General features: G+C 70.4%; 46 protein-coding genes and 1 pseudogene. 30 read left to right on the top strand and 17 right to left on the bottom strand.

Going from position 1 to position 52,128, the window contains the following annotated elements; genetic code table 11:
* Positions 1–91 precede the first annotated feature (91 nt).
* The 3 genes from ACIBQZ_RS41240 to ACIBQZ_RS41230 all read right to left on the bottom strand — a co-directional run bounded on the left by ACIBQZ_RS41240 (position 92) and on the right by ACIBQZ_RS41230 (position 5,018).
* Complete coding sequence (locus tag ACIBQZ_RS41240) at positions 92–1,189, bottom strand: MinD/ParA family protein (protein WP_396094405.1); 1,098 nt, start codon at positions 1,187–1,189, stop codon at positions 92–94.
* Between the two features lie 1,566 nt (positions 1,190–2,755).
* Positions 2,756–3,724, bottom strand: a complete 969-nt coding sequence (locus ACIBQZ_RS41235; RefSeq protein WP_396094404.1) for a hypothetical protein — start codon at positions 3,722–3,724, stop codon at positions 2,756–2,758.
* A gap of 1 nt (position 3,725) precedes the next feature.
* Positions 3,726–5,018, bottom strand: coding sequence for an adenylosuccinate synthase (locus ACIBQZ_RS41230; protein ID WP_396094403.1), 1,293 nt, complete (start codon positions 5,016–5,018; stop codon positions 3,726–3,728).
* Positions 5,019–5,204: 186 nt separating this feature from the next.
* On the opposite strand from ACIBQZ_RS41230, the gene purD reads away from it, so the two are divergent.
* The gene (gene purD, locus ACIBQZ_RS41225) at positions 5,205–6,446 is read left to right on the top strand and encodes a phosphoribosylamine--glycine ligase (protein ID WP_396094402.1); all 1,242 of its coding nucleotides are present in this window, start codon (positions 5,205–5,207) and stop codon (positions 6,444–6,446) included.
* Positions 6,447–6,575: 129 nt separating this feature from the next.
* On the opposite strand, the gene ACIBQZ_RS41220 is transcribed toward purD, so the two are convergent.
* Together ACIBQZ_RS41220 and ACIBQZ_RS41215 are read right to left on the bottom strand one after the other, a co-directional pair.
* Positions 6,576–6,983: a lysostaphin resistance A-like protein gene (locus ACIBQZ_RS41220; RefSeq protein WP_396094411.1), complete on the bottom strand. Its 408-nt coding sequence runs from the start codon at positions 6,981–6,983 to the stop codon at positions 6,576–6,578.
* Positions 6,984–7,677: 694 nt separating this feature from the next.
* A complete protein-coding gene (locus ACIBQZ_RS41215) occupies positions 7,678–8,130 on the bottom strand; it encodes an SCP2 sterol-binding domain-containing protein (RefSeq protein ID WP_396094401.1) in 453 nt (150 codons plus the stop codon).
* Between the two features lie 178 nt (positions 8,131–8,308).
* On the opposite strand from ACIBQZ_RS41215, the gene ACIBQZ_RS41210 reads away from it, so the two are divergent.
* The 3 genes from ACIBQZ_RS41210 to purB are packed head-to-tail and all read left to right on the top strand — an operon-like array spanning position 8,309 to position 10,721.
* Positions 8,309–8,809 (top strand): ArsR/SmtB family transcription factor, encoded by a 501-nt coding sequence (locus tag ACIBQZ_RS41210; protein WP_396094400.1) that lies wholly within the window; start codon positions 8,309–8,311, stop codon positions 8,807–8,809.
* Complete coding sequence (locus tag ACIBQZ_RS41205; protein WP_396094399.1) at positions 8,806–9,303, top strand: hypothetical protein; 498 nt, start codon at positions 8,806–8,808, stop codon at positions 9,301–9,303. Before ACIBQZ_RS41210 ends, ACIBQZ_RS41205 begins: the two co-directional genes overlap by 4 nt.
* Positions 9,300–10,721: an adenylosuccinate lyase gene (purB, locus tag ACIBQZ_RS41200; RefSeq protein ID WP_396094398.1), complete on the top strand. Its 1,422-nt coding sequence runs from the start codon at positions 9,300–9,302 to the stop codon at positions 10,719–10,721. The genes ACIBQZ_RS41205 and purB overlap by 4 nt, the downstream gene beginning before the upstream one ends.
* A gap of 57 nt (positions 10,722–10,778) precedes the next feature.
* Here the strand turns inward: purB and ACIBQZ_RS41195 are convergent, their stop codons facing one another.
* Positions 10,779–11,462 (bottom strand): S1 family peptidase, encoded by a 684-nt coding sequence (locus tag ACIBQZ_RS41195; protein ID WP_396094397.1) that lies wholly within the window; start codon positions 11,460–11,462, stop codon positions 10,779–10,781.
* 323 nt (positions 11,463–11,785) lie between these two features.
* On the opposite strand from ACIBQZ_RS41195, the gene purS reads away from it, so the two are divergent.
* The 5 genes from purS to ACIBQZ_RS41170 all read left to right on the top strand — a co-directional run bounded on the left by purS (position 11,786) and on the right by ACIBQZ_RS41170 (position 16,885).
* A complete protein-coding gene (gene purS, locus ACIBQZ_RS41190; protein WP_396094396.1) occupies positions 11,786–12,052 on the top strand; it encodes a phosphoribosylformylglycinamidine synthase subunit PurS in 267 nt (88 codons plus the stop codon).
* Positions 12,049–12,762 carry a phosphoribosylformylglycinamidine synthase subunit PurQ gene (gene purQ / locus ACIBQZ_RS41185; RefSeq protein WP_396094395.1) on the top strand — a complete coding sequence of 238 codons (714 nt, stop codon included), beginning with the start codon at positions 12,049–12,051 and terminating at the stop codon, positions 12,760–12,762. Before purS ends, purQ begins: the two co-directional genes overlap by 4 nt.
* On the top strand, positions 12,759–15,497 hold the full coding sequence (gene purL, locus ACIBQZ_RS41180) for a phosphoribosylformylglycinamidine synthase subunit PurL (RefSeq protein WP_396094394.1): 2,739 nt from the start codon (positions 12,759–12,761) through the stop codon (positions 15,495–15,497). Before purQ ends, purL begins: the two co-directional genes overlap by 4 nt.
* 70 nt (positions 15,498–15,567) lie before the next feature.
* Complete coding sequence (locus ACIBQZ_RS41175; RefSeq protein WP_396094393.1) at positions 15,568–16,158, top strand: HAD family hydrolase; 591 nt, start codon at positions 15,568–15,570, stop codon at positions 16,156–16,158.
* Positions 16,159–16,516: 358 nt separating this feature from the next.
* Positions 16,517–16,885, top strand: coding sequence for a peptidase inhibitor family I36 protein (locus ACIBQZ_RS41170; RefSeq protein WP_396094392.1), 369 nt, complete (start codon positions 16,517–16,519; stop codon positions 16,883–16,885).
* A gap of 237 nt (positions 16,886–17,122) precedes the next feature.
* Here the strand turns inward: ACIBQZ_RS41170 and ACIBQZ_RS41165 are convergent.
* From ACIBQZ_RS41165 to ACIBQZ_RS41155, 3 genes and pseudogenes are all read right to left on the bottom strand, one after another.
* A pseudogene (locus ACIBQZ_RS41165) lies at positions 17,123–18,218 on the bottom strand (IS630 family transposase).
* Positions 18,219–18,648: 430 nt separating this feature from the next.
* A complete protein-coding gene (locus tag ACIBQZ_RS41160) occupies positions 18,649–19,689 on the bottom strand; it encodes an IS630 family transposase (RefSeq protein ID WP_396094410.1) in 1,041 nt (346 codons plus the stop codon).
* 488 nt (positions 19,690–20,177) lie between these two features.
* On the bottom strand, positions 20,178–22,178 hold the full coding sequence (locus ACIBQZ_RS41155; RefSeq protein WP_396094391.1) for a carboxypeptidase regulatory-like domain-containing protein: 2,001 nt from the start codon (positions 22,176–22,178) through the stop codon (positions 20,178–20,180).
* 301 nt (positions 22,179–22,479) lie between these two features.
* Here ACIBQZ_RS41155 and ACIBQZ_RS41150 point away from each other — a divergent pair, with 301 nt between their 5' ends.
* The 5 genes from ACIBQZ_RS41150 to amcA all read left to right on the top strand — a co-directional run bounded on the left by ACIBQZ_RS41150 (position 22,480) and on the right by amcA (position 27,214).
* The gene (locus ACIBQZ_RS41150; RefSeq protein WP_396094409.1) at positions 22,480–22,812 is read left to right on the top strand and encodes a sterol carrier family protein; all 333 of its coding nucleotides are present in this window, start codon (positions 22,480–22,482) and stop codon (positions 22,810–22,812) included.
* A gap of 78 nt (positions 22,813–22,890) precedes the next feature.
* Positions 22,891–24,501: an amidophosphoribosyltransferase gene (purF, locus tag ACIBQZ_RS41145; RefSeq protein WP_396094390.1), complete on the top strand. Its 1,611-nt coding sequence runs from the start codon at positions 22,891–22,893 to the stop codon at positions 24,499–24,501.
* Between the two features lie 102 nt (positions 24,502–24,603).
* On the top strand, positions 24,604–25,752 hold the full coding sequence (gene purM / locus ACIBQZ_RS41140) for a phosphoribosylformylglycinamidine cyclo-ligase (RefSeq protein ID WP_396094389.1): 1,149 nt from the start codon (positions 24,604–24,606) through the stop codon (positions 25,750–25,752).
* 165 nt (positions 25,753–25,917) lie between these two features.
* The gene (gene amcB, locus ACIBQZ_RS41135) at positions 25,918–27,021 is read left to right on the top strand and encodes a cyclophane-forming radical SAM peptide maturase AmcB (RefSeq protein WP_396094408.1); all 1,104 of its coding nucleotides are present in this window, start codon (positions 25,918–25,920) and stop codon (positions 27,019–27,021) included.
* The gene (gene amcA, locus ACIBQZ_RS41130) at positions 26,990–27,214 is read left to right on the top strand and encodes a multiple cyclophane-containing RiPP AmcA (protein WP_396094388.1); all 225 of its coding nucleotides are present in this window, start codon (positions 26,990–26,992) and stop codon (positions 27,212–27,214) included. Before amcB ends, amcA begins: the two co-directional genes overlap by 32 nt.
* A 202-nt stretch (positions 27,215–27,416) precedes the next feature.
* Here amcA and ACIBQZ_RS41125 read toward each other — a convergent pair whose 3' ends face one another.
* Together ACIBQZ_RS41125 and ACIBQZ_RS41120 are read right to left on the bottom strand one after the other, a co-directional pair.
* Entirely contained in the window at positions 27,417–27,635 is a 219-nt protein-coding gene (locus ACIBQZ_RS41125) for a DUF3073 domain-containing protein (RefSeq protein ID WP_396094387.1), read from the bottom strand.
* Positions 27,636–27,850: 215 nt separating this feature from the next.
* Entirely contained in the window at positions 27,851–28,930 is a 1,080-nt protein-coding gene (locus ACIBQZ_RS41120; protein ID WP_396094386.1) for a Glu/Leu/Phe/Val dehydrogenase, read from the bottom strand.
* Between the two features lie 477 nt (positions 28,931–29,407).
* Between ACIBQZ_RS41120 and ACIBQZ_RS41115 the strand changes: the two genes are divergently transcribed.
* The 6 genes from ACIBQZ_RS41115 (at position 29,408) to ACIBQZ_RS41090 (ending at position 39,178) form a co-directional block, all read left to right on the top strand.
* Positions 29,408–31,924, top strand: coding sequence for an RICIN domain-containing protein (locus ACIBQZ_RS41115; RefSeq protein WP_396094385.1), 2,517 nt, complete (start codon positions 29,408–29,410; stop codon positions 31,922–31,924).
* A gap of 144 nt (positions 31,925–32,068) precedes the next feature.
* The gene (locus tag ACIBQZ_RS41110; RefSeq protein ID WP_396094384.1) at positions 32,069–33,076 is read left to right on the top strand and encodes a hypothetical protein; all 1,008 of its coding nucleotides are present in this window, start codon (positions 32,069–32,071) and stop codon (positions 33,074–33,076) included.
* The gene (locus tag ACIBQZ_RS41105) at positions 33,073–37,266 is read left to right on the top strand and encodes a hypothetical protein (RefSeq protein WP_396094383.1); all 4,194 of its coding nucleotides are present in this window, start codon (positions 33,073–33,075) and stop codon (positions 37,264–37,266) included. Before ACIBQZ_RS41110 ends, ACIBQZ_RS41105 begins: the two co-directional genes overlap by 4 nt.
* Positions 37,267–37,269: 3 nt before the next feature.
* Positions 37,270–37,767 carry a hypothetical protein gene (locus tag ACIBQZ_RS41100; RefSeq protein ID WP_396094382.1) on the top strand — a complete coding sequence of 166 codons (498 nt, stop codon included), beginning with the start codon at positions 37,270–37,272 and terminating at the stop codon, positions 37,765–37,767.
* A gap of 59 nt (positions 37,768–37,826) precedes the next feature.
* A complete protein-coding gene (locus tag ACIBQZ_RS41095) occupies positions 37,827–38,666 on the top strand; it encodes a hypothetical protein (RefSeq protein ID WP_396094381.1) in 840 nt (279 codons plus the stop codon).
* A 302-nt stretch (positions 38,667–38,968) separates the two neighbouring features.
* Positions 38,969–39,178: a BldC family transcriptional regulator gene (locus ACIBQZ_RS41090; protein ID WP_014687221.1), complete on the top strand. Its 210-nt coding sequence runs from the start codon at positions 38,969–38,971 to the stop codon at positions 39,176–39,178.
* 72 nt (positions 39,179–39,250) lie between these two features.
* Here ACIBQZ_RS41090 and ACIBQZ_RS41085 read toward each other — a convergent pair whose 3' ends face one another.
* Positions 39,251–39,622 (bottom strand): PPOX class F420-dependent oxidoreductase, encoded by a 372-nt coding sequence (locus tag ACIBQZ_RS41085; protein ID WP_396094380.1) that lies wholly within the window; start codon positions 39,620–39,622, stop codon positions 39,251–39,253.
* An 18-nt stretch (positions 39,623–39,640) separates the two neighbouring features.
* Between ACIBQZ_RS41085 and ACIBQZ_RS41080 the strand changes: the two genes are divergently transcribed.
* From ACIBQZ_RS41080 to ACIBQZ_RS41065, 4 genes are read left to right on the top strand one after another with little or no spacing between them, the layout of a single operon-like run.
* On the top strand, positions 39,641–40,417 hold the full coding sequence (locus tag ACIBQZ_RS41080; RefSeq protein WP_396094379.1) for a class I SAM-dependent methyltransferase: 777 nt from the start codon (positions 39,641–39,643) through the stop codon (positions 40,415–40,417).
* A 5-nt stretch (positions 40,418–40,422) separates the two neighbouring features.
* Positions 40,423–40,977, top strand: coding sequence for an RNA 2'-phosphotransferase (locus tag ACIBQZ_RS41075; RefSeq protein WP_396094407.1), 555 nt, complete (start codon positions 40,423–40,425; stop codon positions 40,975–40,977).
* A 56-nt stretch (positions 40,978–41,033) separates the two neighbouring features.
* A complete protein-coding gene (locus ACIBQZ_RS41070; protein WP_396094378.1) occupies positions 41,034–41,603 on the top strand; it encodes a hypothetical protein in 570 nt (189 codons plus the stop codon).
* A complete protein-coding gene (locus ACIBQZ_RS41065; RefSeq protein ID WP_396094377.1) occupies positions 41,600–42,895 on the top strand; it encodes a PrsW family glutamic-type intramembrane protease in 1,296 nt (431 codons plus the stop codon). The genes ACIBQZ_RS41070 and ACIBQZ_RS41065 overlap by 4 nt, the downstream gene beginning before the upstream one ends.
* Positions 42,896–42,913: 18 nt before the next feature.
* On the opposite strand, the gene ACIBQZ_RS41060 is transcribed toward ACIBQZ_RS41065, so the two are convergent.
* Positions 42,914–43,162: a hypothetical protein gene (locus ACIBQZ_RS41060; protein ID WP_396094376.1), complete on the bottom strand. Its 249-nt coding sequence runs from the start codon at positions 43,160–43,162 to the stop codon at positions 42,914–42,916.
* A gap of 178 nt (positions 43,163–43,340) precedes the next feature.
* On the opposite strand from ACIBQZ_RS41060, the gene ACIBQZ_RS41055 reads away from it, so the two are divergent.
* Together ACIBQZ_RS41055 and ACIBQZ_RS41050 are read left to right on the top strand one after the other, a co-directional pair.
* Positions 43,341–43,739, top strand: coding sequence for a PaaI family thioesterase (locus tag ACIBQZ_RS41055; protein WP_396094406.1), 399 nt, complete (start codon positions 43,341–43,343; stop codon positions 43,737–43,739).
* A gap of 37 nt (positions 43,740–43,776) precedes the next feature.
* Positions 43,777–44,169 (top strand): hypothetical protein, encoded by a 393-nt coding sequence (locus ACIBQZ_RS41050; protein WP_396094375.1) that lies wholly within the window; start codon positions 43,777–43,779, stop codon positions 44,167–44,169.
* Positions 44,170–44,198: 29 nt separating this feature from the next.
* On the opposite strand, the gene ACIBQZ_RS41045 is transcribed toward ACIBQZ_RS41050, so the two are convergent.
* The gene (locus tag ACIBQZ_RS41045; protein WP_396094374.1) at positions 44,199–44,516 is read right to left on the bottom strand and encodes a hypothetical protein; all 318 of its coding nucleotides are present in this window, start codon (positions 44,514–44,516) and stop codon (positions 44,199–44,201) included.
* A 165-nt stretch (positions 44,517–44,681) separates the two neighbouring features.
* On the opposite strand from ACIBQZ_RS41045, the gene ACIBQZ_RS41040 reads away from it, so the two are divergent.
* Together ACIBQZ_RS41040 and ACIBQZ_RS41035 are read left to right on the top strand one after the other, a co-directional pair.
* The gene (locus tag ACIBQZ_RS41040) at positions 44,682–45,110 is read left to right on the top strand and encodes an ATP-binding protein (protein WP_396094373.1); all 429 of its coding nucleotides are present in this window, start codon (positions 44,682–44,684) and stop codon (positions 45,108–45,110) included.
* A gap of 38 nt (positions 45,111–45,148) precedes the next feature.
* Positions 45,149–45,451: an STAS domain-containing protein gene (locus ACIBQZ_RS41035; RefSeq protein ID WP_396094372.1), complete on the top strand. Its 303-nt coding sequence runs from the start codon at positions 45,149–45,151 to the stop codon at positions 45,449–45,451.
* On the opposite strand, the gene ACIBQZ_RS41030 is transcribed toward ACIBQZ_RS41035, so the two are convergent.
* The 3 genes from ACIBQZ_RS41030 to ACIBQZ_RS41020 form a co-directional block, all read right to left on the bottom strand.
* Entirely contained in the window at positions 45,448–46,503 is a 1,056-nt protein-coding gene (locus tag ACIBQZ_RS41030; protein ID WP_396094371.1) for an SGNH/GDSL hydrolase family protein, read from the bottom strand. The genes ACIBQZ_RS41035 and ACIBQZ_RS41030 overlap by 4 nt on opposite strands.
* Positions 46,504–46,623: 120 nt before the next feature.
* The gene (locus ACIBQZ_RS41025; RefSeq protein ID WP_396094370.1) at positions 46,624–47,775 is read right to left on the bottom strand and encodes an RNA polymerase sigma factor; all 1,152 of its coding nucleotides are present in this window, start codon (positions 47,773–47,775) and stop codon (positions 46,624–46,626) included.
* Between the two features lie 62 nt (positions 47,776–47,837).
* Entirely contained in the window at positions 47,838–48,209 is a 372-nt protein-coding gene (locus ACIBQZ_RS41020) for a YciI family protein (protein WP_396094369.1), read from the bottom strand.
* Between the two features lie 221 nt (positions 48,210–48,430).
* On the opposite strand from ACIBQZ_RS41020, the gene ACIBQZ_RS41015 reads away from it, so the two are divergent.
* Positions 48,431–49,252, top strand: a complete 822-nt coding sequence (locus ACIBQZ_RS41015; RefSeq protein WP_396094368.1) for a class I SAM-dependent methyltransferase — start codon at positions 48,431–48,433, stop codon at positions 49,250–49,252.
* A gap of 111 nt (positions 49,253–49,363) precedes the next feature.
* Positions 49,364–51,181, top strand: a complete 1,818-nt coding sequence (locus ACIBQZ_RS41010) for a hypothetical protein (protein WP_396094367.1) — start codon at positions 49,364–49,366, stop codon at positions 51,179–51,181.
* Positions 51,182–52,128: the final 947 nt, after the last annotated feature.

Below are 52,128 nucleotides of genomic sequence, written 5' to 3'. Positions count from 1 at the left end.
GCCGCATAACCACCGCTTCAACCAAGACCCATCCCACGCCGCTGCGCGACGCGGGATGCTGCCGCGCGTCTGGTCACCGTCGATTTTCGAGTTAGAGGCCTTCGGCGACGGCGGCGGCGATTTTCAGCCAGGAGTCGCGGGTGCCGTTGGAGAGGTGGCCGTAGCGCAGTGGTTCGCCGGAGTCGATGAGCTTTTCGTAGGGTGCCAGCAGCACTGCGCGGGTGCGGGCGGCGAAGTGGCGTTGGATCGCCGGCAGGTCGATGTCCTTGCGGGTCGGTGGCATCGTCACCACGCTCACGGCCTGGCGGACCAGTCGCTGGCGGCCGCTCTGTTCCAGGTGGTCCAGCATGCGGGCGGCGGTCTCGGCCGAGTCGTTCCGGGCCGACATCGTGATCACCAGTTGGTCGGTGGCGTCCATGGCCGCCTGCCAGTTCTGGGCGCGCACGTTGTTGCCGGTGTCCACGAAGATCAGTTTGTAGAACCGGCTGACGATCTCGCGGATCTCGGCGAACGCGCTCGCGGTGAGCATCTCGCCCGCCGTCGCCGACTCGTCCGAGGCGAGCACGTCGAACATGCCCTCGCCCTGCGCCCGCACGTACTGGCTCAGATCGCCGACCCGGCCGTGCGAACCTCGGAACAGATGCAGATCCCGCATCATGTCGCGGACGGTACGAGCGTGGAAGTCCTGCTGCGCCCGCATCCCGAGGGTGCCCTGGGTCTCATTGTTGTCCCAGGCCAGCACGTAACCGCCGCGCTTCTGCCCGAACGTCATCGCCAGCAGCAGCACGGCCACGGTCTTGCCGGCGCCGCCCTTCGGGTTGACCACGGTGACCTGCCGCAGCCCGCCGAAGTTGCGCCGGACCATCTCGACGTCCTGCTTGTACTCCTGCTCCCGCTTGCCCGGCGCTAGCCGGACCAGGCCCATCGTGCCCTTCTGCAGCATGGCCCGCGCACCCATGGTCGCGGTCGGCTCGGCCGGCTTCGCCAGCCGGCGCCGCGCGAACTCCTCAGCGGTCGGCGTCCCGTCGGAAACCCACGGCAGCTGCTGGTACGGGTCGACAGGCGGCGGCTGCTGCTGGTTCGGCGCAGGCGGCTGGACACCCTGGAGCGGTGGCTGCGGCTGGGCTGCGCGGGGGTCGATGGTCGGCGGGAACGGCCCGGGGACCGGGGGCGGCTGGCCGTTGGTCATCCACGGCTGCTGCTCGACCGGCCACGGCGCGGGCTGGCCTTGGTGGGGCTGGCCTTGGTGGGGCTGGCCTTGGTGGGACGGGCCCTGGTGGGACGGGCCCTGGTGGGACGGGCCCTGGTGCGGCTGGCCTTGGTGCGGCTGGCCCTGATGAGGGATGGGCAGATGCGGCGGCGGACCGGCCTGGTTTGGAGCAGCCTGGTTCGGCCCGGGCGGCGCCTGCCTTGCCTGGATCGGCGCAGCCTGGTCGAGTCCGTCCCGGTTTGGTCCGGCCTGGCCAATTTCGGCCTGTTTGGGCGCGCCCGGGTTGGGTCTGGCCTGGTGGGGTCCGGCGTGGCTGGGCCCGCCCAGGGTCGGGCCGGGGGGCGTCGGGCCAGGAGGGCCGCCCTGCCGAAGTCCCGCTTGCAGCGGCCCCGGCTGGCTGGGAATCGCCTGGTGGGGCGGCACCGCAACGGAAGCCACACCGGTCTGACCAACGCCATCCTCCTGGACCCCGGCCTGCTGCGGCCCAGCGGTCTGCGGCCCGCCGGTCTGCGGCCCGCCGGTCTGCGGCCCAGCGGCGTGCGGCCCAGCGGTGTGCGGTCCGCCGGTCTGCGGCCCAGCGGCGTGCGGCCCAGCGGTGTGCGGTCCGCCGGTCTGCGGCCCAGCGGCGTGCGGCCCAGCGGCGTGCGGTCCGCCGATCTGCGGCCCAGCGGCGTGCGGCCCAGCGGCGTGCGGTCCGCCGATCTGCGGCCCGGCGGCGGCCTGTGGTCCGCCGGTCTGTGGTCCTGTGGTCTGCGGTCTGGGTGCCGGATGGGCGCCGCTCGCCCGCGGCCCAGCATCCTGCGACCCCACCCCCTGGCCGCCGCTCGGCCGCGGGGTGTTCGGGCCGACCGGTCCCGGCCGGTACACAGCCCCCGAGCCCTGTTCCTCCTCAGCCTCCTGCCGCGGACTCCCAGTCGGCACATGCGTGGGACCAGCGCTGGACACAGCCCCGGTCCGTGGCCCGAGCGGGTCGGTTGCGGGCCCCGGTGCCGGGCTTCCGTCCGGCTGTGTGGGTCGCTGCGGTGGCTGCGCCCACGGCGAGTCCGTCGCCGGCGCGGGGCCGTCGCTGGACGGCGCTTCAAAAGTGTCCGGAGTGGTCGGTGCCGGAGAAACGTGGGCAGATCCGGAGAAGTGCCCCGAATCCTGGGCGGTGCGGGGCGGGATGTTCGGCCAGGGCTGAGCCGCGTTGGGGTCCGTGCCCGGGCGGGGGATCTGTGGCTGGGGCTGCTGCTGGGGGAATCTCGGCGGAGCCGGCGGTGGCGTCACGATCCGGTCCAGTGGCCGGTAGACGCCGGAATCAGGCTGCTGCGGTGGAGTCACCGGCGGGAGCGGGAAGGCCTGCGGTGCGTCGCGTGGCACCGGCTTGCCGCCGTGCACCGGAGCGTTCAGTTCCTCCGGCGGCCAGAACGGTTCGACGTCCCGGTCGGGTTCCGTGCCGTTGGTGCCCGGGACGTAGACGCGGTCGGCGTTCTCGTCCTCCACGGATGCGACCTCCCCCGTTACAAAGATTCGTACCTGAGTGCTAGTTCAGACTCGCACAAAGGGTCATCCCGCGTACACCGCCCAGGCGCCGGGCTCGATCCACCAGGAGCGCTTGCGGGTCATCGTGCCGGCCACGCCGTCGTCGAGGAACTGCAGGTCACCGTCGCGGGGCAGGACCGAGACCGCGCGACCGCGGGCGCGGCGCACCTCCACCCGTACCCTCGGCTTCTGGAAGCGTTTCTTGATCACTACCGGGACCGCCACCGCGACCTCGATCCGGCCGTCGGCCGGGTCCGGGTCGGCGAGCAGCGGCAGGCCGTCGAACTCGGCGTAGGCGCCGGCGTTGCCGATCGCGCAGGCGATGATCCGGTCGGTGCCGTCGGAGAGCACCGCGTCGTCCACCTCGATGCGGCCGCGCCAGGGCACCGCCGCGCCGGCCTCGTCCGCGCCGCCGACCAGCGCGCCGTCCACGGTCACCGAGCCGCCGTCGTTGCGCAGCAGGTCGAGGCGGCGGATGGTGCCGCCGAGCACGGCCGCGGCGACGGCGGACGGCTCGCGGGGCAGGCCCAGCTGGGCGGCCAGATCGGTGCGGCTGGCCGGGTCCAGCGGCAGGATCGCCACCGGCGGCAGGTCGGGCACGGTGCGGTTGTCGGCCAGGTCGGCGGGGCGCTTGCTCGGTGGGGGCGCGTACCGCCGGACCAGCCGGCGCATCACCGCCCGCAGCTGGCCGTCGGTCGCTGTCGCGACGACCAGCCGGAGCTTGCTCTCCGGGTCGGGCCAGGACAGGCCGTCCGGCCGGGCCGGCGCGTCGAAGCGCGCGATGACCGCGTCGATCTCCGCGTCCGAGGCGGCGGTCACCGTTTCGACCCGCGCGCCGGCCTGGGTGAGCGCATCCGCGCACTTCAGCACCGGTACGCGCGGAGTGTCGCAAACCTCAGGCCCGGCGGACCCGCAGCCGCCGCAGGCCGAACCGCACGCGCCCGCGGCCGAGCCACCACCCTCGGCCAGGCTGAGCAGGATGACGTCGTACACGTCAGGCCTCGCTCAGCACCGAGTGCCGCTCGATGACTTCCTCGCGGCCCGGGCCGACGCCGACCACGGAGATCCGTGCGCCGATCCGCTGCTCGACGAACTCGACGAAGCGCTGGGCGTTCTCCGGCAGGTCGGCGAAGCTGCGGGCGCCGCTGATGTCCTTCTTCCAGCCCGGCAGCGTCTCGTAGATCGGCGTCGCATGGTGGAAGTCGCTCTGGCTGTACGGCATCTCGTCGTGCCGCACCCCGTTCACGTCGTACGCCACGCAGACCGGGATCTCGTCCAGTCCGTCGTAATTGTCCAGTTTGGTCAGGGCGAAGTCGGTGACACCGTTGATCCGCTGGGCGTAGCGGCCCATCACCAGGTCGAGCCAGCCGATCCGGCGGGGGCGGCCGGTCGTGGTGCCGTACTCGTGGCCGACCCTCCGCAGGTGGTCGCCCACCTCGTCGTGCAGCTCGGTGGGGAACGGGCCCTCGCCGACCCGGCTGGTGAACGCCTTGAGCACCGCGACCACCCGGTCGACCCGGGTCGGCGGGATGCCGGAGCCCGTGCAGGCCCCGCCGGCGGTCGCGTTCGAGCTGGTCACGAACGGGTACGTGCCGTGGTCGACGTCGAGCAGGGTGGCCTGGCCGGCCTCGCAGAGCACGACCTTGCCGGCGTCCAGCGCCTGGGACAGCTCCAGCGCGGTGTCGGCGACCATCGGGCGCAGCCGCTCGGTGTAGGAGAGCAGCTCGGCGATGACCTCGTCGGGCTTGATCGCGCTGCGGTTGTAGATCTTCGACAGCACCTGGTTCTTGAACGACAGGGCCGCCTCGACCTTCTGCCGCAGGATCGACTCGTCGAACAGGTCCTGGATGCGCACGCCGAGCCGGTTCATCTTGTCCGCGTACGTCGGGCCGATGCCGCGGCCGGTGGTGCCGATCCGCCGGGCGCCCAGGTAGCGCTCGCTGACCTTGTCGAGCGTGCGGTTGTACGACGCGATGACGTGGGCGTTCGAGCTGATCCGCAGGCGGGAGGTGTCGATGCCGCGGGCCTCGAGGCCGTCGATCTCCTCGAAGAGCACGGCCAGGTCGACCACGACGCCGTTGCCGATCACCGGGGTCACGCCCGCCGTGAGGATGCCGCTGGGCAGCAGGTGGAGGGCGTACTTCTCGCCCTTGATGACGACGGTGTGGCCGGCGTTGTTGCCGCCGTTGAACTTGACCACGTAGTCGATCCGGTCGCCCAGGAGGTCCGTGGCCTTGCCCTTGCCCTCGTCGCCCCACTGGGCGCCGACCAACACGATCACCGGCACTTGACTGACGCCTTCCGTTGAAACACGTCGTACACGGAGAGGCCCGGGTACTGCCGAAGTTTACGCGACCCCGCAGCTCGCCGCTCACCGGTTATCCACAGCGTTATCCACAGCGTGTCGCGGGTGCACTGTGGACCTGTGGACGACCGCGCACGAGATCAAACCCCGGCCCGTAGGATCTGCGGCGTGCGTGTACTTCTGATCGGATCCGGCGGCCGCGAGCACGCCCTTGCCGTCGGCCTCGCCGCGGACCCCTCGGTGGAGCAGCTGATCGCCGCCCCCGGCAACCCCGGCATCGCCGCGGTCGCCGAGCTGCGTGACGTCTCCGCCGCCGATCCGGCGGCCGTGGCCGCCCTGGCCGTGGAGACCGCCGCCGACCTGGTGGTGATCGGCCCGGAGGCGCCGCTGGTGGCGGGCGTCGCCGATGCCGTACGCGCCAAGGGCATCGCCTGCTTCGGCCCGAGCGGGGCGGCGGCGCAGCTCGAGGGCTCGAAGACGTTCGCCAAGGACGTGATGGCCGCCGCGGGTGTGCCCACCGGCCGCTCCTTCACCTGCACCACCGACACCGAGGTGGCGGCGGCGCTGGCGGAGTTCGGCCCGCCGTACGTGGTGAAGAACGACGGTCTCGCCGCGGGCAAGGGCGTCGTGGTGACGGATGACCGTGCCGCTGCCGAGGCACACGCCCGGGAGTGCGGCCGCGTTGTCATCGAGGAATACCTGGACGGCCCCGAGGTCTCCCTGTTCGTGGTGACCGACGGCACCGCGGCGGTGCCCCTGATGCCGGCGCAGGACTTCAAGCGCGCTCTCGACGACGACGAGGGGCCGAACACCGGCGGCATGGGTGCCTACGCGCCGCTGAGCTGGGCGCCGGCCGACCTGGTGCCGCGGGTGATGGCCGAGACGGTGCTGCCGACGCTGGAGGAGATGCGCTCGCGCGGCACGCCGTTCGCCGGGCTGCTCTATGTCGGCCTGGCCCTGACCAGCAAGGGTCCCAAGGTCATCGAGTTCAACGCGCGCTTCGGCGACCCGGAGACGCAGGTGGTGCTGGCGCTGCTGGCGACACCGCTGGGCGAGCTGCTGCACGCGGCGGCGACGAGCACCCTGGCCGACTTCCCGCCGCTGCGCTGGCACGAGGGCGCGGCGGTGACCGTGGTCGTGGCCAGCCACAACTACCCGGGCACGCCCCGCACCGGCGACGTGATCACCGGCGGCGAGCAGCCGGGCGTGATCCACGCGGGCACGGCCCGGCGCGCCGACGGCGCCCTGGTCTCGGCGGGCGGGCGCGTGCTGAGCGCGACGGCCACCGGCGCGGACCTGGCGGCGGCGCGGGCGGCGGCATATGCGCTGGTGGAGGGCATCTCGCTGGAGGGGTCACACCACCGGACGGACATCGCGCTGGGCGCGGTGGAGGGGCGCATCACGCTCTGATCGCGGCCTTCCGTGCGACGCGGTGGAGGGGGCGTGTCGCGCTCTGATCGCGGCCTTCCGTGCGACGCGGTGGAGGGGGCGTGTCGCGCTCTGATCGCGGCCTTCCGTGCGACGCGGTCGAGGGGCGCGTCAAGCTTTGATCGCGGTTTCCTGTGGCGGCGCGGTTCGGGTGCGGACCGCGAGCACCGCGACCGGGACGAGCATGATCAGCCAGCCCTGCCAGCCGCTGAGCCCGGTCAGCCAGCCGTCGATGCTCGGCTCGGCCGCCTTGTCCGCGACCACCACCTGCACAAACCCGAAGACGACGGTGTTGTTGACCGCGTGGCCGACCACCGCCGGCCAGATCGACCCGGCGGCCAGCCGCAGCCATCCCAGCACCATGCCGAAGAACACGCAGAAGATCGTGAACGGCAGCAGCGACCGCAACGAGTCCCCGCTCATCGAGAACCACGGCCCGACGAAGAACGGCAGGTGCCACACGCCGCAGATCACGCCGATCAGGACCAGTGCCGGCCACGTGCCCAGCCGCTCGCGCAGTCGGGTTCAGCAGGTAACCGCGCCAGCCCCACTCCTCACAGAACGCCAGCGGCAGGATCAGGGCAAACTGCGCCAGGTTGGCGACCAGAGCTTGCCCGATCAGATCCCAGGGGACCCCGGCCTGGCCGGCGGTTCCGGGACCGTAGGCGTCGCGCAGCGCGGAGAACCCGTCCAGGTCGGCCGGATAGATCCCGGTCACCGCGTTGAGGGTGACGGCCAGCGCCGACATCACGATGAACAGCACGAAGGCGAGTAGGCAGTAGCCGACCGTCCGCCGGGTCGGGCGGACCGGAACCAGCGCTGTCGCCTCGGCGAGGTTCCCGGGCCGCCACACGTAACGAGCCGCCACCCAGGTCGCGACCGCGACCGACAGCATCGCCGCGAAGAAGAGTATTCGTACGCCGGTGACCTGCTCGAACACCCAGAGCACCCAGGGCAGCCCGAACGCGATCGCGAGAAACACCCGGACGTCGGCGCTCGGTCTGCTCATCCCCATCGGGTCATCATGCCGATCGTCGCTGCCCGTCGCTGTCCCGTGGCGATCACCGGTGGGGAGGCCGCTGTTCAGCCCGGCGGCGGCGCAACGGCCCGGGGCCGGCACGGGGGTCGCCTGGTCGTGGCGGGGCCTGGCTGTGCGCGTACCGCGGGAAAATGCACCGCCCCGCCGAGGTGCAGTCGGCGGGGCGGTCGGGGTTCAGCTCTTCGGGATGTCGAAGAGCTTGGCCACCTGGGCCGCCAGGCCGAGGTCACCCTTCGCCTTGATCTTGCCGGTCATGAACATCATCATCGGGTTGCCGTCGCCGGTGACCACCTTGAGGAACGTCACCGGGTCCATCGTCATGGCCAGCTTCGGCTCGCGGGCCGGCTGGTTGGTGACGGTGCAGGCGCCGTTCTCGATCACCGTCTCGTAGGTGTCCGTGCCGCCGGCCGGGCCGCCCGTGATGTTCCAGTGGATGACGGCCTGGGTGGCGCCGGCCCGGTCCGCGCGGAACAGCGCCGGCATCCGGTCGAACACCTCGTCCAGGATCTTGGTGCGGCTCTCGGAGCCCATCACCTCGGAGATCTTCGAGTCCGGGGTGGACTTGATGAGCTGCGCGAACTCCTTCGGGCCGAGGGAGACGAGGGCTTCGGGGCTGAATTCAGTCATCGGTGGACCTTTCGGGATGAGCGCCAGACCTACTCGCGAGTAACCCTAGCGATAACCGCGTAGTCCCGCATTGTCTCAACCATCAAACAAGTGTTGGACAGTGAGCCCTGTCTCTCCTAAGCTCCCCAACATGTCTTTGGGAGATGACTCGGACCGTCGCCAGGCCAGCTTGCGGGCCATGGCGCATCCCGTGCGGCTGCGGATGCTGTCCCTGCTGACCGGCGCCTCGCTGACGGCCGCCGATATCGCCCGCGAGCTCGGGCTGACCCACGCGAACGCCAGCTACCACCTGCGCAACCTGCTCAGCGCCGGGCTGATCGTGCAGGCCGGCGAGGAGCGCATCCGGGGCGGCGTCGCCAAGCGCTACCGCTACGACGCCGAGCGGGACCGGGAACGTGACCGCGAGACGATGATGAGCGAACACGGCGCCGACGCCCAGCGCGCCCTGTTCGCGGCCGTGGCCAACGAGCTGATCCGGCGCACCGCCGTCGCCGACTGGTCGATCGGCGGGTCGATGACCGACGCCGAGCTCTGGGTCGACCCGGAGGTCTGGCGGGAGATCCGCGACCGGGTCAGCCAGGCCGGCCGCGACCTGCACGACGCGGCCCGGCCGCCGCACACCCCCGGGACCATGCGCACCAGCACGACCATCGCGATGTTCCGGATGGCGGAGTCATGAGCGCGGGCGCGTTCGCGCCGCTGCGGCACGTGCCGTTCCGGTTCATGCTGGCCGGGCGCACGATCAACTCGCTGGGCAACGCGATCGCGCCCGTCGCGCTCGCCTTCGCGGTGCTCGACCTGACCGGCTCGCCCAGCGACCTGGGCCTGGTCGTCGGCGCCCGGATGCTGGTCAACGTCCTGGCCGGGCTCGGCATCGAGCAGTTCGCCGTGGCGTGGGAGACCTCGATGCAGGAGCACGTCCCCGCCGACAAACTCGCCCGCGTCTACTCGTACGACATGGTCGGGTCTTTCGTCGCGATCCCCGTCGGTCAGGTCGCGGCCGGGCCGATCGCCGAGGCCGTCGGCGTCGAGCCGACGCTGATCGGCGCCGCCGTCCTGATCGGGCTCGCGGTCGCCGGCATGCTGGCCAGCCGGGAGGTGCGTAACCTGCGGCACCGGCTGCCGACGAGCCCGGAGCCCGGCGCGGCGGTCGTGAAAGAATCGGCGTCGTGAGCATCCCGAACGTCCTCGCCAGCCGCTACGCGTCCGCCGACCTCGTTGACCTCTGGTCGCCGGAGGAGAAGATCCGGATGGAGCGCCGGCTCTGGCTCGCGGTCCTGCGGGCCCAGCGCGACCTCGGGGTGGCGCTGCCCGACGGGGTCGTCGAGGCGTACGAGGCGGTGGTCGACGATGTTGACCTCGCCAGCATCGCCGAGCGGGAGCGGGTCACCCGGCACGACGTGAAGGCGCGCATCGAGGAGTTCAGCGCGCTCGCCGGGCACGAGCACATCCACAAGGGCATGACCTCGCGCGACCTCACCGAGAACGTCGAGCAGCTGCAGATCCGGGCCTCGCTGGAGCTGATCCGCAGCCGCATCGTCACCACCCTGGCCCGGCTCACCGAGCGCGCCCTGGAACACAGCGACCTCGTGCTGACCGGCCGGTCGCACAACGTCGCGGCCCAGGCGACCACGCTGGGCAAGCGGTTCGCGAGCGCGGCCGAGGAGCTGCTGATCGCGTACGAGCGGCTGGACGATCTGCTCGGGCGTTACCCCCTGCGCGGCATCAAGGGCCCGGTCGGCACGGCCGCCGACCAGCTCGACCTGCTCGACGGTTCCTTCGAGAAGCTGGCCGGCCTGGAGCAGCGGGTGGCCGAGCACCTCGGCTTCACCCGGGTGCTGACCAGCGTCGGCCAGGTCTACCCGCGTTCGCTGGACTTCGACGTCGTATCGGCGCTGGCCCAGGTGGTCGCGGCGCCCTCGTCGCTGGCCACCACGATCCGGCTGATGGTCGGCCAGGAGCTGGTCACCGAGGGCTTCAAGGCCGGCCAGGTGGGCTCGTCGGCGATGCCGCACAAGATGAACACGCGCTCGTCGGAACGGGTCAACGGGCTGGCGGTGATCGTCCGGGGATACCTGTCGATGGTCGGCGAGCTGGCCGGCGACCAGTGGAACGAAGGTGACGTCTCGTGCTCGGTGGTGCGCCGGGTGGCGCTGCCGGACGCGTTCTTCGCCACCGACGGGCTGTTCCAGACCTTCCTGACCGTGCTGGACGAGTTCGGCGCCTACCCGGCGGTCATCGCCCGCGAGCTGGACCGCTTCCTGCCCTTCCTGACCAGCACGAAGCTGCTGGTGGCGGCCGTGCGCAAGGGCGTCGGCCGGGAGGTGGCGCACGAGGTGATCAAGGAGCACGCGGTCGCGGTGGCGCTGGCGATGCGGGAGAAGGGCCTCGCCGAGAACGATCTCTTCGACCGGCTGGCCGGCGACGAGCGGCTGCGGCTGTCGCGGGCCGAGATCGACGCTCTGGTGGCCGACCGCGCGGCCTTCGTGGGCGCGGCGCCGGCCCAGGTGCGGGCGGTGGCGGAGCAGGTGGCGGCGATCGTCGCCCGGCACCCGGAGGCGGCCGAGTACTCGCCCGCGGCAATCCTCTAGGCCGATGGTGCCGTCAGGGGGCGGCGGAGCTGGTCTCGCCGCCCCCCGACGGAATTCTCAGACGCCCGCGACCGAGGTGATCCACGCCCGGTTGAAGGCGACGCTGCCGTAGTACTGCCGGCTCGTGCCGTCCGCGGTCGAGGCCACGCCGACCTGCGCGCCGTTGTAGACCTCCGGGCCGCCGGAGTCGCCGCGCCACGCGTTGCCGCTGATCGCGGTCGAGCCGATCGCCCGGCCGCCGTACGCGTCGGTGACGTTGGTCGAGGTGACCCGGACCGTGGCGGTCTTCAGTGTGGTCGACGCGCTGCAGCCGCTGTAGCAGGTCTGGCCCCAGCCGTAGAGCGAGTTCGTCGAGCCCACCGGCGGGTACGCGCTGGACAGCGGCATGTAGCTGGTCGAGACGGCGCTGCTCAGGCGCATCAGGGCCAGGTCGTTGCGGGTGGTGGTGGAGCTGACCGTACGGGTGACACCGCCGGAGGTGCGGTTCACGCTGCCGACCCGCACCGACATCGTGCCGCTGATGCAGTGCCGTGCGGTCAGCACGTAGTTCGCCGAGATGATCGTGCCGGAACAGGTGAAGCTGCCGTTGCTGAAGACCGCGGCTGCCCAGGGCGCCGAGGCGACGGTGCTGCCGCCGATGATGTTGTCCGGTCCGGGTTCGACGGCGTTGGCGGCGGCGGGGACAGCCAGGACGCCGGTCAGGGCGGTGGCCAGAGAGGCGACGACGATGCGGATGCGCACGCCGGGCTCCTTCCGAAGTTCCTGTCGATGGGGGGATGCATCGAAATTGATCTACTGAACGCTAGGGCGGCCCGGGTCCGGGGACAAGACTCCAATTGACACCTATCACCGTGTGATGGCATCCGCTGCGCACGGTGATCCACCGACACCTCTGGGTGATCTTCTGGTGGCCGAGATCACGGTCGAGATCCGCTGCTCAGCGGCCTTGACGTCGGCCTGCCGACACCAGCCGATGGCTCGATCGCGGGTGGTACAAGGTAGGCTTTGCCCGCTCGCCCCTTAGAGGGCCACCCAACTGCGCACCTACACAGTCAGGAGTGCCCGTGGCTCGCGTCGTCGTCGACGTCATGCTCAAGCCGGAGATCCTCGATCCGCAGGGCCAGGCAGTCGCCAACGCGCTGCCGCGGCTCGGTGTCAGCGACATCTCCTCCGTACGCATCGGGCGCCGGATCGAGATCGAGTTCGACGGTGAACCCGACCTCGACACCGCCCGTGAGATCGCCGACAAGCTGCTCGCCAACCCGGTCATCGAGGACTTCTCGATCCGGGTCGACGAGCCTGCCGGTGACTCCGCTCAGATGAGCGCGTGACCATGCGGATCGGAGTCGTCACGTTCCCGGGTTCGCTCGATGACGGCGATGCGGCCCGGGCCGCGCGGATCGCCGGCGCGGAGGCCGTCCGCCTCTGGCACGGCGACCCGGACCTGCACGGCGTTGACGCCGTGGTGCTGCCCGGCGGCTTCTCCTACGGTGACGCCCTGCGCTGCGGGGCGATCGCCCGGTTCGCCCCGGTGATGGAGACCATCGCCGACGCGGCCCGCGGCGGCCTGCCGGTGCTCGGCATCTGCAACGGCTTCCAGATCCTCTGCGAGGCCCACCTGCTGCCCGGTGCGCTCACCCGCAACCAGCACCTGCACTTCCGCAACCGCGACCAGCACCTGCGGATCGCCAGCGCCGCGACGGCCTGGACGAACGGCTTCACCGAGGGGCAGGAGATCCTGATCCCGGTGAAGAACGGTGAGGGCTGCTTCGTCGCCGACGAGCGCACCCTGGACGAGCTCGAGGCCGAGGGCCGGGTCGTTGCCCGCTACACGCGCGGCAACCCGAACGGCTCCCAGCGCGACATCGCCGCCATCACCAACGCGGCCGGCAACGTGGTCGGCATCATGCCGCACCCGGAACACGCGGTGGAGGCGCTGACCGGTCCGTCGCTCGACGGCCTCGGCTTCTTCACCTCAGCCCTGCGGCACCTGGCCGGGTCGGCCGCGGGCGGGCAGCTCACAGGGGGAGCCCAGCGATGACCACCCAGCAAACGGCTACCGACGGCGCGGGGTCGCCGCCGGGAGCGCCGAACCAGTCACCGGCCGCGGCCGGCCAGGTCGCCAAGCCGACCGGCTTCGCCGCCACCGACGTGCTGATCAACCAGTTCGACGGCGGCCCGGACACGGTCGAGCGCGCGCTGAACACCGGCGACGAGCTCCAGCCGCACACCGAGCTGGGCCTCAAGGACGACGAGTACGACCGGATCCGGCAGATCCTCGGCCGCCGTCCCACCGCCTCCGAGCTGGCAATGTACTCGATCATGTGGAGCGAGCACTGCTCCTACAAGTCGAGCAAGGTGCACCTGCGCCAGTTCGGCGAGAAGGCCCCGAAGAACACCCGGATGCTGGCGGGCATCGGGGAGAACGCGGGCGTCGTGCAGATCTCCGACGAGATCGCCGTCACCTTCAAGGTCGAGTCGCACAACCACCCGAGCTTCGTGGAGCCCTACCAGGGCGCGGCCACCGGCGTCGGCGGCATCGTCCGCGACATCCTGGCGATGGGCGCCCGCCCGATCGCGGTCATGGACCCGCTGCGCTTCGGCGCCGCGGACCACCCGGACACCGCGCGCGTGCTGCCCGGCGTCGTGGCCGGCATCGGCGGGTACGGCAACTGCCTGGGTCTGCCCAACATCGGCGGCGAGATCGTCTTCGACCCGTGTTACCAGGGCAACCCGCTGATCAACGCGCTGAGCATCGGCGTCATGCCGGTCGAGCGCCTGCAGAAGAAGGAAGCGGCCGGCGTCGGCAACGTCGTCGTGCTGCTGGGCGCCCGCACCGGCCGGGACGGCATCGGCGGCGTCTCCGTGCTCGCCTCGGCGACCTTCGACGAGGGCGCCGAGCAGCGCCGCCCGTCGGTGCAGGTCGGCGACCCGTTCATGGAGAAGCTGCTGATCGAGAGCTGCCTCGAGCTGTACGACGCGGGCCTGGTCGTCGGCATCCAGGACCTCGGCGGCGCGGGCCTGACCTGCGCGCTCACCGAGACCGCCGCGGCGGCCGGCACCGGCATGCGGGTCTACCTGGAGCGGGTGCCGCTGCGCGAGGCCTCGATGTCGCCCACCGAGATCCTGGCCAGCGAGTCGCAGGAGCGGATGCTGCTGATCGTCGCGCCGGAGAAGCTCGACGAGGTGCTCAAGGTCGCCGAGAAGTGGGGCGTCTGGGCCACCGACATCGGCGAGGTCACCCCCAGCGAGACCGACGGCCAGCCCGGCCGCCTGGTGATCAGCTGGAACGACCACATCGTGGTGGACGTGCCGCCCGGCTCGCTCGCCGACGACGGCCCGGTCTACGCCCGGCCGATCCGGGAGCCCGCCGACCTGATCCTGCTGCAGGCCGACCGCGCGGAGACGCTGCCGCGTCCGTCCACGCCGGACGAGCTGCGCGAGACGGTGCTGCGCATGATCGCGTCGCCGAACCTGTGCGACAAGAGCTGGGTCACCGAGCAGTACGACCGGTACGTGCTCGGCAACACCGTGCTCGCCCAGCCCGAGGACGCCGGCGTGCTGCGCATCGACGAGCGCACCGGGCTCGGCGTGGCGCTGTCCGTCGACGGCAACGGCCGGTACGCGAGGCTCGACCCGTACGAGGGTGCGCGGCTGGCGCTGGCCGAGTCCTACCGCAACGTCGCCGTCACCGGCGCGGAGCCGATCGCGGTCACCGACTGCCTGAACTTCGGTTCCCCCGAGGACCCGGCCGTCATGTGGCAGTTCGCCGAGGCGGTCCGTGGCCTGGCGGACGGCTGCCAGCAGCTCGGCATTCCGGTCACCGGCGGCAACGTCAGCTTCTACAACCAGACCGGCGCCGCGGCTATCCACCCCACCCCGGTGGTCGGTGTGCTCGGCATCTTCGCTGACGTGGCTCGCCGCGTACCGATGGGCTTCCCGCCGCCGCCGACCGCGGAGGGCGACCTGCTCTTCCTGCTCGGCGACACCCGGTGCGAGCTGTCCGGCTCGGAGTGGGCCTGGGTCACCCACGCCCACCTGGGCGGCCGTCCGCCGAAGGTGGACCTGGCGCACGAGATGGCGCTGGGCCGGCTGATGGCGCAGGCGGCGGAGCGCGAGCACGTCGTCGCGGCGCACGACCTCTCCGACGGCGGTCTCGCCCAGGTGCTGGTCGAGTCCTGCCTGCGGCGCAACGTCGGCGCGCGGATCATGCTGCCGGAGCACGAGGCGGCCACCACGCCGTTCGTGTGGCTGTTCAGCGAGTCGGCCGGGCGCGCGCTGGTCGCGGTGCCGCGCGGGCACGACAAGGCGTTCATGGCGCTGGCCGCGGAGCACCGCATCTCCTGCGTGCAGATCGGTGTCACCTCGGAGGAGCCGGTCCTCGACATCCACAACGAGTTCACCATCGGGCTGGACGAGCTGCGGACGGCCTTCACGGCCACGATGCGCAACCTCTTCGGCGGGCCGGCCGAGGGCGTCACCCGCCTGGCCGCCGTCGTGGGCACCGAGCCGGCGGAGCCGGACGACAACGCGGGCGCGGCCCGGTCGGTGACGCTGGAGATCAGCGAACCGACCGTCGAGCACCACGAGACGGCGTCCGGTCCGGCCGACGAGGTCGCGGGTCTGCCGACCCGTGCCGAGGAGCACCCGACCGATCCGGCCGATCCGGCGGACCCGGCGGACCCGGCTGATCCGGCTGATCCGGCGGATCCGGCGGATCCGGCCGACCCCGCGGATCCGGCTGATCCGGCGGACGAGCCGGAGTCCAAGGCCTGACAGAGTCAGCACAGCGCGCCACGGCTGGGCACCCGCCCGGACGTGGCGCGCTGCTCTATATCCTGCTGCGGTGCTGCTACCCCTGCCGGCCGGCGAGTTCCGGGCCTACCTGTTCGACTGCGACGGGACCATCGCGGACTCCATGCCCGTGCACCACGTCGCCTGGCAGCAGGCGCTGAAGGAGTGGGGCGGGGTGCTGCCCGAGGACCTCTTCTACGCCTGGGGCGGCCGGCCCGTCGCCGACATCATCGCCGACCTGAACGAGCAGCAGGGCCTGACCATGCCGGTGGCGGCCGTCGCCGCCCGCCGGGAAGTGCTCTTCCAGGAGCTCCTGCCGACGGTCAGCGCGGTGCCCGGGGTGCTCCAGCACATCGAGGACGCGCACCGGCGGATCCCGTTCGCGGTGGTGTCCGGCAGCACCCGGGAGTCGGTCACCGCCTCGCTCGGGACGCTGGGCCTGCTGGAGAAGTTCGAGGTGCTGGTCTGCGCCGGCGACTACACCCGGCCCAAGCCCGATCCGGAGGCCTTCCTGCTGGCCGCGGAGCTGCTCGGGGTGGCGCCCCGGTCCTGCCTGGTCTTCGAGGACACCGAGCTGGGCATCCAGGCGGCGACCGCGGCCGGCATGGCTGCCGTCCGGGTGCCGCCGCCCTGGGAGCGGTAGCCGTCTGGGCAGCACGGCTGGCTTGGGAACGTCAGTGGACGATGGGTGTGGCCTGCGTCGTACCCGGCCGGGTTGTCCAGGCCGTTATCTCTGGCCTGCCACGCCGGGCACACTGCGCTATTGGCTTGGATATGCCCCGCCCGATCAGCCCTGCCCGGTGTTCACAGCGTGGCGGATCGGGAAGGTCGTCGCCACCGCGCTGGTCATCCTCCACATCGAGCACAACCGCACTACATGACCTTCAGTAGTCAGTTTCTTGCTCGGACAAACCCACTCAACTTCGAAGAGCCCCGATATCGACATGTTAGTCACTGCTTGATAGCGTGTTGTAGATCATCGATCTATCACGGAGGTTTACTTGAAGAAGCTCTCACCGCGGATCGCCACGGCGGCCGTTGGAACGATCGCCGGGCTGATCGCGACGATTGCGATCAGCTCTCCCGCGCAGGCCGCCAGGAGCGCGTGCGAAGGAGGTAATCATCTCGGTGAGATGTGCATGTGGGACAACACAAATTACTCGGGACCTCTTCGCAACTATCTGACAACGGGCAGCTTTGACGACCGGTGCCGGGACACGCCTACGAGGAAGTCATATTACAATAACAGTGTAGTTCTTTTTAGGCTCTACAACGGTGCTGGCTGTACTGGAAATTTCAAGTCCGCTGGCGGTGGAAATTTCTCTTCGAATTTTACGGTCAAAAGCTATAAAATGGTAGGTATTGGTTGAGCACATCGCCGTCGGCCAAGTGCATCGAAACCAGGCTTTGAACCTAGGTCGATATTTCGAATAATACGTGACCCGATGCAAGGATCGAAGCCGACCCCCGTCTCGTAGGCGGGGGTCGGCTTTTCGATTCAATGCGTGATCTATATCTCGTCGAATGGCCGGGGCAATGTACACTCGAGGTCTGGACAGGCTCTTCGCTTGTGATATCTGCTCTAGTGCTTCGTGATCCTGATCGATTTACTTCGAGTTGTTCGCGACGAGTTTCTTGATGTTGAGCTGGGTAAGTCGGACCTTGGCCAAAATGTCGTCGGCGGTCGCGGTCCACTGAAACGGTCGCGGATCGGTGTTCCAGGAGGCGATGTAGGCGCGGATGGTTCGCACGAGGACCTGCACGGATGCGAAGGTGCCGCGGCGGATGGCCTGGCGGGTGATGATGCCGAACCAGGTCTCGATCTGGTTCAGCCAGCTGGATCCGGTTGGGGTGAAGTGGAAGTGGACGTTCGGGTGGGCGTCCAGCCAGGCATGGACGTCCGGGGTGGTGTGGGTGGACAGGTTGTCCAGCACCACATGGATCTCGCGACCGGCGGCGGGGCGACGGCTTTCTTCAGGAAGGCCAGGAACGCGGCGCCGTTGCGGGTGGGCACGCAGTCGCCGATCACCTCGCCGGTGTTCACGTTCAAGGCCGCGAACAGGTTGGTGGTGCCGTGCCTGACGTAGTCGTGGGTGCGCTGCTCGGACCGGTCGAACTCGATCGGCAGCAGCGGCTGGGTCCGGTCCAGGGCTTGGGTTTGGGTCTTCTCGTCCAGGCTGAGCACGACCGCCCCGCCGGGCGGGGCCAGGTAGAGGCCGACGATGTCGGCTACCTTGTCGGCGAACTGCGGGTCCTTGCTGAGTTTGAAGGTGCCCTGCCGGTGCGGTTTGAGGCCGTGTTCACGCCACAGGTTCGCGATCCAGTGATGCGAGACCGGCGTCTTGGTGGTGCGGGTGATGTAGTCGGCCATCGTCCGGGGGTGGACCAGTGCGACAGCCCGGTCTCGGCCGGCGGTGTCGTGCGGGTCAGGGCCAAGGCCCGCGACCGGACGTCCGCGGGCACCTGCTCACGCGGCCCACCAGGCTGCGCAGCGAGCAGGCCGACGGCACCGTCGGCGCGGTAGCGGGCCAGCCACAGGTCCACCGTCGGCCGGGACACCCCGGCCAGCGCGGCGATGTCCTTCTTAATCCGGCCCTCGGCATGCCACAACACGATCCGCGCCCGCGTCCCGACCGCCGCTGACACCTCCGTGCTCGTGGTCAGAGCACGCAGCTCAGCACGCTGGTCCGCCGTCAAATCCATCCGAACAGCGAACCACAACAGCATCACGATGGACTAGACATCCAGCATTAACGTGACGCGCAATTTTCTGCGTCTGACATGAGACGCCCTTAATAGCCGGCGTGTGTGAAAGGCAGTGATCGTTATCAGACCGCTGCCACGCTGCCAGATCGGACTCGCGCCGGCCACATGTGCGTCTGAACGCACCGACTCGGCCTGCCCTCGCCACGCCGCCCTACGTTGGCTTGGTGCCCCTTGCCAGTAGCCGCCGCTTAAGTGGGAGCTTGCGCGGCTGTGAGACAACGTGCGCAGTTCGGGTCGCCGTCGGGGCAGAAGTTGCTGGGGTCGGTGCCGGCGGTGGCGGGGTTCAGTTCCCGGCTGAGGATCCGGGATGTCGGCTCTTCGATTTGGGGTTCTCGGCTGGTCGATGCCGAAGCAGCGGCCCGGTTCTCTAAGCCCCTGCTCGCAACTCCTCCCCGTAACCCTCGGGTAGCCAGGGTGAGGTCCAGGGGGCCGCGGTGGTGAGGTTCTGGGCGTCGGTGCGGTGTTGGAAGAAGGTGTGGGCTTGGTGGACCCGGTCGGTGATGGTGGCGGGTGCGCTGTTGGCGAGGTGGCGTTTGAGTACGGCCCAGATCCGTTCGGTGGGATTGTCCTGAGGGCTGTATTTAGCCCCTTCGATGACCTGAATGCGGGGGTGTTCGGCGAGCCAGCGTTTGGTGATGCCGCTGTGGTGGGTGCTGCCGTTGTCCGTGATGACCGTGATGACCGGGGCGGTCGGGTAGGCGTCGAGTAGTTGCTGCAGGAAGTAGCAGAACACGACGGAGACGTTCTTGACGGAGACGTGGTGGTGCCAGGCTCCGGTGAGCAGGTTGACCGCGCCGTGCATGGTGCGGCGCACGTTGGTGCCGGGGGTCAGGACCCGGTGGCGCAGGCCGGTGGGCATCCAGCAGGAACGGACTCGGGCGAGCAGGTCGAGGTGGGTTTCGTCTTCGGCCAGCACGACGGAGCCGGCGGGCAGGGCGGTGATCCGGTCGCGGATGTCGGCGCAGATGGTGTCGCGGTTGGGGTCGCTTTTGGCGATCAGCCGGGGCCGGGCCCAGCGGGCTTGCTCTTTGATGCGGCGGCGCATCGTGGACATGCTCAGTTTGGGGTGGCCGAGGGCTTTCCAGATACGTGCTGTGGTCCAGGATTTCGGGGTCTGCAGCAGGGCGTGGATGCGTTCGCCGAGGCTAGGGCTGCCTTTGCGGGGTCGGCCGGGGCGGGGCCGGTCGGGTAGCCCGGCCAGGCCTTCGCTGTGGTGGCGGGTGATCCAGGCCCGAACGGTTTTCGGGTCGTAGTGCAGTAGGTCGGCGATCTCGCTGGCGGACATACCGGCGGCGGACAGCACCACCATCATGATCCGGGTGGCGTTGCGCCAGGGTCCGTGCAGGGCGGTAATCAGTTCGGTGTGTTGATCGGCGGACATGCTGGCGTAGACGTGCGCGGGACGCATACTGGCGGTGTCCTCGTCGTGGATCGAGTCTTGTGTGGAAACCTGATCCGAACCCACGACGGGGTCTTTACGTTGGTATGTCCCTCCCGCAGAGCGTGTTCGGGGACACCCCGTCACCAGTTACGTACCGAACTTCTACCTACGTGCTTAGCAGCGGCCCGGTTCTCCGGACAAGCATCGGTGATGTTGAAGAGCTCAACGGCATGGTGGAAGGCCATCGTCTCTGCAACTGGCCAAGGACACGGCCGTCATAGCACGCGCCTAAGTGATCAACCAGCTCAAGGAGCCGTGGTCAATGTTGACCAGACTGGCGTGGCCGGCGCGGCCCGGCGTGGTCGCTCGGTGTGGCCGTCCCGGGTGAGTTGCGTCGGCGGAGTGGGCCGTCGGCGGCTGTTTGGGCTGCGGTCCCGCGTCGGGTGGTCTCGGATACGCGGAAGGCCGGCCCGGGACGCCGGGCCGGCCTTTGTCACGCTGTGTGGTGCGGTGGTTCAGTCGTCCATCCAGTCGATCGGTCGGCGCTGCGCCGGGTGGACGCCCTCCGGCTGCTGCTGGCGGGGCTGGCCGCCGTGGCGACCGCCCTGCTGCTCGGGCCCGCCGTAGTAACCCGTCTGGTCCGCGCCGCCCTGGTAGCCGCCCTGGTCGGGGTAGCCACCCTGCGGCGGCTGCTGGCCCCGACCCGCGCCCGGCTGGTCGTAGCCGTCCGGCCGGCCGTACGTCGCCCGGGGGTCGTATCCCGCCTGGTCGTCGTATCCGCCGCCGGCAGGAGCGCCGTAGGTGCCGGCCGGTGCGCCGCCGTATGCGGGAGCCGCGCCGTAGGTGCCGCCACCCTGGGCGCCGCCGTAGGGGCCACCACCGGCGGGCGGGCCGTAGCCGTTGCCGCTGTCGATGCCGCCGCCCGCGCCGTCCCAGCCGCCGCCGTAGCCGGCCTGGTCGGCGGGCTCAGCCGCGGCACCGTAGGCGCCACCCTGGTAGCCGCCGCCCTGGTACGGCGCCGCGTGACCCGGGGCCGCGTAGTCCTCGCCACCCTGGGCGTAGCCGCCGTAGGCCGGCTGCTCGCCGTAACCGGCCTGCTCGACGTAACCGGCTTCCTGCGGGTAGCCGCCGTTGGGCTCCGGCCGGTACATGCCGGTCGGCTCGTCGTAGCGCTGCTGCGGCGGCTCGTAGCCACCCTGCGGGGCGCCGTAGCCGGGCTGGCCGTAGCCGTCCTGCTCGCCGTAGCCCGCGGGCTGGGCTGGGCCGTAGCCGTTGCCGGCGTAGCCGTGATCGTCCTGGTCCGGGTAGTCACCCTGCTGCGCCGGCGCCGGGGCACCGCCGTACTGGTTGGCGGCGCCGTAGGCACCCGCAGCACCCGCTGCTCCGGCCGCACCTGCCGTGCCCCAGCCGCCGGGGGCGTTGTAGCCGCCGCCCGGGGGGATCGGGGCGCCGTACGGGTCCGGGAACTCGTCGACTGCGGGGGCCGCCTGGTGGATCATCGTCGGGGCGTCGGCCATGGACGGTGCGCCCGAGCGGGGCGCGATCATCGTGGCGTCGCTGGCCCGGCCGCCGACCGGTGCGGCCAACCGGGTCTGGTCGACGCCGCCGCCGCCGTACCGTCCGGCCGAGGCCGGGATCGCGCCGCCGGCGGGCGCCGCGTCGTCCTGCTCGTCCGGGTCCTCGTTGGACTTGCGGCGCATCAGCACCAGCACGATCGCGCCGATGCCGGCCGCCACCAGCAGGATGCCGAGGATGATGAAGAGCATCGAGCCGGAGCCCTCGTCCTCTCCGGACCTCGGCGCCGCGTCGATCACACCGGCGGACTCGTCGGCCGCCGGAGCGGTTTCCTCGTCCGTCGCCTCGTCGGCCGGTTCCGAGCTGACGCTGGGGGAGGGAGAGGGACTGCTCGACGGTGACGCCGCCGTCTTTGACTTCAAGGTCAGCGGCACGTTGATCGACTTGCCGGCCTTCCCCTGCGCGTTCACCGAGGCGATCTCGTAACCGTCCTTGGTTGCACCGACCGCAATGTTGCCCACTGAGATCGGCTTGCTGTCGGACGACGTGAAGGAATAGCCGCCGTCACTGTTGGAGTTTGTCGAGTACTGATGACCCTGGGCATCCTGCAGGCCGACCAGCGCACCGGCGACGGCCTTGCCGTCCTGGTCCTTGACCCGGCCGCTGACCTGGCGCACGGTCTGCGGCTTGTCCGCCCCGCGCACGGTGACTTCCCGGCTGTCGCTGTCGCTCTTGCCGCCCACAGTGGCCGTGACCGTGACCGTGATCTTCTTGGTCTCGCCCGGGGCGACGGCGCCGGCGACGAGCTTGGTCGAGAACTCGCCCGGATCGCCGATCGTGACCTCTTGCTCAGAGGTGCACCCGGGTTCACACCGCATGCCGTTGGCGCTGACCCGGATGGTGACGCTGCTGTTACCGACGCTGGTGTTGGTGATCCGGTAACCGATGGTGGTGGAGCCGCCGGAGGAGATGTCGGCGGGCTGCAGACTGATGACGGACACGTCCGGCTCTTCCGCGGCTAGGGCAGCCGACGGCGCGGCGACGAGAACGCCACCGATCAGTGCCAGGAACGCACCGGCCTGGAGAGCCCTGGCTCGTAGGTGCGTTGTCACGTCCACCGCCTTCCGGGTCGCGCGGTTCCCGGGCTGCCTGAGAAAGTGCCCTAGATCCCGCGACGAGTACACACCGTCGGCCACTATGCCCTGTCGTACCTCTTCCGCGCGACCCAGGGCCGCCGGGTTCTTGTCTCATCCGGGGTCGTATTGTCCCGACGTGTCTCCTGCGCACAATAAATCCGAGTCAGTGGGCGCGGCCCTGGACGCGCTGGATCAAGGCGTCGAACCGGACCGAGCGGTGCTGCGTGACGCTGTGCGAGCGCTGCTGTCCGAGCTCGCGCGGACCGCGCCCGGCCGATCGGTGGAGGTCCGGATTCCACCTTTCGGTGCGATTCAGTGTGTCGCCGGCCCGCGGCACACCCGGGGCACACCGCCCAATGTGGTGGAGACCGATCCGATGACCTGGCTGCTGGTCGCCACGGGGCGGCTGGCCTGGGCCGATGCCGTCGCGTCCGGGCGGGTACGGGCCAGTGGAATACGCACAGATCTCACTCCGTACCTCCCTGTGCACCCGAGTTGAGTGGTCTCTGTCTCGCGTACACTGGGCCGTCGGAACAGACCAGCAAGTCCGAGCAGATCAGCATGAGGGAGCAAGCGCGTGCCCCGAGGCGACGGCCGGTTGACCGACGATCTCGACCCCCAGGACCGCGGACCCCAGGATGCCTGCGGCGTCTTCGGCGTCTGGGCCCCGGAGGAAGAGGTCGCGAAACTCACCTATTTCGGGCTTTTCGCCTTGCAGCACCGGGGTCAGGAAGCGGCGGGCATCGCCGTCAGTGACGGCTCGGGCGTGGTGGTCTACAAGGACCTCGGCCTGGTCTCCCAGGTCTTCGACGAGCCCACCCTGGCGAGCCTGCGCGGGCACCTGGCCATCGGCCACACCCGCTACTCCACCACCGGCGGCTCGAACTGGGAGAACGCCCAGCCGACGATCCGTGCCACCACGGCCGGCACGACGATCGCGCTGGCGCACAACGGCAACCTCGTCAACACCTCGGACCTCGCCCGGGAGGTCGCCGAGCGCGGTCTCGAGGCCGACATGGGCACCTCCGACACCGCCCTGGTGACCACCCTGCTGGCCAGCCGCCCGGACCTGTCGGTCGAGGCCGCGGCCCTGGAGGTGCTCCCGCGGCTGCGGGGCGCGTTCAGCTTCGTCTTCATGGACGAGAGCACCCTGTACGCGGCCCGCGACGCCCAGGGCGTGCGCCCGCTGGTGCTCGGCCGGATGGAGCGCGGCTGGGCCGTGGCCAGCGAGACCGCCGCCCTGGACATCGTCGGCGCCAGCTTCGTCCGCGAGGTCGAGCCCGGCGAGATCATCGCGATCGACGAGCACGGCCTGCGGTCCACCAGGTTCGCGGCGCCGGAGCCCAAAGGCTGCCTCTTCGAGTACGTCTACCTGGCCCGTCCGGACACCACGATCGCCGGCCGCAACATCTACTCGGCGCGCGTCGAGGTGGGCCGCAAGCTCGCCAAGGAGCATCCGGTCGAGGCCGACCTGGTGATCGGCGTGCCGGAATCCGGCATTCCGGCCGCGATCGGCTACGCGGAGGCCTCCGGCATCCCCTACAGCGCCGGCTTCATGAAGAACGCCTACGTCGGCCGCACCTTCATCCAGCCCTCGCAGACCATCCGCCAGCTCGGCATCCGGCTGAAGCTCAACCCGCTGCGCGAGGTGGTCCGCGGCAAGCGGATCGTCGTGATCGACGACTCGATCGTGCGCGGCAACACCCAGCGCGCCCAGATCCGGATGCTGCGTGAGGCCGGCGCCCTCGAGGTGCACGTCCGGATCTCCTCGCCGCCGGTGAAATGGCCCTGTTTCTACGGCATCGACTTCGCCACCCGCGCCGAGCTGATCGCGAACGGCCTGGAGATCGACGGCATCCGCCGCTCGATCGGCGCCGACTCGCTCGGCTACGTTTCGCTGGACGGCCTGGTACAGGCGACCGAGCAGCCGAAGACGCGGCTCTGCATGGCCTGTTTCGATGGTCAGTATCCGATCGAGTTGCCGGCCGGCCACCTGATCGGCAAGCACGTGCTCGAGGGGGTCGGCAAGCGGGCCACGATGCCGGCCGCCACTCCGCAGGCGGCCAGTGCTGCGGTCGCCGGGCTTGAGCAGGATTATGAGGACGAGCAGTATGCGGAGGGCGAGCGGGAGACCGCGAAGCCTCTGGTGGGCAGCCCGGGTGGCGTCGACGCTCTGCGTCGCCCGTAACCCCGGGCCACCCGCCGGAACCACCAGCACCACCAGAGACGTCGTAGACAGCGGCACCGACAGCTGCAACCGCGCGGGCAGCCGCGCACTAAGGGGAGAACCGTGACGCACGTGTCCGAGCGCAACAGTGCCGGATCCAACGGTGCTGAAGGCGCCGACCAGCCGTGGTCGGCGGGTGCCGGACGGCCCGGCCGTAAGCGCTCGGTGACGTACGCGGACGCGGGCGTCTCGATCCACGCCGGCGACCGCGCGGTCGAGCTGCTGAAGTCGAAGGTCAAGAAGACCACCCGCCCCGAGGTCATGGGTGACCTGGGCGGCTTCGCGGGCCTCTTCAAGCTCAACACGCAGAAGTACAAGAGCCCGATCCTGGCCTCCTCCACGGACGGCGTCGGCACCAAGCTGGTCATCGCCCAGCAGCTCGACATCCACGACACGATCGGCATCGACCTGGTCGCGATGGTCGTCGACGACCTGGTCGCCTGCGGCGCCGAGCCGCTGTTCCTGCTCGACTACATCGCCTGCGGCGAGGTCGTGCCGGACAAGGTCGCGGAGATCGGCGCCGGCATCGCGGACGGCTGCCGGTACGCCGGCTGCGCCCTGCTGGGTGGCGAGACCGCCGAGCACCCGGGCGTGCTGCGCCCGGACGAGTACGACGTCTCGGCGACCGGCGTCGGCGTGGTCGAGGAGAGCGAGATCCTCGGCGCGCACCGGGTCGAGATCGGCGACGCGGTGATCGCGATGCGCTCGTCCGGCCTGCACTCCAACGGCTACTCGCTGGTGCGGCACGTGCTGCTCGGCGCCGGCCGGATGCGCCTGGACACGGTGGTGGAGGACTTCGGCAAACAGCGCACCCTCGGCGAGGAGCTGCTCACCCCGACCAAGATCTACGCGAAGGACTGCCTCGGCCTGATCGAGGAGACGGACGTCCGGGCGTTCTCGCACGTCACCGGTGGCGGCATCCCGGGCAACCTGGTCCGGATCCTGCCGGAGCACGTCGACGCCGTGGTGGACCGCTCGTCCTGGCGCCCGCAGTCGATCTTCGACCTGATCCAGGCCAAGGGCCGGATCGAGGACACGGAGATGGAAGCGACGTTCAACATGGGCGTGGGCATGTTCGCGATCGTCTCGTCCGACGACGCCGACCGGGCGATGGCCTACCTCACCGGTCGCGGTGTCGAGGCCTGGCAGGTCGGCGAGATCATCGAAGGCACCGGCAAGGTGCAGATGATGGGCCAGTACACCCGGGGCTGAGGCAACTCGGCCGCACGCGAGGTAAGCCCGCGCTTGGTATGAAATGATCCGCGTGTGTCGATACGTCGGCACCGCGGATCTTTTTTCGGCCGGAAGGGTGGACGACGCCGCATAGCCTGACGAGGGACGGGGGTGGATTCACCGGTGGCACAGCTGTGGAGCGGGATGCGCGGCATCTCGACGGTTCCCACCTACGTCGTGATGCAGCCCACCACCCTCTGCAACCTCGACTGTTCCTACTGCTACCTCCCGTTCCGCCAGGTCGACCGGCGGATGCCCGTGGAGGTCGCCCGGGCCGTCGCCGCCTCGGTGAACACCTGGTCGCGCACCGGGCGGTTCTCGGTGGTATGGCACGGCGGTGAGCCGCTGGCCGCGGGCCGGGAGCACTTCGCCGCGTTGCTCGCGCCGTTCGCGGCGGAGGTCGAGCATCACGTGCAGACCAACGCCACGCTGATCGACGACGCCTGGTGCGAGTTCTTCGCCGAGCACGGGATCCGGGTCAGCGTGAGCGTGGACGGGCCGGAGGCGCGCAACGGCGACCGGGTCACCCGGGGCGACAAGCCCGCCTACGACCGGATCGTGCGCGGCATCGAAGCGCTACGCCGGCACGGCATCCCGTTCTCCGCGCTGTGCGTGGTGGCCCGCCCCGAGCCGGGCCTCGCCACCGAGATCTACGAGTACTTCCTCGGCCTCGGCTGCGACGTGCTCGGCATCAACATCGAGGAGCTGGAGGGCGTCAACCTGCGGGACAACCGGCATCCGGCCGCGGACGTGACGGCCTTCTGGGCCGAGCTGGTCGGTGCCTGGCGCCGCGACCCCCGCATCCACCTGCGCGAGGTCGAGTGGTCACTGCGGTACGCGGCCGCGGTCCTGGACGGCACCGCCGACACCGTCCTGCCCCGCCGCCTCGACCCGATCCCCACGGTCGCCGAGGACGGCTCGGTCGTGCTGCTCTCGCCCGAGCTGGCCGGCTTCTCCGATCCCCGGTACGGCGACTTCTCCAGCGGTAACGTCCTGACGACCCCGCTGGCGGAGATCCTGGACCGGGCCACCGAGACGCCGTGGATCCGCGAGTTCCTCGACGGCGTCGAGGGTTGCCGCAGCCAGTGCCCGTACTTCGGCTTCTGCGGGGGCGCGCACGCGGCGAACCGCTACTTCGAGCACGGCAGGTTCGACGTCACGGCGACGGAGCACTGCCGGAACAGCAAGATTCGCCTACTGGAGGGAGTGCTGGACCATGCCCGAGATCACGAGCCCACGGCCGTCTGACCGCGTGGAGACGGATCCGGTGACGGCACGGGTGCAGGAGACCCGGTCCGGGCTGGCCGCCCTCATCGAGGAAGCGGAGGAGGCCCGGGCACGCCGCTCGGAGAGCACGGCGAAGGAAGGCTCGGCGGTGTGCGCCTGGAACCACTTCGAGAACATCCCGACGTTCTACAACTGGAACAACCGCCCCCGTTGAGCACGGGACCCGAAGCCCACGCGACCTTCACCGCGTGGGCTTCATCCCCGTCGGAATGACTTCGGAACGACCGCGACACACCGAAGCACGCGGAAAGCCGCGTGCTCTGTGCGATCGAGGGTTATTCAGGACCTACCGTGAGTTGCAGACAGGCCCAGGTCAGCGCCTTGGCCTCCACCGTCCTGAATAATCCTCGCTCGGGTCAGCGCCTCGTAGGCGACCAGGAATCCTGGTCGTCGTCCGCGTCGTCCTCGTCATCGTCGTCGACGAACTGATCATCGTCGTCGACGAACTGATGGTCGGACTTACCACCGGCACCTGCCAGTTCGCGCTGCAAGGCGGTGAGGTCGGTGTTCGGGGAGTGGTACTTCAACTCCCGGGCCACCTTCGTCTGCTTGGCCTTAGCACGGCCGCGCCCCATGGCTCGACCCCCTCGCACAGAATTCGGGGCAGCCCGAAGGCGGGCCCCGATGACGTCAGGCATCTCTCGTGGGTCTTACGGTACATGGACGATGCCGCCTTCGGCACCTCGGGTTGCGTGTACCACCATCGCGCGTCGCCGCTTGTCGCGGACTTGACGCGCGATGGTGGACAAACCGCTCACCGGAGAGGGTTGCTTCCGGCTTTCCCGGCGGGTCAGCTCAGGTAGATGCTCCGGAGCCGGCCGACCTCCGCCATCCGGCGCTCGGCCAGCCGGTCGGCGGCCACCGCCGGCGGCACCCCGTCGTCGGCGGCCAGCCGCAGGATCTGCCCGGTGGTGTCGAAGATCCGGGTCGCCCGCAACTTGGCGCGGTCGAAGTTGAAGCCCTCGATCTCGTCGGCCACCTGGATCACGCCGCCGGCGTTGACCACGTAGTCGGGCGTGTAGAGGATGCCGCGCTCCTCGAGGAGCTTCTCGATGCCCGGGTGGGCGAGCTGGTTGTTGGCGCCGCCGGTGACGACCCGGGCGCGCAGCGCGGTCACGGTGTCATCGTCCAGCGCGCCGCCGAGGGCGCAGGGTGCGTACACGTCGATGTCGCTGGTGATCAGCGCCTGCGTGTCGGCCACCAGGTCGATCTGCGGGTAGGTCGTGCGGGCCCAGCTGAGTGCGATCTCGTTGACGTCGGTGGCGACGACCGCCGCGCCGTCCTCGATCAGGTGGCCCGCCAGATACTTGCCGACCTTGCCGAGCCCGGCGATGCCGACCCGGCGCCCGGCCAGCGTGGGGCTGCCCCAGGTGTGCTCGGCCGCGGCCCGCATGCCCTGGAAGACACCCCAGGCGGTCAGGATGGAGGAGTCGCCGGCGCCGCCGTGCTCAACGCTGCGGCCGGTGACGTAGCGGGTCTCCCGGGCGACGACGTCCATGTCCGGCACGTACGTGCCGACGTCACAGGCGGTGTAGTAGCGGCCGTGCAGGGACTCCACGAAGCGCCCGTACGCGCGGAGCAGGCCCTCGCTCTTGATCTGTGCGGGGTCACCCCAGATGACGGCCTTGCCGCCGCCGAGGTCAAGACCGGCCAGTGCGTTCTTGTACGCCATCCCGCGCGAGAGGTTCAGCACGTCGGTGAGCGCGGCCTCCTCGCTGGCGTACGGGTAGAACCGGGTGCCGCCCAGCGCGGGCCCGAGGGCGGTCGAGTAGATGCCGATGATCGCCTTCAGGCCGGTCTGCCGGTCCTGACAGAAGACGACCTGTTCGTGTCCGGTGGCGTCGTTGCCTTCGGTGTCGAACACACTCATCTGTGGTTCTCCTGGTCGTGACGGGGCCCTCGTGAGGCCTGTGGCCAGCAGGGTGTGCCGGATACCACCGAGCCTAGACCGGAACACCCCGCTCCGGCCCGGATAGGGCGGGCGCCCCGCGCCGGGACGGGGTCGCCCCGTCGATGGATAACTGTTAATGTCCGGCCAACAGCTGCACCGTCATCCCATTCAATGCGAGACGGTGCCAACACGGGGAGCTGCTGATGGACGCTGGATCAGGCTGACCGGCCTTCGGCCGACGCCGACCTTTCTCTTTTGCCGGACGCGCACGCGTGAATAGCTGATGCGCGCCTATCTCTGCTGACTCCGGACGGTCGTTTTCGTGGGCCGCTCCGGCCGTCACCATGCGATCGTTTCGAATACGGGGATGAAGAAATGACGAGCAGGACGCCCATACTCAGACGCTGGCTGCTGGCCGCCTCCTGTGCGGCCGTGGCCATCACGGGTGGAATCGCAGTGCCTTCCGCCGCTGTCGCCGCCCCGCCGATCGTCACCCAGGCGAACGACACGACCATCGACGCGAAGTACGCGGCCGCGGCAGTGCTCGGCTGGGTGCCGCGCGAGGAAGTCACCCTCTCCGACCGGGACTTCGTCAGCGTGCTCTGGGAAAAGGCGTCCGAGCGGCACAACCCCGAGGTGAAGGAGGCGGCCCGGCTGGCGTTCAGCGACGCCACCGACGCCGCGGCCACGTCCGCCCAGTTCATCGAGGTCGGCATCTTCGCGGCGAACGACCGGGACGCGGCGCGCAAGGCCCGCCGGGCGGAGCTGGACACGATCCGGCTGCGGGCGGCCCAGGAGATCAACTGGGTGCCGGCAACCACCGCCGAGCGGTCCACGATGCTGGACCAGACCCTGCAGAACTTCATCCAGGCGCTCTGGCGCAAGGCGGCGACGTGGCCGGAGGTCCAGGCCGCGGCCGAGGCGGTCAGCCCGGCCGAGGTCACCGACGAGCAGCGTCTCGACTTCCTCAGGACCACGCTGTTCGACAAGGCCGAGCTCGACCGGCAGAACGAGATCGCGCAGGGCAACGCCGAGGAGGTGGCCGCCAAGCGGGCCGCGGCGATCCGCTCAGCCAAGGAGAAGGCGGTCGCGGTCGCGCTGCGCCGGTCCGCGACGCCGTTCGAGCTCGACGACCTGGACGACCGGGAACTGGTTCACGAGCTGGCGATCGAGAGCCCGGGCAAGCGGGTCGCGGCGGCCGCCACGGTCGCCTACGCGGACCCGTCTCCCGATGTCTGGCTCGAGTTCTTCTTCTCCGGCGTGCACCTCGCCAACAAGATCGACCTCGACGAACGGGACTTGGCCGAGGCGCGGGCAAACGAGGTCAAGGTGCGCGACATCATGTACGCCGCCGAGGCGGACGGGTACCAGCCCGCCGTGGCGACGGCGGCCAAGAAGGCACTCGAGGGGCCCGCACTGGACCGCACCCTCTTCCTGCTGAGTGGTCACGACACCGCCCGCGAGGCCGACTACATCCGGCCGTCGGCCAACCGCGTCGTGATGATCCAGGCGGCCGGTTACAACGGGTGCATCGCCGAGCCGATCTCGTGGCTCAACCAGTACACCGGCAGCGAGGTCAACGCCCGCGTGGAGCCGTGCAACGAGAACAACATCTCGCAGCGGTGGACCCTCAAGCCGGACGCCACCGCCGGGCGGTACACGCTGCTGAACGAGCACCGGCACGTGTGCCTCTTCCCGCAGATCTCGAAGATCTCGCAGGACGGTGCGCCGATCACCGCTTTCCTGTGCAACGAGAAGGCGAGCAACACCATCTGGGAGCTGCTCGACAGCGGCCAGGGCAACGTGGAAATCCGCAATGTCACCAACAACAAGGTGATCACCGCGGTGGCGGGCAGTACGGCGGGCGCGCTGAACATCGTGCAGAACCCCAACGGACACACGACCGCACAGCAGTGGCGACTGATCGACCCGTCGCGCCAGGCGGCCGTCAGCAGAACACCGACCGGCTCCTTCCGGATCAAGGGCGTGCAGTCCGGTCGCTGCGTCCGTCCGGCCGGCGCGCTCACCACCCCCAAAGCGGGAGCGCTCGGGTCCGGGGCCGACATGGAGCTGCGCGACTGCGGCGCCGGCACCGAGCAGATCTGGGACGTGACCATGCTGTCCGACACCCGGTTCGAGCTGCGTAACCGGGCCTCCCAGTACTGCCTCTGGACCGCCTCGGGCTGGAGCGGTGTGGTCAATATGGCCACCCCGGAACAGGTGACGTGCGGCAACTACTACACGTCGTGGTCGGCCATGTTCCAGAAGTCGACCGGGTTGCACCTGCGGTACACGACCTCGGGCGACTACCTGAGCGCGAAGGGCAACGGCACCGCCAACGGCACCCCATTGATCACCACGGACTACGCGGCCACGACCGATGAGCAGTGGATCCTGGAGCCGGTGTCCGAAGGGGCGATCCCGCCGGCGCCGATCTGGACGTCGTCCGGCAAACCACTCACGAGCTTCTCCGGCACCGCTGTCACCTACCAGCCGCAGTGCACCAGCGCGAAGTGGACGATGTACTTCTCGGCCCCGGCGACGGTTTCCTGGTGGCGAGCTGACGCGGCCAACGCGAAGAAGGGTCTGGTCCGGTCCGATGCGACGTCGCGCAGCCCCGCCGACGCCAAGTTCCAATATTGCGTCCTCGCGGCGCCGACCAGCAGCAAGATGGAAGTGACGCTGAGGAACGTTGCGAAGAACGCCTATGTGCGAGAAGCGACCAATGTCACCCCCTCCGGATTGCTGATTGCCGACCAGGCGACGGCGGCAAGCGCGCAACGTTTCATCCTGCAGGAGCGCGAGTCCGTCCCGGGCGGGTCGGTCAGTTCGGTTATCGAGGTGCTGCAGTCCAAGGCGACGAATAAATACGCGATGGTCGACACGACCGCGACGGGCACGAATGCCAAGGCCGTCCGATTCATGAGCGCCACACCGGCGGCCGCCACCGAGATGCTCAGCGACGACTTCTGACAGCCCAGGGCGGGCGGCGCCAGGCGCCGCCCGCCCGGCACTCAAGCACACCTCAAGCTCGTCGACCCGGCCGCGCGCCGGGCCGCCATCTCAGCGTGCAATCGGGAGGCACCGCAGATGCTGAAGGTTGATCATCGGGGGCGCATGTCAGCAGTAGTGCTGGCCTGCGTGATCACCATGGGAGTCACCCAGGCCGGGACGGCCGGTCCGGCTTCAGCGGCCGCGACCCAGGCCGACCGGGAACGGGTGCAGTGGCGCGCCATGTCGGACGGCCGATGGGAGGTCCGCACGGCCGCGGCAGTGGCCCTCAGAGACACCTCGCCGGACGCCGTGCCGGCCTTTCTCCGGTCGGGCCTGACGGCGGCCATGAACCGGGCAGCCGCCTTCGAACGCGCCGACGTCGCTGAGATCAACTACTGGCTCCGGATCTCCCGTGCAGGTACGGCGGTGCGCCTCGGGTGCGAGCGTGCGTTGGCCGCGACGCACGACGAGAAGCACGACTTCGTCGAGACCGGGCTGGCCCTCGCGCAGGAGCTGGACGAGTCCGGGCAGCATCAGCACGACGAGGAGGTCGCGAAGCAGGCCCAGGAGGACCGCGACTTCGTGGCCTCGCTCGCCGAGACGGACCCGGGGCGGCAGGTCCGCGCGGCGGCCGCCGCGGCGATAGCCGGCGGCACCGACGCGGACATCGCCGACTTCTTCGACTACTACTGGGCCGCCGGCGCCCGGCTGGACGACGAGGCTTACCGGCTGGCGATCAGTGACCTGGACCTCAGGGGCACCACCGCCCTGACGCGGGCCCGGAACGCGGCCCTCGCCGCGGCGGCGGCCGAGGCTGCGGCCAGCGGCGAGGCGGCCGAGAAGCTGCACGCCGACACCGTCGCTGCCTGGCGGGCGGTCGCCACGGCGGCCACCGGCACCAGCGTGAACTGGGCGGCGGAGCGGGACCGGGCCGCGGCGCAGGCGGCGATGTGGGCCGGGGTGGCACAGCACGCTGAGGACGCCACCACCGAGCAGGACTGGGCCGGAGTGCTGACGCGGGCCGGCAACAATGTCACCGCCTGGCAGGACGCGGTCCGCTGGGCACAGGAACAGGCCGAGGTATGGGCCCGGCTGGCCGACGAGGCCGCCGGCAAGGCGGACATCCGATGAGGGCTTTGCGACACCGGCGCCGGGCCCTGCATGCCGTCCTTGCGGCCCTCCTCGGCGCCGCGTTGGCCGGTGCCGGCATAGCTGTACCGGCTCACGCTGATCTGCGGCCGGCCGCCGCCGCGGCGGCTGCCGTCGACTGGACCGACGACGAGGCGCAGTGGTACCGCGACAGCGTCGTCGACATCGCCTCGTACGCCGCCGAGCCCGAGGTCCGGGACGCGGCCCGGGCGGCGCTGGCGGCCGGGACCACCCAGGCCATCGCGGACTTCGTGGATCTGGGCTGGGCCCGCGCTCGAACGGCGGCCACCCAGCGCAAGACCCGGGACCGCAACCAGGTCAAGACGTGGTCCACCACCGGCGGGACGAACGTCCGGGCGGCGGCCGGCCGGGCGCTGGTGGGCGGCGACTACGCCATCGGCGAGTTCGTGGCCTACGGCTACGAGCTGGCCAACCGGCTGGATCATCCGGTCGACGACACCCCGGCCGAACGCGAGCGGATCTACGCCCGGGTAGAGCAAATGATCACGATTGGCGGCCCGACGGTGGTCGCCGAGGGCAGCGTGGCGCTGGCCTCCGGCGATCCGGTGGTGATCGCCGACTTCTACGCCACCGGTTACGCCGCGGCCAACCGCACCGACTGGGACAACCGCGAGAAGATCCGCCAGGCCATCGAGCTGCGCAACCAGAGTGTGGACGCGCTCCAGGTCAACGCGAGCTCCGCGGCGACCGCGGCCACGGCCCGCAAGGAGATCATCCGCGCCAACATCGATGCGCTGCGGTACCTCGAGGACGCGCTGCTGGCCATGCGGCTGGCAGCCGGCGCGGCCCGCGAAGCGGATCAGGTCTTCGAGCAGGACCGGATCCAGCGCCCGGCCGGTGGGAAGGGCCGTACGGCGCTGCTGGAGGCGCGCAAGGCCGACGCGATCACGCAGGCCAACCGGGCGAATCAGACGGCGTTGCAGATGAACGCCGTCATCGCCCGGGTGAAGGCAGCCGCGGCCGAGCTGACCAGCTCGGGCCAGGCCCACGGGCAGGACTGGGCGCAGGTCACCGTCGCGGTGGGGTTGTCCGCACAGGCGGCAGCGCACGCGGCGGGCACCGCGGGTGCGGCCGCCGCGGCCACTCTCGCCGACAGCCTCGCGCTGGACGCCGACCAGAACGCCACCCTCCATGCCGACAACGCGGCCCGGTGGCTGGCCGAGACCAAGCACCAGGAGAAGACCGCCGCCGACCTGGCCCTGGTCGCCAAGGCGCAACAGAAGATCGCCGAGGACGCGGCCAAGCGGGCCAAGGACCAGCGGGGCATCGCCGAGAAGGCCTCGGTCTCCGCCCGTCAGCACGCGGACAAGGCGAAGGCGCTGCGCGGGGAAGCCCAGCGGGCGTCCGACAACGCCGTCGCGCAGGCCCAGGTGGCCGCCTCGGCCCAGCTGGAGGCGAACGACGCCGTCCGGCGGGAGTCGGCGGCGATCGACCGGGTCAACCGCTCCGGCGAGGAGCTCAAAGCCGCTACCTCGAGGTGTTACGCGGCTGAGGCCGAGTACATCGCGATCACCCAGGCGCTGCAGAAGGCCCGGGCGGAGGCTGAGGCCGCCGGCAAGGACGCCGACGAGGCGACCCGCGACCTGCAGGCCCAGGCGGACCGGGCGCGCGCCGCGTACAACTCGGCCCAGGCGTGGGCGAACAAGGCACAGGCCGCGGCCGCCGCGGCCAAGGGTGAGGCCGAGAAGGCCAGCGCCGCCGCCCGCAAGGCCCGGGACGCGGCCAAGGCGGCGCAGAAGGAAGCGCTGACCGCGCGGCGCGCCTCCGACAAGGCCGGGCAGGCGGCCGTGGACGCTGTGCAGGCGGCCGAGTCCGCCCGGGTCTCCGCGATGACGGTGCAGGCCGAGGCCGAGGCCGCTGTGCGGGAGGCCGGGCACGCCGTCGTGCAGGCGGACATCGCCGGCGACGCGGCCGGCACGGCAGGGGCGCTGGCCCAGCTGACCGTCGACCGGGCCGGCACGGCGAGCTACATCGCGGCGCGGTTCGCCGCGCTCAACGCCGATGCCCGGGCCGCACTGACGGTCGCCGGCGAGGCGATCGTCGTCAGCCAGCAGCAGGCGGAGGCTGCGGCGAAGCGGGCCGCCGAAGCCGAGGCCGCGGCCATCCACGCCACCGGCCAGGCGACGGACGCCGTCGGCGACATCAAACCGGCGTACGAGGCGGCGGCCCGAGCGACCGGTTCGGCGAACACCGCGATCGGCGCGGCGAACAAGGCCTACCAGGCGGCGGTGGCGGCGACCAACGATGCCAACGGCGCCAGCAAGGCGGCGGCGGCCGCGAGCCAGTGGGAGTCGGCGGCCTGGCGGGACGCCGGCATCGCCGGCACCGCCGCGCAGAACGCCAGCTCGGCCGCGGCCGCCGCCGGACGGGCCTCGGCCAGCATCGACCGGGCGTACGCGTGGGCCAAGACGGCCACCGCCGACATCCACAGTCAGGCCAAGAAGCTCGGCGAGGTCCTGAAGGGGCTCACCGACTCCAAGGCCAAGCAGGACGCGATCGCGCGCGAGCAGCAGGAGTTCGAGGACAAGGTCGAGGCCGGCATCCTCTCCTACCTCCAGTGCCAGATCGCCATGGTCGACGCCTGCAAGCACCTGTGGGAGCTGGTCCAGCCCAGCCTCAAGACCGCCCTGGACGCGTCGAAGAACCACATCGCCCTGCTGGCCAAGTGCTACACCGGCGACAGCGCGGCGTGCGACGCCGCGCAGGCCAACGGCGACCGGGTGCAGGACTTCTTCGTCCAGGTCGGTGCCGGTCTGTGGGAGGGCGCCAAGGGCTTCGTCCAGGGCCTCAAGGCCGTGACGGACTGCGCCAGCTGGGTCGTCGTCGGCTTCCACGGCGACTACTTCCAGAACAACTGCGGCAAGGTCGTCGACGGCATCCAGCAGATGCCCGCGATGCTCAAGGACCACCCGCTCGAGCTGATCCACATCACCGAGTGGCGGGACAACCCGGGCAAGGCGTTCGGGCTGACCCTGTTCGACATCGGCTCGTTCGCCATCCCGGGGATCGGCGAGATCGGCGGAACGCTCAACAAGGTGCTCGGCGGCCTCAACCGGCTGCTGCGCCTGGGCATCACCAAGATGTCCGGCGGCGTCGGCCGGATCGAGCGGTTCGCCATCCGGGTCGCCGACGTCCCGGGCCAGCCCGCCGGCCGGGTAGCGCAGATCACCAACGTCGGTCTGCGGGTCGAGAACGGCGTCGTCAAGTTCGACGAGGCGGCCGCCCTCATCGACAACGCCTTGTACAAGGTCGAGCCCACGACGGCGCGGTTCGACGGCGCGATCGGCAACCTCGACGGTGCCGTCGTCCACCTCCAGGACGGCGTGGTCGCCGTCGAGAACGGTATCGCCAAGATCAAGGACCTGGTCCTGAAGATCGACCGCGACGTCGATCTGCCGGACTCGCCGTCCTCCTGCGGGTTGCTCCGGGCGGCCCGGGTGGCCGCCGCCGCAGCCGCCGTCCCGTGCAACGGCACCCAGCCCGACGGCAGCTGGAAGTACCTCGAGAACGGGGTCACGCTTGAACTCGACAAGCGGGCCAACCTGCTGGCCGACAACGCGATCAAGGCCGCCGCGGAAGCCGAGGAGCTGCTGTCCCCGCGCATGCAGAAGCTGATCGAGTCGGTTCCTGGTGCGACCCGGGAGGGCTGGGCGTACCGGTTGAAGACCGCGGACTCCCTCAAGCGGAAGCTGGCCGGCGACCTGGAAGACGCGGGGACTGACGCTGCGCGCGTTCTTGAGGGCGTGGGCGATAACATCCGCTACACCGCGGTGCTCCTGCCGGGACAGTACGTCCACGGCGTGCAGGAAGCCGTCCGGATGCTGAAGCAGCAGCGGTACGAACTGGTCGAGTCGCCGAAAAACGGATGGAAGCCCGGATCGATGGGCAACTACAAGGGCATCAACACCACCTGGCGGGACCCCGTGACCGGCCATCTCTTCGAGGTGCAGTTCCACACGCCGGACAGCTTCTGGGTCAACAAGCTGGAGCATCCGTTCTACGAGATCGGCCGGCTTCCGACGGTGGAGGGCCTCGAGGCCAGCGCGTGGGGCCTGACCAAGCGAGAGGCGAAGGGATTCTCCAAGGCCATGTGGGAGACCGTCGAGGTCCCGGAAGACGCGGAAAAGCTCGACTTCCCGGTGGGGACGTGACCGATGCTCTCGCTGGGACCGCACCACTACTTCGCGATCGTTGACGACCGGCACGACGTCAAGGACCCCCTGACCGTTGTCCGGGTCTTCGCCGACGTCGGAGCCGGCGGTGTCCGCGAGCTCACCCGCGAGGTCGTCTGGGTGCCCACCACGCTGCTCGACCGCATCGACCGCGGTGAGGTCGGGTACCGGGCTGAGCCGATCAACGAGAAGCAGGCGCTGCGCATCCGGGAGCGGTGGGAGAAGAAGATCTCCTATCGCTACTCCGTCGTGGTCCGCGAGGATGATCCGGCCGGCGAACCGGTGGGCGTCATCCGGGAGTGGGACGCCGCCGCCGGTGACCTGGTGTATGAGGAGCGCTATGTCGGGCGCAACGTCCAGCAGTGGCTGCCCAGCAGCAGGCGGTGGGAGATCGAAGAGGGCAGGGGCAGCTCGCGGCGGCTCGTGGCGTGTGACGCGGCTACGGTGAACCAGTTCATCAGCTCGCTTCGGGGTCGGTGAGTTCACAACCGCGGGGCGGGGAGGGGCGGTTACGGCCGATTTCGTGAAAGGATCGCGCCGTGCCGTCACTGTTCGCGTCGTACCTGCGGGTTTACGAGCCGCTGACCGCCTTCGACCGGGACCGCCAGGTTTTCTGGCGCCGGTATGCGCGGGAGGGTCGGGCGCTCGGCCCGGTCGAGGGTCCTGTCCGCCAGCGCACCGCCGTCCTGGAGGCGCTGGGCGCGGGCTGGACCCGGCTGCCCGACCTGCCCGACGAGGCGTACGTCCTGGAGTGGGGTGACTCGCTGCTGGTCTGCCCCTGGAACCTGCGGCTGCGGATCGCCGAGGCCGCGCTGAACGCCCGGGACGGCGTGCCCAGCGTGCTGGCCGACGCGTTTGTGCCGCCGGTGCTGGCCGGGCAGGCCAAGGCGATCGTGGAGGACTGGCGCAGCGGGGCGAAGGTGCTGGAGCGCGGGGTGCCCCGGGTGCACGAGCAGATCGCGACGTGGGGCGTGCCGCTGCGCTGGTTCGCCTTCGTCGACCTGGACGAGCGTGAGATCAGCCTGACCGGCGGCCGGCGCACGCTGCGGTATCGCACGGAGATCTCCAAGGCTCGGCGCCGGGCCCACCGCGCCGTCTCGGTGCTGCGCAAGTCGCTCGGCGACGCCCCGATCACCGAGGCGGTGGAGGAGGGCACGCGGTGGCTGGAGGAGTTCCACCCGCGGTCGATCGTCGAGCTGGACTACGGCGGCCTGACCGGGCTGCTGAGCGAGGAAGCGCTGGCCGAGGACGATTCGCCCGGACTGGTGGCGGCCGGCATTTCGGCACTTTCCCGGGGCGACGCCGAGGCGGCGACCGAGGCGTACGAGAAGCTCGTCGCACGGTGGCGCGCCGTGCAGTTGCTGGAGCGCTGCAACTGATCGACGGTCATGAGCTTCTGACCAGGGAATATAGGACGAAGGGGCACGGAACACCGCCTCGGAAAGCGCTCTCTAGGCGAACACTCTTCGTAATCGGCGACCCGCGAAGCGTGATAATCGGTCCAAACAAGACACTTTCTGGCGTAGAAAACGGGTAAAAATCGGGCATGCTTCAACCGTCTATCTAGGGACGTTCGGCCGTTCGGCCCATGTCGGACATCGGGGACTAGCCGGACCATGAGAGACGCACCGGCCGGCGGGACCCCGGCCGATGTCTTTAGGTACCTGTGGAGGAGTGACCGATGGCATCGCGTACGCATGATCCTGAGCCGCTACTCACGCCGGCCGAGGTGGCGTCGATGTTCCGTGTCGACCCGAAAACCGTCACCCGGTGGGCCAAGGCGGGCAAGCTCAGTGCAATTCGCACCTTGGGCGGGCACCGTCGCTACCGTGAGTCGGAGGTTCGCGCCCTGCTGCAGGGGCAGATCCCCACGCAGCGTCAGGGCGACTGAAACCGCAGTCGACCGAGAGATCGATAAAGGGGCGAATGCCAAGACGGCAGTCGCCCCTTCTTCGTCTCCGGCTCAGCTCACCAGGATGACGACGCAGCCGTCCGCGCCGCGGCGGAGCCGGCTGCCGAACGTGGTCATCCGGCCGAGCAGGCCGTACTTGCGGTTGAGCGCACCGACGACCCGGCGCCGGTCGTCGGCGTCACCGATCCGGGCCTGCGCCTCGATCGGCTCGCCGGCGACGTTGCCACGCATGTCGCACGCCGCCATCGTGACGCGCCCGCTGTTGCGGATCCGCTTGACCTTGCCGGTGCCGTCCGGCGTCCAGAACGCGACCCCGGAGCCGTCGGGCACGACCCACAGCGGCGTCCCCACCGCGCGGCCGTCCCGGCGGAACGTCGTCAGAAGGACGTACTTTTCGGCACCGAGTTGCTCCAGCGTCGCCATGGACCAAGAGTAGTGGCAATGGATCAACCTGCGATCGGCGACGTGTTCGGCGAGATGATCCGGGACGCGTACGCCGTGCGTACCGGGATCGGGCCGCGACCGCTGGCCGGCGGCCGGGTGCCGCGGCCGGTCATCGAGATCATCGAACGCGACGACGGGCTGATCAACGGCGCGCCCGCGGACCACTACCTGGCCGAGCCGGCCGAGTGGCAGCCGCACGACCATCGCGCGTTGCGCCTGGTCCGCGGCGCGGTGCTGGACATCGGCGCCGGGGCCGGGCGGACGGCGCTCGAGCTGCAGAAACGCGGCATGGCGGTCACCGGGCTGGACACCTCGGCGGGTGCGATCGAGGTGGCGCGCCAGCGGGGGCTGCGGGACACGGTGCTCAACACCGTCGACGCGTACGCCCGCTCGGCGGCCCGCTACGACACGTTCCTGCTGCTCGGCAACAACCTGGGCCTGATCGAGGGGCCGGCCCGGGCGCCCGCCTTCCTCGGCGCGCTGGCCGAGCTGGCCCGCCCGGGGGCCCGGATCATCGCCCAGGGCACCGACCCGTACGGCACCACCGACCCCGTGCACGTCGCCTATCACCAGCGCAACCGCGACCGCGGCCGGCTCGGTGGCCAGCTGCGCCTGCGGCTGCGGTACCGGCTGCTGGCCACGGAGTGGTTCGACTACCTGAACTGCTCGGTCGCGGAGCTCGAGGCGCTGCTCGCGGGCACCCGCTGGCGGCTCAAATCGGTCGACGCCGAGGACCGACCTTATTACCTTGCGGTCATGGAGCTGCGACCGTGACCACGATGCTGAGCCGGGACCAGGTCAGGCTGAGCAAGCGGCTGTCGCTCGTGCTGCGGCACCGGCCCGAGACCGCCGGCCTGACCCTCGACGCGAACGGCTGGGTGCCGGTCGCCGAGCTGCTCGCCGCCCTGCGGATCTCCCGCGCCGACCTCGATCTTGTGGTGGCGCACAACGACAAGTCCCGCTTCGTGATCGTGGCCGGGGCCGACGGCGTCGAGCGCATCCGGGCCCACCAGGGCCACTCCCGGCGGGTCAACGTTGATCTCGACCTGCCGCCGGCCCGGCCGCCCGCCACCCTGTTCCACGGCACGCCCCGCGCCAACCTCGCCCCGATCCTGCGGGAGGGGCTCCGCCCGCGCAGCCGTCAGCACGTCCACCTCTCGCCCGACGTGGCCACCGCCCTGGTGGTCGGCCGGCGCCGCGCCTCGGACGTGGTCGTGCTGGAGGTCGCGGCGGGTGCGCTGGCCGAGGCCGGGCACGTCTTCCACCGCAGCGAGAACGGCGTGTGGCTGACCGCGGCGGTGCCGGCGGCATTTATCCGCGAACGTTCCGAGTAAACGGACATAACGGTTTAAGCCGAGGGTTGTTGGGAAGCGCCGGTTAGCGTATTGGGATGGGGTGGGTCGCTCGGCGTCAGCTGACGAACCTTCTCGGTGCGCTCAGCCTCGTCCTGGCCCTCGCCGGTCTGTCCGTCGGCCTGCCCGCGCTGGACTCGGCGCTGCCCGCCGACCGCTCGGTGGCCACCGACCGCCCGTACGTCGTCGGCGGTGGGGTCACGGTCGTGCCGCCGGCCGGCTCGCGCATCGACGTCACGGAGACCCGGCCGACCGACGACTCCGGCACTGCCCTGTTCCGGCTGGGCCCGGTCCGCTACCTCATCACCGTCCGTCCGTTCGACGGCGACCTGGACGCGGCGGCCGGCCGGCTGCGGGAGCGCATCACCGGCACCGCCGGCTACCAGGTCACCGGCACCGAGCTGACCGTCGCCACCGGCTCCGGGCTGGCCGGGGTGCAGGGCGGTTACACCGCGCCCGGCCGCGGCGGGCGCTACCTGGTCTTCGTCGCCGGCGGGCGGACCATCGAGGTCACCGTCAGCGGCGCCGACCTGGACCTGGGCCGGACCCTGCCGGCGATCGACGCCAGCACCCGCACGCTGCGCTACGACCCGGCCGAGCCGGAATGACGGCGGAGCCCCGGTTGCGCAGTGCCCGCACCGCACCCGTGCAGCCCGGCGCCGACCCCGGCGCCGGGCTGATCCGACTGCCCGCGTTCTGGATCGTGCTCGCGCTGGTGCTGGCCGGCGGCGTGCGGATGGCGCTGATCGCGGGACGGTTCGCCGGCGCGTACCCGGTGGCGACGGTGACCGCCACGGCCCTGTTCGCGCTGCTCGCCGTACCGTTCTGGTTTGTCGTCAGCGAGCTGGACTTTCTCGAGCGGGAGCCGCCCGCCCTGCTGGCGCTCGCGTTCGCCTGGGGTGGCCTGGTGGCCACCTCCGTGTCGATCCCCGGCAGCGCGGCCCTCGACGACCTGGTGGCGAAGCTGGGCTCGCCGCACCTGGCGGCCGACTGGGGCGCGGCGCTGGCCGGGCCGACGGTCGAGGAGATCGCCAAGACGCTCGGCGTGGTCGCGATCGTGCTGGTCGCCCGGGCCCAGATCAACAGCGTGCTCGACGGCGTCGTCTACGGCGCGATGGTCGGGCTGGGCTTCCAGATCATCGAGGACATCGTGTACGCGCTGGGCGCCGTCGCCCTGGCCGGCCGCGGCGACCACGTGGAGCCGGTGCTCACCACGTTCCTGCTGCGCGGCTTCCTCTCCGGGCTGTGGAGTCACACCCTGTTCGGCGCGCTGGCCGGCGCCGGCATCGGCTATCTCGTGGTGCGCGCCGACCGCACCTGGCGCAGCCGGCTCGGGGTGGCGATGCTCGCCGTGCTCGGCGCCTGGGCCTCGCACGTGCTGTGGAACTCGCCGCTCTTCCGCGACGGCCTCGGCAACGGCGCGCTCGCCCTGCTGGCGGTGCTGGTCTTCAAGGGACTGCCGCCGCTGCTGCTGATCCTGCTGCTGGTCCGGGCCGCGCACGACCGGGAGGCCGACTACTACGCCGCCCAGCTCGCCCAGCTGGAGGATCACGAGCTGATCACCCCGGACGAGCTGGAGGTGCTCCGGTCCGGGGCGCGGCGGGCCACGGCCCGCTGGCACGCGCGGACCCGGGCGGGCCTGCGGGCCCGGGCGGCGGTGCGGCGATTACAGCGCGCGCAGGCCCGGCTGGCGGTCGAGCTGAGCCGGGGCACCCCCGACCTGACCCGCCGGCACCACGAGGTGCGCCGGCAGCGCCGCATCCTCGCCGCCCTCGGTCACCCGGAGGCGATCGCGCCCGAGGGCAAGGGGCCGTGGCGGCGCACCGCCTCGACGGTCTTCACCACGGTCCTCGCCATCGCCGTGCTCTGGGCCGCCATCAGCACGCTCGGTGGCGGCTGACGGCGACCCCTGCCCGGCTCAGACGGTCGGCGGCAGCCCGCCGTCGCCGTCCACGATCGTGTCCGGGGTGCCGTCCTGGTTGAGGTCGGCCATGGTGATGTCGACCTTGCCGTCGCCGTCGGTGTCGAACTGGAACAGGTCGGCCTTGCCGTCGCCGTCGGTGTCGGCGACCCAGACGTCCGGCTTGCCGTCGCCGTTCGTGTCGGTCGCCAGCAGGTCCACGCGGTCGTCGCCGCGGGTCTCGACGATCTCCTTGGGCTCGCTCATGGTGTCTCCTCAGGTGATGCGTCGCAGCGGATCTGACCAACGTAGGGCCCGGGTCGCCCCCTCGCGACCCGGACCGCTCTCGAAGGTAGGTATCCACCGCCAGCGGTGTGACCGATGTCGCTGGCCGGAGGTGAACGCGCCGGTAACGTTGCCCGACGTGACTACAGCGGCGGACGGCATGCAGCAGCTCTTCGGCAGCGGGGGCGGTGGTGCCCTGGGCGAGCGGATGGGCATCCAGATCATCGAGGCGACGCCCGAACGGGTGGTCGCCACGATGCCGGTCGAGGGCAACACCCAGCCGTACGGGCTGCTGCACGGCGGGGCGTCGTGCGTGCTCGCCGAGACGCTCGGCTCGGTGGGCGCGGTGCTGCACGGGGTGACCGTGGACCGGCCGTTCGCGGTGGGCGTCGACATCAACGCCACGCACCACAAGGGCGTACGCTCCGGCACCATCACCGGGGTCGCGACGCCGGTGCACCGCGGCCGGACCGCGGTGACCTACGAGGTTGTCATCACCGACGAGGACGGCGACCGGGTCTGCACGGCCCGCCTCACCTGCCTGCTCCGGGGCGCTTGAGCGGCAAATCTTGACGGATCCGCGTACCTTTTCCCACGTGACGGAAATACCACAGCACGCCCTGGATGACGCGACGCAGGTGCTGCACTGCGCGCTCAGCGGCGACAGCGACGCTGTGGTGGGCACCTTCGACGCGGTGGTCGACCGGTCGGGCGTGGTGGGTGCGTACGACGTGGCTTGGTGTCTCGCTGCGACGATGGTGGGACGCAACGTGCCCAAGGGCGGCGCCTGGACCCTCGACTTCCCGGGGATCGACGACGCGCGGTACGACAAGCGGTGGGTGGCCCGCTTCGTGAGCGCGTACGTGAACGGCGACTTCTCCACCGGCGAGGCCCTGTTCGGCGCGGCGATCGCCGACGGCCAGCTCCCGGACTGCCTGCTCGCGTTGGCCGGCTCGACCGTGGCGACCCTGCGGCACCGGGCTGCCTGACCGCGGGCCCGGCCGCCGATCCGATCCGCTCAGAAATCCTCGGAGGTCTTCAGATAGAGGGCCTTGGCGTACTGGGCGGCGGCGGCCTCGTTGTACATGCTCGCCTGGGACATGTACCAGCCGTTGTCGGCCAGGGCCTTCCGCGCCGCGGTCATGCCCGACCAGCGGATGTCGGCATCAACCTCGGACAGGCCGCGGGCCTTGAAGTTGCGCCGCATCTGCATCTTGCCGGCCCGGAAATTCTCGGCGGCCTCCTCCGCTTGACGCATGCAGGAGAACCCCTTCTCGCTCAGGGCTTCCGCCATCTGCCAGGCCGCCTGCTCCTCCGAGCTCTTGAATTTCGGCACGTTCGATCCTCCCGTGAACTTTGTTCCCGGTTAGCTGTACGGAAAGCGCGGCCGTCGCGCCAGGCCCCCCCGCACAGTGCAAGAAAGGTCAAAGTGACCAGGGCCTCCGCCGCCGACGGGTGAAATCACACATGATCGGAGGGCCGGTTGGGCATCAGGGATCTCATGGCCTTCCTCAGCGCCCAGTCGCCGCCCGCCATGACAGAGCTGCACAAGTGGGTCCTGGACAGCCCGGTGCAACTGCGGAGCCTGCGGGCCTCGCTGCATCAGGCCATCACCGGGCAGCCGCTGCCGGCCGGCGCGGAGCTGGCCGAGATCCCGGAGAAGGTCGTCCTGGTCGCCACCGAGCTGGCCACCAACGCCCTGCGGCATGGACTGCCGCCGACGATCGTGCGGCTCGGCCGTTACGACCGGGTCTTCGTGCTGGACGTCGCCGATCACAGCCCGGACGTGGCGCCGGAGTACGCCGACGACCGCCCGCCCGGCGCGGGTGGGCTCGGCCTGTACCTGGCCAAGCAGTTCGCCCTCGACCTCGGCTGGTACATCGAGGACGACACCAAGCACGTGTGGGCGGAGTTCCCGGTTCCGAGCTGATTTATGATCACGGCATTCATTGACCGTCAGAGGTGTCCGTGACCCAGCCCTTTTACCAGATCGTCCGCGAGGCAGCCGTCGTCCGGCTCGTCGGCGACTTCGACATCAACGCCCGGGACGAGATGCGGGCCGCCCTGCTGGACGCCGTCCGGGACCGCCCCGCCGAGGTGATCATCGACTTCGACCAGGCGGTGTTCCTGGACAGCGAGGCGATGGGCGCGCTGATCGAGGGCCTGAACGCCGGCCGCGAGGCGGACGTGCCGCTGCGCATCGTCAACGCCCACGGCCTGGTGCACCGCGTCCTCGACGTCTCCGGGGTGCTCGCCCTCTTCAACGGCTAGAGGTTCAGCAGGTTGCCCGGCCCGGTCCACTTGCCGACCAGCCGCGTCCGCGTCTGCGTCCGGCCGCCGACCCGGATCCGGTACGCCCGCTTGACCGTCCGCAGCGTCTGCCAGGTGCGGATCCGGCGGTGCATACCGTCGATCTCCGCGGGCACCGTCCGCAACGTCCAGGTACGGCACTCGGTCCGGTGGTGCACCTCGCCGTTCTCGACGACCTTGGCGGCCAGGCAGCGGTACGTCGTCCGCATCGCGTACGGGTTGGCGCCCGTGGCGCCGAAGGTGTGGAACACCGGTGCCATCGCCCGGTACCAGTTCCAGGCCATCTTGGCGTAGCCGAAGTCGTTCGGGTGGCGCAGGTCGTGCAGGTCGATGCCGGCCACCGAGGACTGGTCGACGACGGTGATCAGCGGGTCGTTCTTGGCCGCCATGAGGCCGGGGATGAGCCGGTTGTAGACCCGGTCCTGGGCGACCTCGCGGGGCACCCGCGAGCTGACGATCTGCGCGACGAAGATGTACGCGGCCGGCCGAGCCGCGCGGATCTGGTCGATCATCGCGGACAGCATGCGGGCCGTGACGTACGGGCCGTCGCCCCGGGTGATGTTGTTGGTGCCGGCGTGCACCAGGACGACGTCCGGCTGGGCCTGGGCCAGCCAGCCGTCGAGCTTCGCGGAGAGCTCGTCGATGCTCCAGCCGCCGTGGCCCTCGTGCTCGGTGTCGGCGCCGTCGCCGTTGCGCTCCGACCCGACATAGTTGATCTCCATGCCACCCCGGAGCAGCCGCTGGGCCAGCGCCATCCGGTACGAGCCACGGCTCGGCGAGCCGGTGCCCTTGGTGATCGAGTCACCCAGCGGCAGGACCCGCAGCGCCTGGAAGCCGGCCGCCCGGGCCGTCGGGGGCGTGGGGCCGGCGGGCGTACCCGTGGTGACCCGGACCGCGCCGGAGAACTGCGCGCGGGCGGCATCCGGCACACCCAGGCCCGCGACCAGCCCGGCCGCCAGCACACCGGTCATGACCTTGATGCCCAGGCGCCGTACGCCTGTCGACTTGCGCACCGCAGATCCCACGACGAGCCCCTCCGTCCGCCAGCAAATACCTCCCAAATATCGGGAGCCGGCGCGACCCACACGAGACCCGCTCGGTAGCCGTGGGTTGTGATCAAGGTGCAGAATCCGTCAGTCGGTGTGCAGCGCCGCGGCCCGCGCCGCCAGGTAGCGCTGCTCGGGTGCGCTCAGGGTGATCCGGGCGGCCTCCAGGTAGGCGGCGCGCGCGGCCGGCAGGTCACCGCACTTCTCCAGCAGATGGGCGCGAACCGCCGCGACCCGGTGGTGCCCGCGCAGGGCCGGGTCGTCCTCGGCCAGGTCGAGCTGGGTCAGCGCCAGCACCGGCCCGTGCACCTCGGCGAGCGCGACGATCCGGTTGAGCTGCACCATCGGGCCGGGGCTGAGCGCGTGCAGCATCCCGTACAGCTGAAGGATCTGGGGCCAGTCGGTCTGCTCGGCGCGCGCCGCCTCGTCGTGCACCGCCGCGATCGCGGCCTGCAGTTGATACGGCCCGATCGGCGCGCGGGCCAGGGTTTCGGTGATCAGCGTGATGCCCTCGGCGATCGCCGCCGCGTCCCACCGCGCGCGGTCCTGCGCCGCCAGTGGCACCAGCGAGCCGTCGGCCCGGGTGCGCGCCGGCCGCCGCGCGTCGGTGAGCAGCATCAACGCGAGCAGGCCGGCCACCTCACCGTCCTCGGGCAGCTGCGAGCGCAGCAACCGGGTCAGCCGGATGGCCTCGGCGCTGAGCTCGGCCCGGTGCAGCCGCGTCCCGGAACTCGCGGTGTAACCCTCGTTGAAGATCAAATACAGGACCTGCCGTACGGCGATCAGCCGCGCTTCGCGCTCGTCCGGCGGCGGCGGGTGGAACGTGGCCCCGGCGTCCCGGATTCGCTGCTTGGCCCGGCTGATCCGCTGTCCCACTGTGGCCTCCGGCATCAGCAGGGCCCGGGCGATCTCGGCGGTGGTGAGCCCGCCGACGGCGCGCAGGGTCAGCGCCACCTGCGAGGCGGTGCTGAGCGCGGGGTGGGCGCAGAGCAGCAGCAGGGTGAGCGAATCGTCGACGTCGGGCACGGGCGCGCTCTCCGGCTCGTACCGGATCGCCTCCTCGCGCCGGCGCCGAGCCGTCTCGCTGCGCAGCAGCTCGATCCGCCGCCGCGCGGCGACGGTGATCAGCCAGGCCCGCGGGTTGGCCGGCACGCCCTCGGCGGGCCACTGCTGAGCGGCCGCGAGCAGCGCCTCCTGCACGGCGTCCTCGCAGGTGTCGAAGTCGCCGAAGCGGCGCACGACCGCGCCGAGGACCTGCGGCGCACACTCGCGCAGCAGGTCCTCCCAGGCGGCCGGCGCTCTCAGAATTCCCAGCCGCTCATGTCGAGCACCGGGCGCACCTCCACCTCGGTGAAGGCGGCGTCCGGCACCTTCGCCGCCCACTCGACCGCCTCGTCGAAGGTCTCGCAGTCGATCAGGTAGAAGCCCGCCAGATGCTCCTTGGCCTCGGCGAACGGCCCGTCCGAGGAGATCGTCCGGCCGTCGCGGACGGAGACGAACCGGGCCAGCGACGGATCGGCCAGGCCCTCGGACGCGACGTGCACGCCAGCCTTGATCATCTCGTCGCCGAGCTGCAGATGGCCCCGCCCGAACGCCATGCGCTGCTCGTCGCTCAGCGACTCCCAGACGGCCAGCGACTGCTCGTTGGACTGGATCAGAATCAGGTACCGCATCGGGACCTCCACTCGTCGCCGGAATTCTCCCACCAGAGACGTCGAAACCGCCGCCACCGTTTCTACCTCCGGGGTGTAGGGCATTTCCCGGGAGAACCGTCAGGTGGTGCTGGAGCGGCCGGAGCGGTCCTTACACTCCACATCGGAGATGGCGACACCAAGATCAAAGCATTGTGCGGATGTGGCGTGGAAGCCGTTGACCAGGCGATACGCTCCGCGACATGATCTACGACCCGGCCGAGCACTGGTCGCGCCTGCATGCTCGCGCCGACCTGAGCGCCGTCGGACAATCCGGACTGCCCGCCGATCTGAACGCGACCCTCTACCGGGCCCTGGAACGGCGTGTCCGCTGGTTCATCCGCCGCCACCGCCTGCTGGCGGGCGCCCGGACGGCCTTCGACATCGGCGCCGGCATCGGCTACTGGGTCCGGGTGTGGCACGACCTCGGCGTCGAACGGGTGGACGGCTGCGACCTCGTACCGTCGGCGGTCGAGCGCCTGGAAGCCGACTTCGGCCCGCGCGGCGACCGGTTCACCGCGGTGGACGTCGGCGCGGAGGAAGACGCTCTGCCGGATGAGACCTACCCGTTCGTCTCCGTGATGAACGTGCTGCTGCACCTGACCGACGATGAGAAGTTCGAACGCGCGCTGGCCCGGATCGCGGCCCTGGTCGCGCCGGGCGGTCACCTGCTGCTGGTCGAACCGATCCTGCTGGACGCGTCCTACGCCCGGCCGGCCACGGCGGTGCAGACGTCGCGGGCCCGGGTCCTGGACGCCTACCGCGAGCCGCTGCTGAAGGCCGGCCTCACGATGGTCGAACTGCGCGGTGCGGTCGCCACGGCGAACAACCCGATCGAGGCGGGCTCCAAGGACGCTTACCTCCGGTACGTGCGGTGGTGGCGCTGGGTGGCGAAGAGCGTCAAGACGTCACCGCGGAAGCTGCGCTGGATCGGGCCGCTGATGCTGGCATCGGACCGGGTGCTGCTGGCGACAGGGGCGAAACCGTCCAGCAAGATCGTGGCGTTCCGGCGGCCGGCGGCCTGACGGTCACACTCTTCGTAGAGTCCGTGGTTGGCTAGGAGCGCTTGCCGGCTCTTCACTCGCGGGATACGAGGAGAAATGTACGTCGTCTTGGCGTGGTTCAGTGATCGCACAGTGTCCGATGAGGAGAGACGCGCCGGGCGCGCCCGCTTCGAATCGGCCCTCTCCGGGGTGGTGCCGGAGACGTATCTGCGTCACGAGTTCGGTGGTGAGGATTGGGGTGTCACCGTCCTGCACCCCAGCGCGCAGAGCGCGTACCGATGGTCCACGGTCGCCACGGAGAACGCGGTCACCGCAGTGTCGCTCGGCCTGCCCGTCGGTGCTGAGGTGACCGGCGGACCGGTCGCGCTGGCCCGCCGGCTGCTCAGCGGCGGAGACGTCCACCGTGACGTGGTTCCGCCGTTCGCGCTGCTCGCCCTTGACCGCGACGAACGGTTCGCGGTCCAGCAGGACTGGCTCGGCATGTGCCGGCTGTTCACCGGTACGTCCGGCGGGATCACCGCGCTCTGCAGCCGGCCGAGCCTGCTGGCCACCTTCCTGCACGGCGCCGTGGAGCCCGATCTCGAGGCCTGGGCGTCGTACGCGATCTGCGCGCAATTCGGCGGTGACATGTCCCCGATCCGCGGGGTCCGATTGCTGCAGCCGGGCGAGCGGATCACCGGGCGACGGCGACCCAGCGGCGGATGGGCGCTGACCACCCAGGTGAAGTACGGCATCGACGACGTGGTGGCGTCCGGCCTCGCGGCGCAGGGCCGGCCGGTGGACGAGTCGGTGGACCTGGCCGCGCAGGCGATCACCGCCTCCGCGAGCAGCGTCGGTGACCTGTACGCCGACCAGATGAGCCTGGGCCTGTCCGGCGGCAAGGACTCGCGGCTGATCGCGGCCTCCCTGATCGCCGCCAAACGGCTGCCCCAGTTCATCACGAACGAGGACACCGTGGCCGAGGGCGAGGTCGCCCGAGAGCTGACCCGGATTCTGCGCGACAAATACCACTTGGAGCCGGACCACAAACTGGTCAGATCGAGTGCGCCGGCCAGCGTGCTCGCGGTCGGGCTGCACCAGCGCACCACCCAGCTGCAGCGGCGGTACGACTTCCAGTTCCCCTCGACCTACACGGCCCGCCCGGCCGTCCCGGCCCTGCTCTCGGACAGTTTTCCGGCGCCCAGCTTCAGCGGCGCCGCGGGCGAGCTGGCCACCGGCTACTGGTATCCCCAGGTCGACGGCGAGGCGCCGGAGCAGCTGGCCCTGACGCGCCTGATGTCAGGCGTGCCGGGCGATGTGGCCGCCGAGCCGGCGGCCGCGTCCCAACGCGAGCGGATCAACGGGATCATCAACCACGCGAAGGAGATCGGCCTCAGCGACCTGCACCTGCTCGACTACCTCTTCCTGGTCGAGCGGGTCCGCCGCTGGACCACGTCGGCCTACTCGATCGGCAGGATCACACCGCTGCTCTCCCCCGGCTTCATCGCCACCACCTTCGCGCTGACCGTGGAACAGAAACGCGCCTGGCTGCTGCACACCGAATTGATCAAGCGGCTCGTCCCGGAATGGTCGGAGGTGCCCTTCGTCCGGGTGACCACCGGCAAATCCACTGCTACGCGCGTCTGGGAGGGCGACGGTGTCCAGGTGATCGCGGACCTGCTCGACACCGCACACGGACCGATCACCCAACTGGTCCGCCGGGACGCGGTGGAGAAGGCGCTCAGGACAGTGGTCCGCAAGCGTCGGGGCGACCAGCATGCGTTGCGGCAGTTCACCTGGCTGGCGGTGGCCTCGCAGCAGCTGGAGCCGGGCACGGTCCGGCCGCCGACCTCCGCCACATACGCCCGGGTCACCGCGCCGCCCAAGCCGCCGGCGAAGCGGAAGCGGTCACGGTTGCGATGGGTGAAGAAGACCCGGCTCTGGAAGGCCCTCCGCCGGAGGCTGCGCTGACCGGCTCGGCCGAGGCAACCAGGCGACGTCAAGGACGGGTCACCGTTGCCGGAGGGCAAGGTGTCACCGGGTCTGTGCAGCCGACGTTAACGGCTCGCTGTGATCGAAGGTGAACTCCCAAATGATGTAGACGTGCCGGACGCTGTTGCGCAAATCAACCCGGGCGAGTCGTTAGGGAGGGCGGCCGTCGGTGTGAACCAGCAGCTCAAACAGCCGGCGTTGCCCGTCCAGCGGACCTCCGATGAAGCGGACCCATAAACCACCAGCCGTCGCTGTCGCCATCGGCATGGACCCCTGGACGGCGGCGGATTTGTTCTGGCTCCTCATTCATGCTGTATGTCGACTTTCGCCATTCAGTGCCGTCGCAGCCTCGGCGGCGGCCTTCCCGCAGATCTTGATGAGCTAAAACGTTCCAGCCACACCACGCCGCTACAAGGTCCACCATTCGCGCCCCTTTCCTCCTGAGATGACCCCTCAACCTCCACTACCGCCACACACCCTCCAAGCGCCGATCCCGCATACCGGACGAACCCAGTAGTCCATGATCGTTGGATCTACTGCCTATTTGATACTTCTGAATCAATGCGCCGCCTACGCGGTGCGACCGTGCCCGCTCGCGCTCGACGCTCGGCCGGCGTGGCGGTCCGCACCCACAGAGGCTGAACTCAGTCGCCGCCGCCGCCGCCTCCGTTTCCGTCGGATCCGCCCCAATCCCCGGCGTTGCCTGAGGACGTGCCGGATCCGGAGCCGTCGGATCCGGAGTCGCCCTTGCTGGACCGTCGATTCTTCGAGTTACGCCTACTGACCTGATCTCAACAAGATCCGGATAGGTATTTGTATTCGTAGTGGGTCAGGTGCAGCGCGGCGGCGACGATATCGCCGATCCGGCGTGGGCTGACCGTGGTGTGTCGCAGTGTCTTCCAGCGGCCGATCAGGATCGCGAAGCC

The organism is Actinoplanes sp. NPDC049599, assembly GCF_044465625.1.
GTDB lineage: Bacteria > Actinomycetota > Actinomycetes > Mycobacteriales > Micromonosporaceae > Actinoplanes.
The sequence above is the reverse complement of the archived record's forward strand: the minus strand, read 5'-3'. Positions and strand labels throughout refer to the sequence as shown.

Excerpts from the sequence above, each read along its gene's own strand:
- ACIBQZ_RS41240 (WP_396094405.1), bottom strand. The coding sequence starts at position 1,189 with ATGACCAACGGCCAGCCGCCCCCGGTCCCCGGGCCGTTCCCGCCGACC.
- ACIBQZ_RS41215 (WP_396094401.1), bottom strand. The coding sequence starts at position 8,130 with ATGACTGAATTCAGCCCCGAAGCCCTCGTCTCCCTCGGCCCGAAGGAG.
- ACIBQZ_RS41210 (WP_396094400.1), top strand. The coding sequence starts at position 8,309 with ATGGCGCATCCCGTGCGGCTGCGGATGCTGTCCCTGCTGACCGGCGCC.
- ACIBQZ_RS41205 (WP_396094399.1), top strand. The coding sequence starts at position 8,806 with ATGAGCGCGGGCGCGTTCGCGCCGCTGCGGCACGTGCCGTTCCGGTTC.
- purL (WP_396094394.1), top strand. The coding sequence starts at position 12,759 with ATGACCACCCAGCAAACGGCTACCGACGGCGCGGGGTCGCCGCCGGGA.
- ACIBQZ_RS41160 (WP_396094410.1), bottom strand. The coding sequence starts at position 19,689 with ATGCGTCCCGCGCACGTCTACGCCAGCATGTCCGCCGATCAACACACC.
- amcB (WP_396094408.1), top strand. The coding sequence starts at position 25,918 with ATGCGCGGCATCTCGACGGTTCCCACCTACGTCGTGATGCAGCCCACC.
- amcA (WP_396094388.1), top strand. The coding sequence starts at position 26,990 with ATGCCCGAGATCACGAGCCCACGGCCGTCTGACCGCGTGGAGACGGAT.
- ACIBQZ_RS41125 (WP_396094387.1), bottom strand. The coding sequence starts at position 27,635 with ATGGGGCGCGGCCGTGCTAAGGCCAAGCAGACGAAGGTGGCCCGGGAG.
- ACIBQZ_RS41120 (WP_396094386.1), bottom strand. The coding sequence starts at position 28,930 with ATGAGTGTGTTCGACACCGAAGGCAACGACGCCACCGGACACGAACAG.
- ACIBQZ_RS41110 (WP_396094384.1), top strand. The coding sequence starts at position 32,069 with ATGTCAGCAGTAGTGCTGGCCTGCGTGATCACCATGGGAGTCACCCAG.
- ACIBQZ_RS41105 (WP_396094383.1), top strand. The coding sequence starts at position 33,073 with ATGAGGGCTTTGCGACACCGGCGCCGGGCCCTGCATGCCGTCCTTGCG.
- ACIBQZ_RS41100 (WP_396094382.1), top strand. The coding sequence starts at position 37,270 with ATGCTCTCGCTGGGACCGCACCACTACTTCGCGATCGTTGACGACCGG.
- ACIBQZ_RS41090 (WP_014687221.1), top strand. The coding sequence starts at position 38,969 with ATGGCATCGCGTACGCATGATCCTGAGCCGCTACTCACGCCGGCCGAG.
- ACIBQZ_RS41085 (WP_396094380.1), bottom strand. The coding sequence starts at position 39,622 with ATGGCGACGCTGGAGCAACTCGGTGCCGAAAAGTACGTCCTTCTGACG.
- ACIBQZ_RS41080 (WP_396094379.1), top strand. The coding sequence starts at position 39,641 with ATGGATCAACCTGCGATCGGCGACGTGTTCGGCGAGATGATCCGGGAC.
- ACIBQZ_RS41075 (WP_396094407.1), top strand. The coding sequence starts at position 40,423 with ATGCTGAGCCGGGACCAGGTCAGGCTGAGCAAGCGGCTGTCGCTCGTG.
- ACIBQZ_RS41070 (WP_396094378.1), top strand. The coding sequence starts at position 41,034 with ATGGGGTGGGTCGCTCGGCGTCAGCTGACGAACCTTCTCGGTGCGCTC.
- ACIBQZ_RS41065 (WP_396094377.1), top strand. The coding sequence starts at position 41,600 with ATGACGGCGGAGCCCCGGTTGCGCAGTGCCCGCACCGCACCCGTGCAG.
- ACIBQZ_RS41060 (WP_396094376.1), bottom strand. The coding sequence starts at position 43,162 with ATGAGCGAGCCCAAGGAGATCGTCGAGACCCGCGGCGACGACCGCGTG.
- ACIBQZ_RS41055 (WP_396094406.1), top strand. The coding sequence starts at position 43,341 with ATGCAGCAGCTCTTCGGCAGCGGGGGCGGTGGTGCCCTGGGCGAGCGG.
- ACIBQZ_RS41040 (WP_396094373.1), top strand. The coding sequence starts at position 44,682 with ATGGCCTTCCTCAGCGCCCAGTCGCCGCCCGCCATGACAGAGCTGCAC.
- ACIBQZ_RS41020 (WP_396094369.1), bottom strand. The coding sequence starts at position 48,209 with ATGCGGTACCTGATTCTGATCCAGTCCAACGAGCAGTCGCTGGCCGTC.
- ACIBQZ_RS41015 (WP_396094368.1), top strand. The coding sequence starts at position 48,431 with ATGATCTACGACCCGGCCGAGCACTGGTCGCGCCTGCATGCTCGCGCC.